A 57671-nucleotide genomic window follows, 5' to 3' on the forward strand; every position below is an offset into this window, starting at 1 on the left:
ATCTACACTTCCATCAACATGCACAATATTGTCGTTATCGAAACAACGCAATACATGTAAAATAGCATCGGTTTCTCTAATATTTCCGAGGAACTGATTCCCTAATCCTTCACCTTTACTTGCTCCTTTTACCAAACCAGCAATATCTACAATTTCAACAGTAGCAGGCAATACCTTTTCTGGGTTTACCAATTCTTCAAGCTTCACCAAACGATCATCTGGAACATTTACCACACCAATATTTGGCTCTATGGTACAAAAAGGAAAATTTGCGCTCTGTGCTTTGGCGTTTGACAAACAATTAAAAAGGGTTGATTTACCAACGTTTGGCAATCCTACAATTCCTGCTTTCATGAGTTGCTATTTTAAAATGCGTGCAAATATAAGGCTTTAGCCGAAATTTTAATAGGCAAAACTCTTGTAGTTTCATTTAAAATATAGCAACGAATTTCTATTTCATAAACTTTGTACCTTTGTAGCACAAATTTATTAATTATGAAGAAAATTACTTTTTTGAGCCTTTTATTATTAGGAACAACAGTTACGGCATATGCTCAAAATGTCGATATCCAAAAAGAAACTGTGATTACTCGTGTTGTGACTACAAACAATCTAGAAACTGAAGTAAAAGTTACTGAGGAAGTAACAGAAGACCATGAGACTATTAAAGTAGAAGAGTCAGACGGAATTAATGCTACTAGCAGCAGAACCAAAAACACCAATGAATCAAAAAATGTAATCGAAGAAAAGAAAATCTTTGAAGAAGAAAAAGCAGCCCTTCAAAAAGAAGCCATAGAAAAACAGCGCATTGAAAACCAAAAACAAATGCAAGCAGAAATTGAAGCCGATAGACAAAAAGCCTTAGAAGAGGCTGCCCTTGAAAAAGAAAAAATTGATGCAGCCAACAAAGTATTAGAAATAGAACGTCTTGAAAGAAAAGCAGAATTAGAAAGAGGTGTTGGACAATCTAAAAAAAGCGCTAAAAAGAAATCGAAGGAACTTAAAAAAGCAAAAAAGGAAGCTGGAGACAATTAACCTATTAATTCTTAGCAATTGAAAGTCGTTTGCAATTACAGACGACTTTTTTTATTCAAGACTTTTTAAAATCGAGTCTTGATAGCCTTTGAAAGATCCTAAATTATGATGGCTCCCTCCATCTAGTGTATAAAATGTATATTGTGCTTCTGGTAATAAATTGCTGAGCTTCTTGCCAGAGGCATAAGGCACTACCCTATCTTCAGTACCATGATAGATTACAACAGGCGCTGTAACCTTTGTAAAAAAGACATTACTTTCTAATTTCACCTTTAAAAGTTTATTCACAAAGGGTAAAAATCCGAAACGATCTTTGGCCATATCTGCCAAATTGTAAAATGGAGTTTCTAAGATAAGTTTTCTCGGATTATTATTTGATGCCACATAACAAGCAAAAGCAGTCCCTATGGATCTTCCATACACTACCACAGCAGACTCGTTATAAGATTTCAGAAGAAAATCGTACCACAATTGCGTATCTGCTAGCATTTTGGTTTCATCAATAGTTCCCGTACTCTTTCCATAGGTTCTGTAGTCTATTACCAAGATATCGTACTCTAGCGTTGTAAAGTAAGCAGCCACGTCTCCCCAGCGTGAGAGATCGCCAGCATTGCCATGGAAATACAATATGACTCCTTTTGGATTTGGTACTTTAAAATGAATGCCATGCAAAACAACATCTTCTTCAGGATGCAGCATTACCTCTTCAAAGGGGATTTTAAAATCAAATGGGTAGTCGGGAGGTAATTGTGTCGATGCAAAAATAAGACGTTCTTGACTTAGATAAAGCACAAAAATACCCAAGCATAAAAAAAGGACGACACTCCATAAAATGCGAAAAAACCACTTTTTTATCATTTATAGGAATGTTTTACACCAATACTGGTCGTTTTCATGTCGATTTCTACTTCTTTTTCTTCAATAATATCTGTGAGTATTTTATGATACGACTCAAAGGTGTTCATGTTTTTATGACCGCCTCCTAATACTGGATACAATTTTGTAATGGAGGGATTAATATCTGCCAACTTTACACTTGAAGAAAAAGGAATGAGTTTATCCTTAGTACCATGAATGATATGAATTGGACACTTTACATACTTTAGCCATTTATGAGTAGGCAATGGATATCGTAAAATAATAGAAAGTGGCATAAAGGGCATGTACCTATTAGTGACATTAAAAAGACTGTAATACGGCGCATCTAGAATAAGCATTCTAGGATTATTCATAGAAGCAATTTTGGTAGCAAATCCAGAGCCTAATGACCTCCCGTATAAAATGATATACTCTTCAGGAACGCGTTCACGTATCTTGTTATAGATGTATTGTATGTCGTGTTTTAAATTTTTTGCACTACGCTTTCCAGTACTCTTCCCGAAACCTCTATAGTCTACCATAATCACATCATAATGATTTCTTGTAAAGTCTACAGCAAATTTACCCCAGCCCTTAATACTCTTGCTATTTCCTTTTAAATACAAGACTACCCCTCTAGGATTAGGTGTTTTAAAGTGTAACCCATTAATAACCGCACCATCTCTGGTTGTGATGTTATGCTCATCAACATCTTGGTTTTCGTATTCAAATAAAAAGTCTTTAGGTAGTTTTTCGGGTTTAAACAAAAACTGCTCTTGCAAATAATAGAGCAACACACTTACAAGAATGTAAATAGCAAGAATCCATAAAACTGTGTGTAACCAAATGGGCATTGTCGAGGTATTTTAGTTTAAAGTTACACATTATTTTAAAACCAATCACAAATCTCTAAAAATCAAAATATAAAATGTAAAATTCTAAAGTCAAAATTCTACGACCTGCAAACCGAAGGCATCCTACCCACTACCAACTAATAGCAAAGCGTATTACCAAAGTCTAAAGACCAACGACTAAAAACTACCCCCTAAAAGCCGAAGGCGTTCTTACTCCTACCAACTAATAGCGAAGCGTCCTAACATATAAACAAAAAAAGAGCCCTGATAACATCAGAGCTCTTTTTACTATTTGAAAAATGAAAGAGGATTATTTCCCGTCCATTTTGTCTTTCAATGCTTGAAGAGCAGAGTTAGCGTCTCCTAATGTAGGTTTCGCCTCGTCAGCTTGTTGCTTTGCTTTCTTAGCAGCTTGCTTTACGATTTTTGCTTCTTCTTCTTTGTGAATTGCCATGTGAGAGGCTACCACTTTCTTGAATTCTTTGTTGAACTCAATAATTTGGAAATCTGCTTCTTCACCTTTCTTCACGTCTGTTCCGTCTTCTTTCTCTAAGTGACGTTTTGGTATAAATGCAGAGATATCATCATTAAAGTTGATAACCGCTCCTTTGTCTACCACTTCGTCAATTGAAGCTTTGTGAACAGAACCTACAGCAAACTCAGCTTCATACTTATCCCAAGGATTTTCTGTAGTTTGTTTGTGCCCTAGGCTTAATTTACGTCCGTCTACATCCAATTCAAGAACTACTACTTCTAGCGTGTCTCCAATGTTTGTAAACTCACTTGGATGCTTGATTTTCTTAGTCCAAGAAAGATCAGAGATGTAAATCAACCCGTCAATTCCTTCTTCTAATTCAACAAATACACCAAAGTTTGTAAAGTTACGTACAATACCTTTGTGGGTAGAACCTACAGGGTATTTTGTTGTAATGTCTGTCCATGGGTCTGGCGTTAATTGCTTAATACCTAAGCTCATTTTACGCTCTTCGCGATCCATTGTTAATACTTGTGCTTCTACTTTATCTCCAACGTTTACAAAATCTTGTGCACTACGTAAGTGTGTAGACCAAGACATTTCGCTTACGTGAATAAGACCTTCAACTCCTTCAGCAACTTCAATAAATGCACCGTAGTCTGCAATAACAACTACTTTACCTTCTACTTTATCACCAATTTTAAGTTCTTCACCAAGAGCATCCCATGGGTGTGCGCTTAATTGCTTAAGACCTAATTGGATACGTGTTTTATCCTCATCAAAGTCAAGGATTACAACGTTTAATTTTTGATCTAGTTCTACAATCTCGTTAGGGTGGTTGATACGAGACCAAGAAAGGTCTGTAATGTGTACCAATCCATCTACACCACCAAGATCTACAAAGACACCATACGAAGTAATGTTTTTCACAATACCTTCTAATACTTGTCCTTTTTCTAACTGACCAATGATTTCTTTTTTCTGTTCTTCGATATCAGCCTCAATAAGTGCTTTATGCGAAACAACAACATTTTTAAACTCGTGGTTGATTTTCACAACTTTGAATTCCATTGTTTTGTTTACGTATACATCGTAGTCTCTAATTGGCTTCACATCAATTTGTGAACCTGGTAAAAATGCTTCGATACCAAATACGTCTACAATCATACCACCTTTGGTACGACATTTTACAAAACCATTTACGATAGTACCTTCGTCGTGTGCTTTGTTTACACGATCCCAAGCCATAATCGTTCTAGCTTTACGGTGCGAAAGGATTAACTGACCTGTTGCGTCTTCACGAACATCGATTAATACTTCTACTTTATCTCCAACACTTAAATTTGGATTGTAACGGAACTCGTTTAAAGATACAACACCTTCAGACTTTGCGTTGATGTCGATAATAGCATCACGATCTGAGATGTGTACTACTTCACCTTCAACCACCTCGTCGTCTAATGTATCTACGAAATTTTCGGCTACTAATTTTTCAAACTCTTCTAACTTACCATCATCTACAGGATCGATTCCTTCTTCGTAGTTGTGCCAGTTAAAATCTGTTAAGAATTTTTCAGGGTTTGTTTCCTTAAGAGAAGGCTCTCTTTTAGGTTTTGCAGGAGCAGCTTCTTCTTGTGTTGCTTCTGTTTCTTGAACTTCTACAGCAGGAGCTTCTACTTTAGGCGTTCTTTTTCTTGTTTTCTTAGCAGTTTCTTTTACTGCTTCGTCTTTTGCTTTATCAGCCATTTGTTATCAGTTGTATTGTCTTCTAACATTTCCGCGAAAGCGAAATACTACAAGCAATACTTTGTATTCTACGCAGTTGTACTAGTAAAACGATCCACCCGTAGAAGGATTATGTTTGTTTTAAATACCCGCTTTGCTAGTAAACATCGTCAAAACGGGCTGCAAAAATAATTCTTTTCTTTTGAAATTCAAAAGGATAGATAAAATAATTATAGAGGTTTAGAGTTAGTATGTACTTAGACGGTTTGAAACAGGATCATTCGCTTCGCTCATTGCAGGAAACAGGAAACAAGATGGCTCTTGGCTCTAAACATTTAATTATATATACTTTTATACCTTCGGAAATTTTAGCTTTATGAAACAACTTGCTTGTACCCTACTATTCTTGCTAGCCGCTTGTGGCACAAACACCAAACCCAATACTGTTATTGAAACCCTAGAAATCGCTAGTTTTAAGAAGAACTGCGATGGTGTTGGAGAAACACAATCACTACAAGTACGTGAACAAGGACAACTAAATTGGGGTTGTTTTTATAACGATATTGAAGGGTTTACCTATACTCCTGGATATAAGTATACCGTTGAAGTACAGAAAGAAACTATCGGACCTATAAAAATACCAGGAGATGGCTCAACTTATAAATACACTTTACTAAAACTAATACGCAAACAAAAAGAGTCAACTATTAATTTACATGATATTTGGGTGGTAAAAACCATAAACAAAAAACCAATCACAGATGCGCAAATTAGGCTAGAAATACAATTAGCATCTAGTAAAATTATAGGAAACGATAGTTGTAACAATTTCTTTGGCGCCATTGAGCAAGTAAACGATAGCAACCTACAATTTGGATTGTTAGGCAGAACCAAAATACACTGTCAAGACATGACGGCTCCCAACCTCTTTTACGATACCATGCAAGAAGTGGCAGGCTATAGAATAGAAAAGCTGCATTTGTATTTATTAAATGCTAATGATGAGGAACTAATGAAACTTATAAAAGTGGATTAAAAAAAACGTTACACACGTCCAGCTATTCTATCTTTTGCCAATTGTAAAATAATATGAAATTGGTCTTCCAAATTCATTTCACTATTATCGATAGCAATAGCGTCTTGTGCTTTTATGAGGGGAGAATCTTCTCTAGTAGAATCGATACGATCACGCTCAGTAACGTTTTCTAAGACATCTTCAAAAGTAATATCGTCACCACGTTCTATGAGTTCCTTGTAACGGCGTTCTGCTCTCGTGTGTGCAGAAGCATCTAGAAAAATTTTGAGTTCGGCATCCGGAAAGACTACGGTGCCAATATCACGACCGTCCATCACTACTCCTTTGCCCTGCCCCATTTTTTGTTGTTGTTCAACCAATTTGGTACGCACCGCAGAAATAGCTGCCACCGGACTAACATTTTCTGAAACTTCTAGGGTTCTTATTTGCTTTTCTACATTTTCACCATTGAGATACACATCTGCAACTCCAGTAGCTGTGTTTTTTTCAAAATGAATGTTAATACTATTAAGCGCATTTTCTAAGGCAGTAGTATCGACTCCAATTTCAGAAATAAACCCGCTACGCATGGCAAATAAGGTTACCGCACGATACATAGCACCTGTATCTACGTAGATATAATCTAACCAATCGCCTAATTGCTTAGCAATAGTGCTTTTTCCTGTAGAGGAAAATCCGTCAATGGCGATGGTTATTTTTGGCATTATTGTAAATCTATATTTACGCCAAAGAAACTTGTCGATGCCGCAGTATTGTACTTTGAATACGAGTAATTTAAACGTATTCTATTAAGTTTAATACCAAAACCAGCACTTAATCCTGCAAAAGCACGACGATCTACAATACGCAGTTCTTCTGCTCTTCTAAAGTTATACCCTAGTCTAATATTAAATCCGCTTTTTGGAAACAATTCTACACCAATAATCATGTGTCGTAATGCTTCGTCTATAAAATTAACATTTTCTGAGGTAACATTCCCCTCCAAATCGGATGTTTCTCTATCTGGATTTGAAAAAGCCAAATCCCAACGCTGCACATTCTCTAAGGTAAAGTGCCAACGAATTGGAATACGCTCTAAAATTTGAGAGACGCCTAAAATAACTTCAAAGGGCAAGGGCTCTATCTCAACATCATAAGGAGTGATCTGTGTTCCTATATTTCTTGCTACTCCTGTTACTTGTAAATCCCAGTCTTCATAAACATACATTAACCCTATATCTGCTGCAACACCAAAAGAGGAGTATTGCTCTAATTTTGATGAGATGAGTTTCACATTTGCACCATAATGAAAATCGGTAAAAGGAATGTTACGTGCATGTCCTACAGACACTGCTACTTCACCTCCACTAAAACTACTGGTCGCATTTCCTTGTTCATCAAAACCATCAAAATCACCATAGTTTATATACGTAACGCCCGCATGAATTACCTGTGTTCGCCTGTCCCATAAATAGGCATAGGCAACAGTACCATAATTTACATCTCCTAGATAATTGTTATAGTTTACAGAAAGCTGATTGTCCATTGCTGGATTTATAGCTGCCGGATTAAACAGTCCTTGTATAGGATCGTAGTCATAATTAGTAATGGTTTTACCTCCCAAAGCGGCTTGTCGCGGATTGTTTACTAAGTTGAGAAACTGGTAGGTAGATCTTCCTCCAATTTGCGCAGCTGCAGAAAATGTTAGTAATGAGACAAGTAAAAATAAAACCTTTTGGTTCATATGGTAGTGCGCGTGATTCTTTAATTAAATAACGACTGCAAGTATAATTTATTTTTCAGCGTTTTAATTAAAAACTTGCAGAAAACTAGCGGCGTTACATTAATTTCATGTGCTTTTTTTATTTTATATATGAAAGAGCAGTGGTTCTCTCCCGAAGTTTCGGGAGTGCTCGAACAGACAAAATGAGATTATGAAACCCCTTTACTATAATTTTTTGGCGCCTTTTACTTTTTCTTTTGTAAGTGCCAGTGCCAATACATCGCTCATTTCTTTGACGTAATGAAAGGTCAATCCTTTTAAATATTCTGGTTTTATTTCGTCAATATCACGTTTGTTCTCTTCACAGAGCAAAATCTCTTTAATTTTTGCACGCTTAGCGGCTAGAATCTTTTCTTTAATTCCACCCACTGGCAAGACCTTACCACGTAGTGTAATCTCTCCGGTCATTGCCAAACTCTTTTTCACTTTACGTTGTGTAAATAAAGAAACCAAAGAGGTTAACATCGTTATTCCTGCACTTGGGCCGTCTTTGGGCGTAGCACCCTCTGGTACGTGAATATGCACATTATATTTATCAAAAATATCCTGTTTGATCCCTAGCTTATCGGCGTTTGCCTTAATATACTCCATGGCAATCGTAGCCGATTCTTTCATGACTTTACCAAGATTACCCGTCATGTTTAAGGCTCCTTTTCCTTTACTAATGGTAGATTCTATAAATAAAATATCACCTCCCACACGCGTCCATGCCAATCCGGTAACAACACCTGCTACTTGGTTGTTTTCATACTTATCTCTTGCCATTCTTGGAACTCCTAAAATTTCAACAATGGCCTCGTTATCAACCTTTACTTCATAATTTTCTTCCATGGCTATTTTCATAGCAGCATAGCGAACCGTTTTTGCAATTTGCTTTTCTAAACCACGTACGCCACTCTCTCTGGTGTATCCTTCTACTATTTTTTCTAATTGAGGTTTCCCAACTTTTAAATGCTCGGCTGTTAGACCGTGCTCTTTTAATTGTTTTGGTAGTAAGTGCTGTTTTGCAATTTCTACCTTTTCTTCGATGGTATATCCAGTAACATTAATAATCTCCATACGATCGCGTAATGCAGGCTGTATGGTACTTAAACTGTTTGAAGTTGCGATAAACATTACTTTAGACAAATCGTATCCTAATTCTAAGAAGTTATCATAAAAAGCACTGTTTTGTTCTGGATCTAATACTTCAAGCAATGCAGAAGAAGGATCTCCCTGACTTCCCACAGATAACTTATCAATTTCATCTAACACAAATACTGGATTGCTCGTTCCAGCTTTTTTCAAACTCTTAATAATACGACCTGGCATAGCACCGATATAGGTTTTTCGGTGACCGCGAATCTCCGCTTCATCTCTAAGTCCGCCTAAAGAAATACGAATATATTCTCTTCCTAATGCCTCAGCAACAGATTTCCCAAGAGAAGTTTTACCAACACCAGGAGGTCCGTATAAACATAAGATTGGAGATTTCATGTCATTTCGTAATTTCAATACAGCTAAGTATTCTATAATACGTTTTTTAACATCATCCAAACCATAATGATCTCTATCTAATATTTGCTTTGCTTTTTTAAGGTCAAATTTATCGGTACTAAATTCGTTCCAAGGCAACTCTAACAAGAGATCTAGATAATTCTTTTGAATACTAAACTCGGCCACTTGCGGATTCATACGCTGCAGCTTTGCCAATTCTTTTTTGAAATGTGCTGCAGTATCTTCATTCCATTTTTTTGCTTTACCACGCGCGCGCATTTCTTCTATTTCAGCTTCAGAAGAACTACCACCCAATTCTTCCTGGATGGTTTTCATTTGCTGGTGCAAGAAATATTCACGCTGTTGTTTATTAATATCACTATGCACCTTAGACTGAATATCGTTTCGTAATGAAAGTTTTTGTAGCTCTAACTCCATGTACCGAAGGGTCTCTAGCGCTCTTTCTTTTAAATCATTTATTTGCAATAAGGCTTGCTTGTCTGCTACGGAAATATTAAGGTTCGAAGACACAAAGTTGATTAGAAACGAAGGACTCTCGATATTTTTAATGGCAAAAGAAGCATCACTAGGAATGTTTGGACTGTCCTTAATAATAGCTAGAGATTTCTCTTTAATAGTTTCTACAATAGCCTTAAACTCTTCATTATCTTTTGCAGGTCTTGCTTCGGCAACAGGTCTTACGGTGGCTGTTAAATAAGGTTCTGTAGTGATGACTTCAGAAACTTTAAAACGTTTTTTTCCTTGAATAATCACGGTGGTATTTCCATCAGGCATTTTTAACACCTTTAAGATTCTTGCCACGGTACCCACCGTATTGATATCATCAATACCAGGTTCTTCTTGTCCTTCTTCCTTTTGAGAAACCACGCCAATAATTTTTCCTTGCTTATTGGTTTCGTTAATGAGCTTGATCGATTTATCACGGCCCGCAGTAATTGGAACAACAACGCCAGGAAATAAAACGGTATTTCGTAAAGGTAGAATAGGGAGTATTTCTGGAAGCTCTTCATTATTCATTTCTTCCTCATCTTCTGTTGACATTAGTGGAATAAACTCGGCATCATCTTGAAATTCCTGAAATGACAAACTGTCTAGTAAAGATACTTTTGATTTTGACATAGTATGGTGTAGGACATTGTGTCACAAAATAGCGTGAAACAAGGTCGATTAAAATTGGGTTTCTTTTTATGTAATCTATTGAAACTGCTGGTATTCAAAACATTTAGCAGTTATCACTACCCTATTATTTCAATATGTATGCCATACCCCCTATCCATTGTTGTATTCCTTCGGAAATGTTAGTGCTACTAAAATTTCCGAAGAAAAAAATCGGAGAAAGTGTAACAATCAAGAAGTGCCTGTATCTTTATAGCAGATAACCAACAACGCAACGTGTCACTAACCCATCACGACATACCATCATTACTCGTTCTTTGCAAACAGCAAAACAATTTTGCGCAACTTGAAATTTACAATCGATATCAAAAAGCGATGTATAACACTGCCTTTCGAATTGTAAAAGATCGTGCTGCTGCAGAAGATGTAATGCAAGAATCATTTTTAACAGCTTTTAATAAGTTGGATTCTTTTAAAGGAACAGCCACTTTTGGCGCATGGTTAAAACGTATTGTAGTAAACAACAGTATTACGGTTTACAACAAAACCCAGCGTTTTAAACAGGTACCAGAAGAAGCTATTCCCGATACCGCAATAAATCATGACGGTGTTGTTGAGGCCGATATAACGAGCATACAATCAAATCAATTAATGACTGCCATGCAATCATTAAAAGAAAGCTATCGAAACATACTCACCTTACATTATATAGAAGGGTTTGATTATGAAGAGATGAGCCAGATTTTAAAATGCAGTAATGCAAGTTGTAGAACTCAGGTTTCAAGAGCAAAAGAAAGTTTACGTAAAAAATTACAAATAGTATGAGCCACGATTTAGAAACATTATTTAAAACACATAAAGCTGCTTTTGACAGTGAGGAGACTCCTGCAGGACACCAAAACAGATTTATGGAGAAGTTAAATAGCCAACAAGAAACTGTTTCCAAGAAAACAAATTGGTTAAAACCAATGGCAATTGCTGCTACTTTTTTAGTGCTTATTGCTATTGGGAGTATGGTTTTTAAGACACCTACAAAGACTGCCGACTTAGCGAGTGTCTCACCAGAGATGGAGCAAACGCAGTCCTTTTTTACAAATACCATCAACCAAAAGTTAAACGAATTAGCAACAATTAACGATCCAGAGTTAACGGTGTTAATTACTGAAACATTAGAAGAAATAACACTGTTAGAAACACAATACAATGCGTTAAAAGAAGATTTATTGGAAAGCGGTCAAGACAGTCGTGTCATTGCGGCGATGATTTCCAACTTTCAAGACAGAATTGCACTTTTAGAACATGTATCAGAAACAATAGAAGAAATCAAAACACTTAAAAACAATACAAATGAAATCACTTTATAAACTACTACTATTGCTAGTACTACCTTGTCTAGCATTTGCCAATAACGGAAAATTTAAAGGTAAATACACCAAAGAAAAAACAATTCAAAAAGAGTTTACTGTGAACAATGATGCTGCATTGGAAGTTACCAATAAATACGGAAATATTGCTGTAACTACATGGAACGAAAACAAAACAGTTATCGAAGTTGTTATTAAAACCAACGGAAATAATGAGTCGAAAGTTCAAGAAAGATTAGATGATATTTCGATCGATCTATCTGGAAATGGTAGTCGTGTGTCTGCATCCACCAACCTTGGAGATAGTAGCGGCGGTTGGGGATGGGATAACAACAACAAAAATGTTTCGGTAGAAGTAAATTATACCATTAAAATCCCAACGAACAACACAGTAAACCTAAACAACAAATACGGAGCTATTACTGTAGGAGATTTACAAGGTCATGCCGATATCCAAAACAAGTATGGGCAAGTAACCATTGGCACTCTTGCTGCAGAAAATAACAACATCACTATAAAATACGTAAAAACCGCCTTCATCAAAGGAATGAAAAGCGGAAAAATAAATGCAGGATATTCTACTTTTACCTTAGATAATGCTGAAAATCTTGATCTAGAGGCAAGTTATACCACAAGTAATTTAGGTGCTATTGGGAAACTAAATTATAATAATAAATATGGGAAGCTAAGAGTAGATAGCGTTACCGATGTAGAAGGAAATGCAGGGTATAACAATGGTACTTTTGGAAGTATTGCTGGAAATGCTAACTTTAATGTAAAATACAGTACCATCTCTGTCGATTTAATGACAGCAACTGCAAAAAGCCTAACCTTTAATGGCAAATATTCTAAGTGCAACTTAGGAATCCATAAAGACTATGCATTCAGTTTTAACATGAATCTGAGATATGGAAGTCTTAAAGGAAAAGATTTAGTAACCATAACATCTCAAGAGAAAAAGCGAAACAATGGCGTCTATACTGGATATCACAACAACGCAAACTCTGGAAATATGATCGATATTAATTCATCTTACGGAAGTGTAACCTTAAAATAAACAACATGAAAAAATCAATGCTATTACCTATCATTGCATGCGCATTTACTGCATCAACTATGCTAGGACAAACGACAAGAACAATTAGTACACAAGACTATGACAAAATAGATGCAAATGGGTCTATGACTGTCATACTCCAAAAAGGAACCGAGGGTGACATCCAAATAATTGCAGAAGAGAAAGCCCAAGAATATGTTACTGTAGCATCTAATGGAAAAACTCTTACCATTAGCTTAAAAAAGAACCTATATAAAGTAAGTAAAAAGGGAGTTAAAGTAATTGTACCCTTTAATGACTTAAACGAAGTAAACTTAAAAGGCTCCGGAGAAGTAACAAGTAAAGAAACAATTAATGCTTCAACTTTTGTAACCCATTTAAACGGTTCTGGTGATATTGACCTAAAAGTAACTGCAACTACCGTAGAGGCCTCTTTAAACGGATCTGGAGACATTGACCTTGAAGGAAATGCTACCAATCTAGAAGTATCTATGACTGGAAGTGGTGATATTGATGCTGTACAATTACGTACTCAAAACACAGATGCAAATCTTACCGGCTCTGGTGATATTACTGTTTATGCTAGCAACAGTATTAATGCAGTGCTTAGAGGTTCTGGAGATATTGAATATGCAGGGAATCCTGAAGTGAAAAACACTAAAGTTTATGGCAGTGGTGATATTGACCCTAGAAATTAAATTAGCCAACAACAATAGCAACCATAGTCACAAAAAAACCTTTTCAACAATATTGAAAAGGTTTTTTTATATCCGTATTTAGGATACTTCGGAAATTTTAACTATCGTTATAGCGTTAGGTTAAATTCTCCTTCTGTTATTTGTATTACTGTTGGATCTACACCATCTGGGTTTACCGCTGTAAAAGAAAATGTAGCGCTAATTTCTCCCGTAGTTTCATCGTAGGTTTGTACTACCAAAGTACCTGGGTTTGATACAAATTCTACAGCACTACCTTCACGAACATAAAAACCAACTGTTTCATCACCGTTTATTACTTCAGTACTCATTGGGTAAGTTCCTACAATAATATCATCTGAAGGGAAACCAATACGCATCGTTCTACCATTTTCAAGCATTGCTGTTACATAAGTTACATTCATACCATTTACTTCTTCGGTAGCTGTAGTAACCGAGTCCATTGCACCAGAAGGATCAAATTCACCTCCATCTACAAGAGCTCTAAAAGGAACTACTGGCGGAGCAGGAATCCCGGTAAAATAGACTACAAAGCTACCTTGAGTAATTTCAAACTGAGAAGCATCTTGCATTAAAGGGTCTCTTGCTGTAAAAGAGAAGGTTCCTTCCATCACTCCATTCACTGCATCGAATTGCGTAAATGTAATACTACCTGGGTTAGAACTTAGGTTCTCCCCTCCTGTGTTTGGATTGTAGACACCAATAAGTTTTGTTCCGTCAGAAATATCAGATTCCATTTCAAAAGTGCCAATCCCTGTATTTGAAGGGATGTCCAAGCGTAGTAAGGCACCCGTTGCTGTTTGCGCTTCAATTTTAAATATCATATCATCTCCAACCATGTTTGTTGAAGTTACTAGTTCAGTATCTACATGTTCTACACCATCTACTAATGCAAAAAATTCATCCACCATCATTGGGTCTTCTGGATCTTCTGGATCAATTGGATCTTCTGGATCTATAGGGTCGCCTTCTAAGGTAAAAGGAATTGCAGTAAATACACCTTGTGTTATGGTCACGTTTTGTCGAATTGGATCTCCATTTGTGTCCGTAATAGGATCTCCATTGGCATCTAAAGCGGGCCTTCCTGCAACAAACTCGAATGAACCCGTAACAACTAGGTCGGTTTCATTATAAGTAGTTACTGTTAAATTTCCATTCCCTCCTAAGAAACTATCTGTAGTATATGGATTTCCTGGTGATTGAACATCAAGATAACTACCGCTATCGGTGTTATTAAATTGATTTAATAATAAGTCGTAACTCCCTAATCCTATTGGAGTAGCTGTTAGTACAATAGCACTATTACTTGCTGAGATACCAGTGATTTGAAAGTCTCCATTTTCACTTACTGTAGCAAGGGTTGATACAGCAGTAAAAGAAATGCCGTTAACAACAGCAGTAAAAGAGCCAGGGGTGTTAGATCCAGGAGTTTCTTGTTGGGGAAATTCTCCTTCGATAGGTTCATCGTCACAAGAGGTAAATTGAAATGCCATAAACGCTATGAGCACCCAATTAAAAAGTTGCAATTTTTTCATAAGTAAGTAAGTTTTCCTTTTGCTAATAACAGCAAACATAACTAAAAATTGTATATTATTTTCATTTTCTTGGTACTCGTAAAAGCAAGACCACACCTATTGCAAAAAATAATACTAGAAATAAAATAGAGTTGCGCATGCTTCCAGTGATCTGATCAACAAAACCATACACACCCATTCCTACTACAATTCCTATTTTTTCGGCTACATCATAAAAACTGAAATAGGATGTAGTATCCTCTGTTTCAGGTAAAAACTTTGAGTAGGTAGATCTTGAAAGCGCTTGTATTCCTCCCATGACCAATCCTACAAGTCCGGCAGTAATATAAAATTGTATGGGCTCATATATAAAAAACGCAATGACACATAACAGTACCCATATACAATTAATAAAAATTAATGTTTTAATATTTCCGAAGCGAGCAGAAGCCTTTGAAGTTAAAAAAGCGCCTAGTATTGCAACAAGTTGGATGAGTAAAATACTAACAATCAATCCCATTGTTTTTGCATCATCACTACCCCAATTTATTTCTTGCTCACCAAAATAAGACGCTACCAACATCACCGTTTGCACTGCCATACTATAGACAAAAAATGCGATGAGATACCTTTTAAGCTTTAGGTTTTCAAATAAAGAGTTTTGAACTTGCTTCAATTCTCTAAATCCGTTAAACAATACATCTTTGGTTACTTTTTTATTTGCGGCATTCCCTTTTGGAAGATGGTAAAAAGAATATTGACTAAACCCTATCCACCATATTCCCACTGTTATAAATGAAATTTTCATGGCTTCAATACTTGCATTTTCACCCGTGAGTCCAAAAACTTCTGGAAACATCACCATTGCTAAATTGAAAAGCAATAGCAATACACTACCAATGTATCCTAATGAAAAACCTTTAGCACTCAAACTATCTTGCTGCTCTTTGTGCGCCACATCTGGTAAATAGGAATTATAAAACACCAAACTTCCCCAAAAACCAATCAATGCTAAGAAGTATACAAAAAGACTCAGGTAAATATTTTCTAAAGAAAAGAAATACAGCCCCATACATGAGAGTGCACCTAAATAACAGAAAAACTTCATGAAGTTTTTCTTATTCCCTACATAATCTGCTATCCCAGAAAGCAAAGGGGATAAAAAGGCAACTACCAAAAACGCCGCAGCTGTTGTGTAAGTAATTAAAGGGGTGCTACGTATTTCAGAACCAAATACCGTAACTGTTTCTATCCCCGCTTTACTAAACAAAGCACCATAAAAAATGGGAAATACCGCAGAAGCGATTACCAAACTATACACAGAGTTTGCCCAATCATAAAATGCCCAAGCATTGCGTAGTTTTTTGGATCCTTTTTCTAGTACTGCCATATTCTAAATTTTGCACTAAAATAAAAATATCCCGACACAATGCGGGATATTTTTAATAGTAATATGTTTTCAAGTATTAATTGCTTCTAAAACTAGTCACACCATATTTCTTAGCCTCTGCCCTAGCTTCTGGAGCCCAACGCTTAATATTATCGATACGTGTTTGGTTGGCTGGGTGTGTACTCATAAATTCTGGTGGAGCATTTCCTCCAGAAGCTGCTTTCATACTTTCCCATAAACGAGCACCTACTAATGGATCATATCCAGCAATTGCCATTAAAGTTAATCCAATTCTATCTGCTTCAGTTTCATGACTTCTACTAAAAGGCAACATTCCTAATACATTAGAACCCAAACCATACGCCTGATTAAAAATAGCTGCATTTTCTTGATTACCACTCAGTGCAATATTTCCCGCAACAGCACCTATTTGCTGTAATTGTCCAGCACTCATTCTTTGTTGTCCGTGGTTTGCTAAGGCATGGGCAACTTCATGTCCCATAATAGCAGCAACTCCAGCTTCATCTGCAGCGATAGGCATAATACCTGTATAAAAAACAATTTTGCCTCCTGGCATACACCATGCATTTACTGTTTTATCATTCACCAAGTTATACTCCCATTTATAATCTTTTAAATATCCAGCAAAACCGTTTGCTGTTAAATAGCGCTCTGCAGCCGTTGAAATTTTACGTCCTACATTCTTTACCATTTTAGATTCAGCTGTACCGGTAACGACATCGTTTTCATTCAAAAATTGATCGTATTGCGCAAAAGCCATGGGCAAAATTTGAGAGTTTGGTATCAGTGCTAAAGTAGACTTTCCAGTGAATGGATTTGTCGCACAAGCAATAACTAAAAGCCCTATTGCCAGTATTGCTAGTATTTGATTACGTTTCATAATTATGTTGTTTGTTTTGTTTTTAAAAGTAAGATTTTTTTTAAAGTTTCGACTATTACTTTATCATATATTTAAGATTGTTAATCGAAAATAGCCGTAATTTTATACAAAGTATGGAACAACTTTTGATACATAGTGTTTTAAACAAAACTCTTTAGTACTATGAAAAAATTATTTTTATTCTTATCCATGTCAAGTTTATTGTTGCTAAGCTCTTGCTACTATAACGATGACGACACACGCGTCATTAATGAACTAGGGCAAGTTTTTGAAACCACTGTAGATTTCACAAACGGCAACGACTTTAGACAATTAATCACCATCCCATCAGACATACAAATCTTTGAAAGTGATGCCATTTTAGTATACTGGCTTGAAGATGTAATTACCGGTAACAATGGCGAAAGCTTCGATGTTTGGTCACCTTTACCGCAAACCATTTTTGTAGATCAAGGCTCTTTTCAATACACTTTTAATCATACCTTTCTAGATGTATTGGTATTCCTTCAAGGAGATATCGATTTAAATAATCTTGGTTCCGATTTTACAAATAATCAAACGTTTAGAATAGCGGTTGTCCCTGCAGAGTTTGCAGAAACCAATCCAACCATGGAAGAAGTATTAGCCTTATAAGCACTTCGGAAATGTTATAAAAAAAACTCTATGAAAAAGATCCTCATTGCATGCTTTGCATTTGCCCTATTTAGCTGTAATTCAACAGCCCAAAAGAAAGAGAAGAAAGAAGAAGTATTCCCGATTCAAAAAACGGAAGCCGAATGGAAAGCTGAGCTTACAGAAATTCAGTTTCATATTTTAAGAGAAGCTGGTACCGAGAGACCCTTTACGAGTCCGTTAAACAAAATATACAGCAAAGGAACCTATTATTGTGCTGCCTGCGAAACTCCACTGTTTAAAGGAGACCATAAATTTGACAGCGGCACAGGTTGGCCAAGTTTTGATCGTGAGATTAAGGGAAATGTGGCATTTGATGTTGACTACAACCTAGGCTATGCAAGAACTGAAGAGCATTGTGCCACTTGTGGCGGACATCTAGGACACGTATTTAACGACGGTCCAAAAGAAACCACAGGAAAAAGACATTGTATCAATGGTGCTGCCCTTGTATTTAAACCAGAAAAATAATGAGTAAGTATCCCATACAAAAAACAGAAGCCCAATGGAAAGAAGAATTGGGCGAAGCACGTTATAAAATTTTAAGAGAAAAAGGTACCGAACGCCCTTTTACCGGCGAGTACAACCTCACCTTTGAAGAAGGGACGTATGCTTGTGGCGCATGCAAAAACCCACTTTTTGAAAGCAATAGCAAGTTTGATAGCGGTTGCGGATGGCCAAGTTTTGATGAGAGCATCCCAGGACATGTTGAATATGTAAAAGATACGAGTCATGGTATGCTACGCACAGAAATTCTCTGCGCCAATTGTGGGAGCCATCTCGGACATGTTTTTAACGATGGTCCTACTAAAACCGGGCAGCGATATTGTGTGAATTCACTTTCGGTAGACCTCAATAAATAAAGATTTTAAAATTTCGGAAGAGCGCATTCCAAATAGTATTCAGATATGTTTATTATTTGGAATGTTCTTTTTTTAGGAATTTGTGATGTTTCCATTTTACATTTTTTTAAATTTGAATTCTTAAATTAACAAGCAAAAAAAGAACCATGAGTAAATATGATGTAATTGTTTTAGGAAGTGGCCCTGGAGGATATGTAACCGCTATTAGAGCGTCACAACTAGGACTAAAAACGGCTGTCATTGAAAAGGAAAGCCTTGGAGGTGTTTGTCTTAACTGGGGATGTATCCCTACCAAAGCACTCTTAAAAAGTGCACAAGTTTTTGATTACCTAAAGCATGCAGAAGATTATGGTCTTTCAGTTAAAGAATACGACAAAGACTTTACGAAAGTTGTAGAACGTAGCCGTGGTGTTGCAGATGGTATGAGCAAAGGAGTGCAGTTCTTGATGAAGAAAAACAAGATTGATGTACTGAAAGGTTTTGGAAAACTAAAACCTGGGAAGAAGGTAGATGTTGATGGAAAAGAATACAGTGCAGACCATATTATTGTAGCTACTGGAGCACGTTCACGCGTGTTACCTAACCTACCACAAGATGGAAAAAAGGTAATTGGATACAGAGAAGCAATGACGCTTGAAAAGCAACCAAAATCTATGATTATTGTAGGAAGTGGTGCTATTGGAGTAGAATTTGCACATTTCTATAACGCAATGGGAACAGAGGTAACTATTGTAGAATATCTACCAAGATTAGTTCCTGTTGAAGACGAAGACGTCTCCAAACAATTTGAACGTTCTTTCAAAAAAGCGGGTATTAAAGTAATGACCAATTCATCTGTAGAAAAAGTGGATACTACTGGAAAAACCGTAAAAGCTACTGTAAAAACCAAAAAAGGAGAAGAAATACTAGAAGCAGATGTTGTACTTTCTGCCGTTGGTATTGTTTCTAACCTAGAAGGAATTGGACTAGAAGATGTAGGTATTGTAGCCGACAAAGGTAAAATCATGGTAAATGATTGGTACCAAACTAATATTCCAGGATACTACGCCATTGGTGATGTAACGCCTGGTCCTGCCCTAGCACACGTTGCTTCTGCAGAAGGTATTACCTGTGTAGAGAAAATTGCTGGAATGCATGTAGAGGCTATTGACTACGGAAATATCCCAGGATGCACCTATGCAACGCCAGAAATTGCGAGTGTAGGAATGACCGAACAACAAGCGAAAGATGCTGGATATGAACTTAAAGTTGGAAAATTCCCATTCTCTGCTTCAGGAAAAGCGAGTGCAGCTGGAACCAAAGATGGTTTTGTAAAAGTAATCTTCGATGCTAAATACGGCGAATGGCTAGGATGCCATATGATAGGTGCTGGAGTTACCGATATGATAGCAGAAGCAGTACTAGGCAGAAAATTAGAAACTACAGGACACGAAGTTTTAAAAACCATTCACCCACACCCAACCATGAGTGAGGCCGTGATGGAAGCTGTAGCCGATGCGTATGGTGAAGTAATTCATTTGTAGGCTATTAGCAAAAATATAAAGTGCAGATAAGGAGACCTCTTTACTGCACTTTTTTTGTGGTTCATAGTTAATTATCAAGTATTAGTTTTATTTTTAGTCCAAGAACTAAATATCATCTCATTGAACTACGCCTTTCCTTTTGATCCTAAACTTAAACATCATGTTTTTTTGGCACTTGGAATTGCAATTTGGATATTCTGCTTTCTTAACTTTACAGAACCTCTTGACATTAACGACTTCTCTACAAGCCAAAAGTGGATGTATCTGCCTTTTTATGGATTGGCTGGCGCAATAACCTACCTACTATCACTGCCTTTGCAATATAAAATTTATAATGCTTATAAGAAATGGACGCTTCTCAATGAATTTCTATTTTTAATTTGCTTGTTAGCTATTGGTTTTTTATTGTCGAGAGTTGTGTATTTATACATTATCGTTCCAGATGAAGAATATCCTTATACTTTAGGCTTTTTTATAACAGATATCTATTTGCCTGCCATAACTACAATTGCTCCAATTGTTTTTTTTGGGCGTTGGGCTTTTGGGAAATATGAAGAAAAGAAACTAGAAGATCAAAAAATTGAAATTCAAGGTGAGGGTGCTTATGAAGGATTGAAAATCCATTTTAATGACATTATATGTATTAAAGCAGATGATAATTATGTAGAGGTTAACTACCTAAACATTGGAGTCCTAAAAAAACAATTAATTAGAAACAAACTCTCATTAGTTGAAAAAGAGTTTCCAGAATTATTAAGAACCCATCGCTCTTATTTAGTAAATCCATATCATTTTATCTCTTGGAAAACTGGACAAGGAAAATTAAGCATGATACTCACCTCAGAAGTTGAGATTCCTGTTTCAAAAACCCAGGTAGAAAATGTAAAAGAGCGAATTAAGACACCTTAAGTTCGCCCCAAAGAAATAGATACTCACATTTCAGAATAAAACCATACTATTTTTCACCACAAGGGAATGATATTTCACCCCAAACACCTATAAATACTAGTTGTGTGCTTTTATTAGAATGTATGTTTGTTGTGTAATCAATTCACAATATTTAAAAACAATTCTTATGAAAACGAAACTTTTTATCACAGCAATCTCTTTAATTCTTATCACGTTATTTAGTTCTTGTAAAGTAGGACGCTTTGTTCGCTACAACTTCGCAAACATTACGGATCATAAAATTTTTCCATCACGAACGATTGAAAAAGGAGATACTTCATTTACATATCCAGTTACAGATACTGGATACAAACCAGATTCTTTAACAGTGACCATAAAGGGCAAAAAGGAAATAATTCCATTTGAAACCTACCTTGAGGATAACAAAACGGTTGCCTTTGTCATTATTCACAAAGACAGTATTACCTACGAAAAATACCTAAATAAATACAATGAAGCATCTGTCGTGAACTCCTTTTCTATGGCAAAATCGGTACTTTCTATCTTGGTGGGATGCGCCATTGATGACGGCAAAATAACATCCATAGAAGAACCTATTACAAACTATTTACCCCATTTAAAAGAAAACGGTTTTGAGAAAGTTACCATCAATCACCTTCTAAATATGACTTCTGGTATCGAATTTAACGAGAGTTACATCAACCCTTTTGGACATGCTGCTAGTTTCTATTATGGCACCAACCTCCGTAAAGAAGTATCCAAATTAGAGCTTGAAAGAGAACCTGGCACTGTATGTAGTTATAGAAGTGGTGACAGTCAGGTGTTAGGTATGGTATTAGAAGCAGCTCTTAATGGACAAACCATTTCAAACTACCTACAAGAAAAATTATGGAAACCTCTTGGGATGGAATACGATGCAACTTGGAGCTTAGACAGAGAAAAAAACGGAGTTGAAAAAACATTTTGCTGCCTCAATGCTCGAGCAAGAGATTTTGCGAAACTAGGAAGACTGTACTTAAATAAAGGCGTTTGGGAAGGAAAAAGAATAGTACCTGAAGCTTGGGTAGAAAATTCTACCAAATACGACACAAGCCAAAACAGAGATGGAGACTACCAATACCAATGGTGGATTCCTGCCAAAGATGGATCTTTCATGGCAGAAGGAATCCTCGGACAATTTATCTATGTACACCCAGAAAAAGAATTGGTGATAGTGAGATTAGGTGAAAAAACCGGAAAAACTGGAAACTGGGAAGGCGTTTTTGAAAGTATTGCAGCTAAGTTATAATTGTTAGATTTAAATGTCTGGTTGAGCGAAGTTGAACACTACTATTGCTATTAGTTTTGGTCCCGAAACTTCGGGAGCGCTCAACCGGACAAAATAAAAAGTAAAAGGTACATCTTATTTGCTTCTAGAACGCAGCGTTTTTTCTACGTCGCGTAAGTGAAATCCTTTTTGTTGTAGTAATATTAAAAAGTGAAATAATAAATCTGCACTTTCATTTAAAAACAATAAATCATTATCATCTTTGGCTTCTATCACTAGCTCCACAGCTTCTTCTCCTAATTTCTGAGCCACTTTATTGATTCCTTTTCTAAACAAAGAAGCTACATAACTATTTTCTAAATCTTTATTGTTTTTTCGATCTTCAATGACATCCTCTAGGGTGGATAAAAACCCAAAAGTAGAACGGTTTCTAGCTCCCCAACAGGTATCTGTTCCTAAATGACACACTTCTCCTTTTGGCGTTACCATGATCAATAAAGCATCTTGATCGCAATCCAAAATCATATCTTCCACCAAAAGATAATTTCCTGATGCTTCACCTTTGGTCCAAAGCCTTCCTTTACTTCTGCTGTAAAAGGTAACTTGGTTTTCTGCAACCGTTTTTAGAAAGGCTGCTTCATTCATAAATCCAAGCATCAACACATTTTTTGTGATAGCATCTTGAATAATTGCTGGCACTAAGCCGTCTGGGTATTTGTTATAATCTATGTTCATAATTCTGAAATATTAAAGCCTTACAGCTATGTTATGTTTTTGTAACTCGTTTTTTAAATCTCTTATTTCTATTTCTTTAAAATGGAAAACACTGGCCGCTAATGCTGCATCTGCCTTTCCTATACTAAAAGCATCGGTAAAATGAGAAATGTTTCCAGCACCACCAGAAGCAATGACGGGGATCGTCAGCATTTCTGAAAGTTTTGCCAACGCCCTATTTGCAAACCCATGTTTGGTACCATCATGATCCATGGAGGTGAATAAGATCTCACCCGCGCCTCTTTCTTGTAATTCTTGAGCCCAATCAAACAAATCAAGGGCAGTGGGCACTTTGCCGCCCATGAGGTGTACGCTCCACATATCTTCTACTTGTTTTGCATCGATAGCCACCACCACACACTGAGAGCCAAAGATTCCAGCAATCTCATTAATAAGTGCTGGACGCTTTATTGCAGCCGAGTTCACAGCCACTTTATCGGCGCCATTTTGAAGCAACATCGCAACATCTTCAACACTCGAAACCCCGCCTCCTACCGTAAAAGGTATGTTGATTTCTGAAGCAATGCGTAACACCAAATTGGCTAAGGTTTTTCTACGTTCCTCTGTAGCAGAAATGTCCAAAAACACTAATTCATCAGCTCCGTTTTCACTGTACGCTTTTGCCAGTGCTACTGGGTCTCCTGCATCTCTTAGGTTTACAAAATTGACCCCTTTAACGGTTCTTCCGTTTTTTATATCCAAACAAGGAATAATTCTTTTTGTTAGCATTGGGTCGGATTTAAAATAAATTGTTCTAATTGTTGCAAGGAGATCTTGTTTTCATAAATCGCTTTTCCAATAATAGTACCTTCACAACCCATAGCAGCCAGTTTTGGTAATTCTTCAAAGCTTGAAATTCCTCCAGAAGCGATGAGTTTTAATGTGTTATCTGAAAGCCCTTCGACAGGCTCAGGGTGACACCTTGTTATCATTTTTTTATATAAATCAAAGGATGGACCTTGCAACATCCCGTCTTTACTAATGTCTGTGCAGATCACATACGATACTCCTTTTTCAACATAGTTTTTTACAAATGGTATTAACTCTTGATCGCTTTCTTCTAGCCATCCATTTGTAGCAATTTTTTCGTTGTTGGCATCAGCTCCCAAAATGATACGTTCATTCCCATAGGTTGAAAGCCAATTTTCAAATAACGCCGGATCTTTTAATGCAATACTACCTCCTGTAATTTGCGAAGCACCACTTTCAAATGCAATACGTACATCTTCACTTGACTTTAAACCACCTCCAAAATCTATGGTAAGGCTTGTTTTTGAAGCAATACGCTCTAATACCTTATGGTTTATAATTTGTTTGCTTTTTGCACCATCTAGGTCCACCAAATGCAGGTGCTGTATACCATGAGCTTCAAACATCTTAGCTACCTCTACCGGGTTTTCATTGTATACTTTTTTAGTGGTATAATCACCTTTGCTTAAACGGACACAGTTTCCGTCTATAATGTCTATTGCAGGTATGATTCTCATAATTCTATTTTTCTAATCTATTTTATTAGATTTTTTATGTTTATTGATGTTCAAAAAACCTTTCGACTGCGCTCAAGGATGCAATTTTATAGGTTTAAAAAGTTTTTTAATAGTTGTTCTCCTGCTGCACTACTCTTCTCAGGGTGAAATTGTACTCCGTAAAAATTATCCTTTTGCAATCCTGTTGAATAAGGAATTCCATACTGTGTAGTAGCTATAGTTTGCTCGCACATGGGCGCATAATAACTATGCACTAAATACATGTAGTTTTCTTGTTTTTCTCTTTTCGCTTCGGAAATGTTAGCAAACAAACTCCCTTTTAGATGATAAATCGTGTTCCAACCCATTTGAGGGACTTTTAAACTTTCCGAAGAAAATCTTACTACATCCACATCAAAAACACCCAAGCCCTTTGTATTGTTCTCCTCAGTGCTATTACAAAGCAATTGCATGCCCAAACAAATCCCTAAAACAGGTTGCTTGAGTGTTGGTATAAGTACATCCAATCCAGAAGCCTTAAGCTTTCCCATCGCGCTACTTGCCTCGCCTACACCTGGAAAAATCACTTTAGCTGCATTCTTAATAACCTCGGGGTTATTACTTAAAACTGCCTCAAAACCTAAGCGTTCTATGGCAAATTGCAAGCTTTTGATGTTCCCGGCTCCGTAATCTATGATGACTATATTATTTTTCATTCAAATTATTTAATTTAGGTTTCGACTGCGCTCAACCAGACAATATCTAGTAAAGCTTTATTGAAAATACTAAAGCATTCCTTTTGTGGATGGTAAAATCATTTTCTCGGGATCTCTTTTTACAGCCGCTTTCATTGCTTTGGCAAATGCTTTAAAAATAGCTTCAATTTTATGATGTTCGTTGGTGCCTTCTGCTTTAATATTAAGGTTAGCCTTTGCGCCATCGGTAAAAGATTTAAAGAAGTGATAAAACATCTCTGTTGGCATTTTACCAATCATTTCACGTGTAAAATCTGCATCCCAAACCAACCAGTTTCTGCCACCAAAATCAATAGCTACTTGTGCCAAGCAATCATCCATTGGCAAGCAAAAGCCATAGCGTTCTATGCCTAACTTATTTCCTAAAGCTTCGCTAAAGACTTCTCCTAAAGCAATGGCAGTATCTTCAATAGTGTGGTGCTCATCTACCTCTAAATCTCCTTGCACTTTAATGGCTAAGTCCATTGCACCGTGCCTAGCAATTTGATCTAACATGTGGTCAAAAAAGGCTATTCCAGTATCAATCTTACTTTTTCCAGTTCCATCTAGATTGAGTTGGATGGCTATCTTGGTTTCATTGGTCTCACGCTGGGTGCTAGCTGTTCTAGATTGTAGTTTTAAAAACTCATAAATAGCCTGCCAATCGTTACTTTCTAGTGCAATGTCTTTATGGAGTTGATCTTCACTAATGGTAATTTCGCCAGTACCAAGATTGGTTTCATCATTGATATAAATCCCTTTTGCACCTAGATTGGTAGCCAGTTGCATATCAGTAAGGCGATCACCAATAACAAAACTATTTGCCAAGTCGTATGCTTCACTAAAATATTCGGTTAGTAATCCTGTGCCTGGCTTTCGGGTATTTTTATTTTCGTGCGGAAATGTTCTATCCAAAAACACCTTATCAAACACAACCCCTTCGTTTTCAAAGGATGTTAGAATGAAATTATGAACGGGCCAAAAGGTTTCCTCAGGAAATACATCTGTTCCTAAACCATCCTGATTGGTAATCATCACTAATTCGTAGTCTAACTCTTTAGCTATTTTACCTAAGTAGGTAAAGGCTTTTGGGTAAAAAATCATTTTTTCGAAGGCATCAATTTGCTCGTCTGCAGTTTCTTTGATGATGGTGCCATCTCTATCTATAAATAATACTTTTTTCATGCTAATTCTTTTAAGACTTTTATCAATTGGTTGTTTTCTTTTTCTGTTCCAATAGTAATACGAAGCGTATTCTCACATAAGGGCTGTTTGCTTCTATTGCGAACTACAATTCCTTTGGCTTGTAATTCTTGGTATCTTTTGTTTGCATCATCAACATTTACCAACAAAAAATTGGCTTGTGAAGGATATACTTTATCAATATAATTTACTTCAAGTAATACTTTAGATAATTGCTCTTTTTCTTTTAAAATCAGTTGTAATTCGTTTTCTACTTCATCAATATTCACAAGGCGCTCAAATGCTTTTTGTTGTGTCAATTCGTTTACATTATAGGGTGGTTTAATTTTGTTTAAAACCGATATAATTTCAGAAGAAGCATAACAAATTCCTAATCGAATACCAGCCATTCCGTATGCTTTTGAAAGCGTTTGTGTGATGACCAAGTTTGGAAATTCGTCTAATCGGTTTAGCCAACTCTGTGCTTCAGAAAAATCGATATAAGCTTCATCAATGACCACTAAACCATTAAAGTTCTTAAGCAATTCTATGATTGTTTCTGTAGCGAAACTATTTCCAGTAGGATTATTAGGCGAGCACAAAAACAAAATTTTTGAACGTTCGTCTTGGGTCTTTAAAATTTCCGAAGCATTGGGTTCAAAATTAGTTGTGAGTAGCACTTCCCTATTTTCAACTGCATTGATTCCCGCCAAGACTTTGTACATTCCGTAGGTGGGTGGTAGCGTAATGATGTTGTCTATATTGGGCTCACAGAAGGCTCTAAATAGTAAATCCAAGACCTCGTCACTTCCATTGCCTAGCAACATATTTGTTGGAGCCACACCCTTTTGAGCTGCCAATAAAGATTTTACATTGCGTTGCTGCGGATCGGGATACCGATTTACATTAGTCTCAAACGGATTTTCATTGGCGTCTAAGAAAATCATCTCCTTTTCAACATCAATAAATTCATCTCTGGCAGAACTATACGGAGAGAGTTCTGCAATGCATGGTCTAATAAGGTTTTCTATTTTAAATTTTTCCATTTTCTAAGTATTGTAAGCGTAATGAAACTGCATTTTTGTGAGCCTTCAAACCCTCAGCATCGGCCATGAACTCTATAGCAGGGCCAATGGCTTTAATACCTGCTTCGGAAATTTTCTGAAACGTCACCGCTTTCATAAAACTATCCAGGTTAACACCGCTATATTGCTTTGCATAGCCATTGGTTGGTAAGGTATGATTGGTTCCTGATGCATAATCACCTGCACTTTCTGGGGTATAATTTCCTATAAACACCGAGCCAGCATTACGAATGTTTTCAATAAAAAAGGCTTCATTTTTAGACACTACAATAAAGTGCTCTGGCGCATATTGGTTTATCAGTGATAGGGCTGTTGGTTCGTCTTCCATAAGAATGCATTTAGAATTTTCTAATGCTTTTTCAGCAATTGCCTTTCTGGGAAGCACCTCTAATTGCTTAGTTAATGCTAACGCAACCTCGGCTGCTAACATTTCCGAAGTGGTTACCAATATTACTTGGCTATCGGCTCCATGCTCTGCCTGACTCAATAAATCACTCGCTACAAACGCAGCATTTGCCGTCTCATCTGCATAGACCAAGAGTTCGCTAGGCCCCGCAGGCATATCGATAGCTACGCCATACTTCGTAGCAATTTGTTTCGCCACGGTGACAAACTGATTTCCGGGTCCAAATAACTTATAACAGGCAGGGATGGTTTCGGTACCAAAAGTCATGGCTCCAATGGCTTGAATTCCGCCAACTTTAAAAATATCGGTCACACCACAAAGTTGAGCTGTATACAAAATTGCTGGATCAATGCCCCCTTTTTTATTGGGCGGCGTACACAGTACAATGTCACTGCATCCTGCAATATTAGCGGGAATCGCCAACATTAATATGGTAGAAAATAAAGGCGCCGATCCTCCGGGAATATACAAACCTACTTTTTCAATGGGGCGTTTTTCTTGCCAACATTGTACACCCGGCATTGTTTCTACAATTACTCGATCTGTTTTTTGAGCTTTATGAAAGGTTTCTATATTTTGTTTCGCCAAAGCTATGGCATCTTTGAGTTCGTTTGTAACAATAGCAGATGCCTTTTCAATCTCTGAGGCAGACACTTTTAGTTCATCTAGAGTCACACCGTCAAAAAACTGGGTGTATTTTGACACCGCTTTATCCCCTTTCTTAGACACTTCTTGGAAAACTTCTTTTACGGTATCTTCTATGTCTGCTACTGTTTGTGTAGGACGTTTTAGGAGCTCTTCCCATGTTTCATTTTTTGGGTATTGTATAGTATTCATAGTTGTTTTTTAGATGTTATTATAATACCATTTTCTCGATAGGACAGACTAAAATACCTTCTGCTCCTGCATTCTTTAGTTGATCGATAATCTCCCAAAAATCATCTTGTTGTACTACACTATGAATGCTACTCCAATCTTTGGTAGCAAGCGGTAAAATGGTTGGGCTTTTCATCCCGGGAAGTATTGCAATAATCTTGTCAATTTTATTATTTGGAGCATTGAGCAAGACATACTTCGAGTTTCTTCCTTTCAATACAGCTTTTATTCTAAAAAGAACTTTATCTAAGATATCTGCTGCACCCTTAGCAATAGAAGGAGATACAGCGAGAACTGCCTCACTATTCATAAGCACTTCTACTTCTTTTAAATTGTTTTTAAATAAGGTACTTCCGCTACTCACGATATCACAGATACCTTCTGCTAATCCAATATTGGGAGCGATCTCTACACTTCCATTAATGATATGAAGGTCGGCCTTAATGCCTTTAGATGCTAAGAAATTTTGTGCCGTATTTGGGTATGATGTAGCGATGCGCAACCCATTTAAATCACTTATGCCATTATACTCCATTTGTTTAGAAACAGCTAATGAAACGCGACATTTAGAAAAGCCAAGTCGCTCGGCGATGCTAATTTCATTTCCTTTTTCTACCAACACATTTTCGCCAATAATAGCACAGTCTACTACTCCATCTTTTAGGTATTGTGGAATGTCTCCATTACGCAAATAATAAACTTCTAAGGGAAAATTTTTGGCCTTCGCCATGAGTTGGTCTTTCCCATTATCGATTGAAATACCACAATCTTTTAATAAGGCTAGAGAATCATCGTGAAGCCTACCCGACTTTTGCACTGCAATTTTTAGTGTATTCATTTGTTTTAAATTTTTAAGCATAAAAAAACCCGTTTGATTGCTCAAACGGGTTAGAAATATATTAGTTTAGACTACATCAATATCATATCTGCCTCGCAGGAGCGTGAAAAAGAATATGATGATGATGTGTGAAATTGTGTTTCATAATGATTGTGCAAACTTAAACATAAATTGTTAATAGTCGTGTTTAAAACATCTTATTTTTTTGATAAAAATTCCTACAAATTTTATTATGTTTGTTAAGGAAGTACCTAACTTTTTGAATCAACCTCACTAACAAGTAGTTACCTTAGAATGAAAAACTTTTTAATAGCGTTTTCTATATGCATCGTATGGTCATTTTTTGCGCTATGGTTATATTCTTGGTTACTTCCAACAAACGCTTCATCTGCTATTGTATCTAATTTCTCCCCTACCACGGTTACGGACACTTCTATTTCTTCTGAAATTTTAAATGCCACTAGTACTTCTGAAAATCCAGAAATAACAACAGAAACGGCACTGACTATTGAGGATAGTATTTCTGATGAAATTCTTGAAACAAAGAAAAATATTTTTGGCCTGTCTGCTATCACACCAGACAATGACATCGTGTTTCGATTTGAAGATGGAATCTCTTTTACGAAAAATGCGACTACACTAGAAATTCCAAAATCATTACAGGATTTCAAATACAAAACAAATACCTACCTCATAGAACATCCTCAAACTGAGGTTCATATTATTTCAAGATACAGCGCCACCGAAAATTTTGAAACTCCAAATTTAGGAATTCAAAGAGGTGCGCAAATTAAAACACTACTTACAGCACTTGGGATTGAAAGTACAAGGATTGTTGTAAAATCGAGTATTGAAGAGTTAGAGTTCTCTAAAGAAAACACCTATGATAATGCCATAGCCATAGAGTTCAAGCCTCTAAACACAGACCGTATTGCCGCCATTGTTCCTGAAGCCCCTGTTATTCCAGAAGCAATAACATTTTACCCTAGAGTTTCAGAAACTGGAATTCTAAAAAGTAAAAAACTAGACGAATTACTAGAAACGGTAAAAACAATTTTAGAAGAAAACCCTAGTGTTAAAGTAACACTTATTGGCCATACAGACAACTCTGGTAATGCTAATGAAAACTTTAAGTTAGGACTTACCTACGCAGAAGAAATACGATGGTATTTTGTTGCAAAAGGTAAGATGGATAGAACCAGAATAAAAGCAATATCTAGAGGTGAAGTGCAGCCCATACGTAGTAATAGAACTGCCAGAGGGCGTAGAGCAAACAATCGAGTTGAGTTACAATTTGAATAATATATGACATCCATAGACAACTACATAACACAATTACAATCCTCTGAGTTTTTAGGGATTTTCGTATTGATGTTAAGTACATTTTTGATTGGTTATTTTTCTGGAGTTTTTCTAGAAAAATCAAAAAAAAGAGCCTTAATAAATAGGCTTAAAAAAGAAGTCAATAGCTTAAAAACAAGCAAGAACATTAACGATATTGAAACCATCTTCACAGAGATAAAACCTAAAATCATACAGGTTGTAAAAGAGACCCAAGAAAAAGAAATTGAAATCGCTTCTACCGAAAGTGTTGTTGAAAAAACCCGCACAGAGTTTGTAAATTACAGCCCTGAAAAACCTGTTTTAGATTTTGAGAGTTTTGGTTTTGGAGATAAATACAGCCCAGACCCCCTTACCGAAATTGATGGTATTGGTCCCTACATTGAAGAAAAGCTAAATGAAATTGGCATTTACAATTTTAGACAAATTAGTAGACTGCAACTAAAAGACATTCGTGTGATTACAAGTCTTATCGATTTTTTCCCTGGAAGAATTGAGCGTGACGATTGGATTGGTCAAGCAAAGGCACTCACTTTAACACATTCATAATATGAAGTTAGCAACACTAGATTGGGCATTAATATTGCTCTTTTTTATCATTTTCTTAATTATTGGTGTTGTTGTTTCAAAAAGAGCTGGAAAGAATACGCAAGAGTTCTTCTTGTCTGGGCGTAATATGCCATGGTGGCTTCTAGGGGTTTCTATGGTGGCCACTACCTTTGCTGCTGATACACCAGGATTGGTAACAGAATTAGTACGTCAAAATGGCGTTTCTGGTAATTGGGTTTGGTGGGCTTTCTTACTTACAGGAATGCTTACTGTTTTTTTCTATGCAAAACTATGGAGACGTTCTGGCATTAATACAGACTTAGAATTTTATGAATTACGCTATAAAGGAAAAGCAGCTGGATTCTTAAGAGGTTTTCGTGCCATCTATCTTGGCGTGATTTTTAATATCATTACTATGGCTGGCGTTTGCTTAGCTGGAGCCAAAATTGCAAATATATTACTCGGTATTTCACAAGAGCAAACCCTTATTATATCTTCCATCATTGTTGTGATTTACTCCTCATTGGGTGGACTCAAAGGGGTTTTAATTACAGATATGATTCAATTTATAATTGCCATGGTTGGATCTATTTGGGCTACGATATACATCTTAGATATTCCTGAAATTGGAGGACTTCAAAACCTCTTAACGCATGAGAATGTTGCCGGAAAACTCGCGATTTTTCCAGATTTCAACAATACCGAACTACTCATCACCTTATTTATCATTCCTTTTGCTGTACAATGGTGGAGTACCTGGTATCCGGGCGCAGAACCTGGAGGTGGCGGATATATTGCACAGCGTATGCTTGCAGCAAAAGATGAAAAGAATGCAACTTGGGCCACCCTATTCTTCAACTTCGCGCATTATGCATTACGCCCTTGGCCTTGGATCTTGGTTGGTTTAGCATCGCTGGTATTATTTCCTAATCTAGAAAGCATTGCTACAGCCTTTCCAGGCTTGAGCCCAGAAATGCAGGGAGATGATGTTGCCTATGCAGCTATGATGACTTACCTACCCGCAGGACTCATTGGAATTGTAATGACTTCACTTATCGCTGCATTTATGAGCACCATCTCAACACAATTAAACTGGGGAAGCTCCTATATAGTAAACGATTTTTACGGACGCTTTATTAATCAAGAGGCCTCTGAAAAACAAAAAGTATTGGTAGGGAGAATTGCAACAGTCGCCTTAATGATTTGTGCTGCTTTATTTTCTTTCTACTTGAAATCTGCCAAAGATGTGTTTGATTTACTATTGCAAATCGGTGCTGGAACTGGATTATTATTTATTTTACGATGGTTCTGGAAGCGCATTAATCCGTATAGTGAGATTGCTGCAATGGCTATCTCTTTTATAATAGCTGTCTTTTTCTTTGTCAACAAAAAACTAGACACTCCTTTGTTTGAGTTGGCTGGATATTGGCAATTAATTATTGGTGTAGTCATTACTACTATTGGATGGATTCTAGTAACAATACTCACTAAACCAACCGATGCTGATACCCTAGCCTCTTTTGAAAGTTTGATCTTTGGCGAAGAAAGTAAGTTTCATAACATACAGTACAAAATCCTCGCATTTCTATTGGGCGTTATAGGTACCTACAGTTTCTTATTTGCCACAGGATACTTTATCTACGGAAAAACGACTACTGCACTATTGCTGAGTGCTGTCTCTATTATTTCTGGAGGGGTACTTGTTAAAATCTGGAAGAAAATCAAGTAAGACCGCTGCGCTGTTAGAAGTTAGACCAGTCGCTTCGCTCCTTGTTAGACCGCTTTTCTGTGTGGTAAACCACTACAGAAGCTGTTAGAAAATGAAAAAAAATGCGCTGTAAAACAGCGCATTTTTTTTTGTCTATCAGCCGTCCGCCTGACGCCATAGCTTTAGCGGAGGAGCAAGGCGGTCTAACTTCTATCAGTGAGCGAAGCAAACGGTCTAACAGCGAAGCGGTCTATTTGTGATGCATAAATGCTTGCTTCCCAAGCAATACTTCTTCTGACTCTACATTATCTTCATCTGGTACACAGCAATCTACTGGGCAAACTGCCGCACACTGAGGCTCTTCATGAAATCCTTTACACTCGGTACACTTATCGGCAACGATATAATAAATCTCATCACTAACAGGCTCTTGGGTTTCGTTAGCATCTACTGCTTTTCCGTTTGGCAATACAATGCTACCGTCTAAATCGGTTCCATCTGCATAACGCCAATCGTCTGCACCTTCGTAGATAGCAGTATTTGGACATTCAGGCTCGCAAGCACCGCAGTTAATACATTCGTCTGTTATAATAATTGCCATGGGGTATTTTCTTTAATTTATGCAAATTTAAGGTCTAGTAATGGTATTGACAAACACATCACTAAAAATTGGGAAAATATTTAGTTTCTCCTGTATATATAAGCTCGCCATCCTCTAAGATTTTCTACCTTTGCAACTTTTAGTGAACCACATGACAGTACAAGAAAGAATAAACGCATTTATTGAACTTGGGAAGTTTCTAAAACAATTTGCTTCCGAGACACCTCAAAAGGACAACAGCGTACTTCAAAACGATTTATTTTTTGAAGAAATGCAACACACCTTACATTCGGCACATCATGAAAATACTTGGTTTACTTCAGATAACTTAGCCTTTGCATGCAAAAGTTGGAGTGAGGCTTTGACCCTTGAACAGTTAACAAAATGGATGTCGAGCTATAAAATTTGCGAAGAAAAAAATCCTAAAACTATTGCCATTGTGATGGCGGGTAATATTCCTTTGGTAGGCTTTCACGATTTTTTATCGGTACTTATTACTGGTCATAAGGTGCAAGCGAAACTTTCTTCAAATGATAAAAGATTGCTCCCATTTTTAGCAGAGTATCTGTGTGCAGTGACTCCTGAATTTAAAAACTATATTTCGTTCACCAAAGAAAAGCTAAGTGATTTTGATGCTGTAATAGCAACAGGAAGCAATAATACGGCAACCTATTTTGAGCATTATTTTGGGAAATATCCACATATCATTCGTAAAAACAGAAATGCGGTGGCAATCATCACTGGGGAAGAAACCCCTGAAGAAATGGAGGCATTGGCAGATGATGTGTATCGTTATTTTGGATTAGGATGTCGAAATGTTTCTAAAGTGTACCTTCCTGAAGACTACAACTTAGATCATTTTTTTAATGGTATGTTTTCTTGGAAAGAAGTCATTAACAATCATAAATACATTAATAATTACGATTATAATAAGGCGGTATATTTAATGAGTGACATCAAATTATTTGATAACGAATTTATGCTCCTTAAAGAAGACACAGGCTTCTCCTCTCCTATTTCTGTGGTATTTTATGAGCGTTACAAAGCGCTTTCTGAAGTACGTGAACAATTAGAAACTCAAAAAGATCAAATACAATGTATCGTCTCTAAAGAAGACATTCAGTTTGGGGTTGCACAAACTCCAAATCTATGGGATTATGCAGATGGCGTTGACACCATAAAATTCTTAATATCATTATAATAACTTAAGAATAAATAGCTCGAATTTTTTCCTATATTTTACATCTTTGCAACACAAAACAACACCTCATGAAAAAACATAATTTTAGCGCAGGACCATGCATTCTACCTCAATCGGTATTAGCACAAGCAAGTAAAGCGGTTTTAAATTTTGACAATCTTGATTTGTCATTAATCGAAATTTCGCATCGTAGTAAGAATTTTGTAAACGTTATGGAACGTGCACGTGCACTAGCCTTAGAACATTTAGGACTTCAAGACAAAGGCTACAAAGCATTGTTTTTACAAGGAGGTGCTAGTATGGAATTTTTAATGGTAGCCTATAACTTATTAGAAAACAAAGCTGGGTATACCAATACAGGAACTTGGTCTGATAAGGCTATTAAAGAAGCTAAACTATTTGGCAATGTGGTTGAAGTTGCCTCTTCTAAAGAAGCCAATTTTAATTATATTCCGAAAGATTATATGGTGCCTAGTGGATTAGATTTTTTTCACTGTACAAGTAACAACACTATTTTTGGAACGCAAATGAATACGTTTCCAAAAACTGATTGTCCGTTAATTTGCGATATGAGTAGCGATATTTTCTCTCGCAAATTAGATTTCAGTCAGTTTGATATGATCTACGCTGGAGCACAAAAAAATATGGGCCCTGCTGGAACAACGCTGGTCGTTGTTAAAGAAGATATCTTAGGAAAGGTTTCTAGACAGATTCCATCTATGTTAGACTATAAAGTACACATTGCCAAAGACAGTATGTTTAATACACCAGCTGTATTCCCAGTATATGTTTCTATGCTCACGTTAGAGTGGTTAAAAGAACTTGGTGGTATTGCTGCCATTGAAAAGATCAATATTAAGAAAGCTGAAATTTTATACAACGAAATAGATCGCAATCCATTATTTACTGGGTTTGTGGCTCAAAAGGAAGATCGTTCAAAAATGAATGCAACCTTTACGTTAACCGATGAGAATTTAAAAGCCACTTTCGACACGATGTGGAACGATGCTGGTATTAACGGACTTAACGGTCACAGAAGTGTTGGTGGTTATAGAGCATCTATGTACAATGCACTATCTGTAGAGAGTGTTCAAGTATTGGTAGACGTGATGCAAGAATTAGAACGAAGAGGGTAAATGAAATAGTTTTGAGTAATGAGTAGTGAGTAGTGAGCTCCAAATCAAACAAAACTCATATAGTTATAAAAATAAAAAATAATCAAAGTAGATTCCCGTTTTCACGGGAATGAAAAACAAGTTTTTCATGAAAATATTAGCAAACGACGGCGTATCACAATCTGGAATTGATACATTAACAGCAGCAGGTTTTGAAGTCTTTACGACCAAAGTAGCGCAAGAACAGTTAGCAAACTATATCAATGAACACAATATCACTGTGCTATTGGTGAGAAGTGCAACTACAGCAAGAAAAGAATTAATAGACGCCTGCCCTAGCCTAAAAGTGATAGGGCGTGGTGGTGTTGGTATGGATAATATTGATGTTAGTTACGCAAGAGAAAAAGGATTGCATGTAATTAACACTCCGGCAGCATCCTCTTCTTCTGTTGCAGAATTAGTATTTGCGCATTTATTTGGAGGGGTTCGATATTTGTACGATGCGAACAGAAACATGCCTTTAGATGGGGACACTCAATTTAAAGCTCTAAAAAAGAATTATGCTAAAGGAGCAGAATTACGTGGTAAGACCATTGGTATTATTGGTTTTGGACGTATTGGTCGTGAGGTTGCCAAAATTGCATTAGGATGTGGTATGAAAGTAATCGCTAGCGATAATTATGTTGGTGAAGCAGATATTACATTAGATTTCTATGATGGGCAACAAACAACTTTAAAAATAAAAACAGAGCCAGTTGATCAATTAATTCAACATAGTGATTTTATAACATTACATGTTCCAGCACAAAAAGACTATATTATTGGCAAAGAAGAAATAGCAAAAATGAAAGATGGTGCTGCTATTATCAACGCTGCCAGAGGTGGTGTCATTGATGAAGTTGCCTTAGTAGATGCTTTAGATAAAGGAAAACTATCTTTTGCTGGTTTAGATACTTTTGAAAAAGAACCAACACCAGAGATAAAAGTACTTATGAATCATAAAATATCTTTGAGTCCTCATATTGGAGCCGCAACTAATGAAGCACAGGATAGAATTGGGACAGAATTGGCATCACAAATAATTACAATATTTCAATAAATAGTATTATTTTCACAAAAAATTCATGTTATGAAAAAAATATTATTTGTACTCACAATGATTTTTTCTTTTGCGGCATCTGCACAAGTCACAAACCAAGGAACTCCATTAAGTTGGAAACTTTTAAATGATCAAAATGAAATTAACGCTAGAGAACTTCCTAGTTTTAATCTAGAACAAGTTAAACAAGAAGATGCTGTAAATGACCAAGCATTTGATAGACCCTGGCGCTTTGGATATATGCACAGTGTTGACTTCGGATTAAATGATGGAGTTTGGACAACTCTAGAAAATGGTGATAGAATATGGAGACTCCCTATAGAATCTAAAGGTGCCTTATCTATGAATTTCATTTTCGATGATTTCTTCCTTCCAGAAGGAGGTACTGTATACTTATATAATGATGAGCATACTGATTTACTAGGAGCCTATACGAATGTTGAAAATAACGAAGATGGCGTTTTAGGTACATGGCTAGTAAAAGGAGAGAAAGTTTGGATTGAATACTTAGAGCCTGCAAATGTTCAAGGTCAAGGAAGACTTCATATTGCCAAAGCTACTCACGGGTATAGAAATGCTGAAACATTCCAAGCCGCAAAAGGTTTGAATGACTCTGGAAACTGTAACCTAGATGTTAATTGCCCGATTGGTAATGACTGGTCTATGTTAAAAGATCACAACAAAAAATCTGTTGGAATTCTTTTATCAGGAGGAAGTGGTTTTTGTAGTGGTGCCTTAGTAAACAACACAGCAAATGACGGCACACCATATTTCTTAACAGCAAATCACTGCTTTAGCAACCCAAGCTCATGGGCTTTTAGATTTGGATGGATTAGTCCAAACCCTATATGCGCTGAAACTGAAGCAAGTGATAATGGACCAACAAACTTAACCATCAGTGGTGCTCAATTAAGAGCAAGAAGTAGCAACGCTGATTTTTGTTTGGTAGAAATTAACAACCCGATTCCTTCAGATTGGGATCGTGTATTTGCTGGCTGGGATAGAACTGATGATGTTCCTGACTTTACAGTAGGAATTCATCATCCTTCTGGTGATATCATGAAAATATGTAGAGATGATGATGCCCCTTCAAAAGAGGTAAATGCTGGAGCTCAAACATGGGAAATACTAGGTGGAAGCGGACAAGGCTGGGAACTTGGTGTAACAGAACCTGGATCTTCTGGTTCTCCACTCTTTGATCATGAAGGTAAAATTATTGGTCAACTTTATGGTGGTGCTGCTGCTTGTTCTGGAACAAATGATAATAACGCTTTTGATTATTATGGGAGATTTGCTGTATCATGGGATAACGGCTCTTCTGCTTCAACAAGATTAGAAGATTGGTTAGATCCTACTGGAACAAATCCTGAAACTCTAGAAAGCTTTCCTCCTTTTGAAGTATTAGCTCTAGATGGATCTGTCTCATCTTCTATTCCAGATACTACATGTGGAAGTACAGAAGTTGCGCCTTCTATTTCTCTTTCTAATAATGGTTCAAACACTATTACTTCGGCTACCATTACATGGCAATTAGATGGTGGTACATTAGAGACTATTAACTTTAGTGGATCATTAGCTCAAAATGAAAATGAAATTTTTAATCTTCCATCTGTTGTATTATCTGAAGGAACACATACGCTAACTGTAACACTAGTTGATGTAAATGGCGGAAATGATCAAAATAGTTCAAACGATACGAGCACTAATGAATTTGATATTGCTTTAACTGAGAATGAATACTCTGCAGAACAAGTAATATTAGAATTACTTACAGATGATTGGGCACAAGAAACTACTTGGGAATTTAGAAAACTAGATGGTACTGTTTTATATGATGGCGGACCTTATCAAGAAAATACAGATGATAACACTACTTTTATAGAAACATTTAATGTAGATCTAGATGAATGTTATGAGTTTGAAATTTTTGATACAGCTGGCGATGGAATATGCTGTGGTTTTGGTATAGGAGCTTACGAGCTTAGAACCAATATTGGAGAAGTAATTTTTGAAGGTGGCGAATTTGGTGATGCCGAAACAACCGAATTTAAAACTAGCGAAACATTAGCAATAAATGATGTAACTCTTAGTAATTCGATTGCATTGTACCCTAACCCTACCTCTAATATCTTAAATGTAAACATTGGTATTTCAGCTCCTGAAGTTTCGTTTAGTATTAGCAACATTGCAGGTCAAGTATTAACTGCTAATACTTTTGTATCACAAGAAAATGCAATTGACATTTCATCTTACGGTACAGGTATATACTTTATTAGATTAAAAGATAACAAAACAAACACTGTAACTACTTTGAAGTTTATTAAACAATAAGGTTACACTTCGTATAACTATAAAAATGCGAGTGATATATCATCACTCGCATTTTGCTTTAAAAAAACTTTTACATGAAAACAATACCATTTATTATTATATTATTTGCTTTTTCTAATTGTAACTCAACAAAAAAAACTGTGAAAGACACAACTCTTGATTCAGAATATTTAGTCTTGGAAATAAACGAAAAAGATATCACTAACGCTGCTTTAAGTATAACTTTCAATACTAAAGAAAAGAGTGTATCAGGATTTGCTGGTTGTAATAATTTTTTTGGCAGTTACACACAAGAAAAAAATAAAGTAACTTTTTCTAAGATTAGCAAAACAAAAAAGTATTGTCCGCAAAATGACAAAAATGAAATAGAAAAAAAATTCATCAATGCTTTATCAAATGTAGTGAACCTAAAAGAGCTAGATAAAGGAACTATTTTGCTTTTAAACGAAAAGGGCTTAGAAATGATTCGTTTAAAACTGAAATAAACATTAAAACCTTTCTACTACATAAAAATCTGCGCTATTTTTAGTATATTGATTATAAACTTTAAAATGTATTACAATGTCGGGAATTTTAGACTTATTAAACAGTGACATGGGACGCCAACTAATTGGTGGACTTAGTCAAGAAACAAATCAACCAGCAGATAAAACTGCTTCTGCTTTAACTGCAGCACTACCTTTGTTAATGGGTGCAATGAAACGAAATGCTAGCAGTCCTCAAGGCGCCGAAGGACTTATGAATGCCCTAAATGGCAAACACGATGGTAGCATCTTAGATAATCTTGGAGGTTTATTCTCTGGAGGAGTCGATGAAAGCGTAAAACAAGATGGTCTTGGTATTTTAGGCCATGTACTAGGAGGCTCACAAGATAATGTTGTGGGTGCAGTTTCACGCAAATCTGGAGTAGACACCAATGGTGTTATGCAAATGCTACAAGTAGCAGCACCTGTTTTACTTGGAATGCTAGGAAAACAAACAAGACAACAAAATGTATCATCTTCGAATGGTATTGGAGATCTACTTGGCGGTCTTATGGGTGGCGGTGAATCTCAACCAAAACAACAAAGCTTAATAGAATCTATTTTGGATGGCGACAATGACGGAAGTGTTATTGACGACATTGCTGGAATGGTTCTAGGCGGAGGAAAATCAAAAGGCGGCGGATTAGGCGGTCTTTTAGGTGGACTCTTTGGCAAATAAAATCCCCGATTCAAACTATAAAACCACTTCATATCGAAGTGGTTTTTTTATGAACAAAACTATTATTTACAAGCGATTATAGTACCTTTGTATTGCCATGAAATATCTTTTTGCATTTTTAATCATTTTTGGTTGTCTTGTAAGTTGTAATTCTAGTAAGAATACAGTTACTACAGGCACTGCTGTGGGTGATAAAATGGACACGATAGTCATTGCAAATGATACATTAGAATACGAAATCATTATTTTAGAACAAGGATTTGATCGGTATCTCAATACGCAACCTAACGCCGAGTATTACTCAACAACATTTTTAGAAAGGAAAAATGATTTTTACGTTCGTGAATATAACCGACGCGTAAGAGATATAGCGCGTTCTAGAGACCTATACCCACAAGAAATTAATTACGACCCCACAGTTCGTTATGGCAAAGAAGTGAATTACTTACTATTTAACTACTTTCAATTCTTTGAATACAAATACAATCAAAAACTCAAGTGAAAAAATTAAAAGAGCGTTGGAATATCCATTCTAATTGGAGATTAGCTGTTGTATTTATTGTATTTTCTATTACAGGAAGTAGTGCTGCCAAATTAGCTGGACCAATTACAGAATACATAGGCATTACAAAAGAACTACAATGGTACATCTATTGGCCCATTAGAATTTTGATTGTTTTTCCTGTGTACCAAATACTTTTGGTGTTTTTTGGATGGCTTTTTGGTGAATTTGAATTTTTCTGGGCCTTTGAGAAAAAAATGCTCAGAAGTATGAAATTAGGATTCCTATTAAGAGATTAAAAAAATTAATCTTTTATCTCTACTTCTATAGACTGCATTTTATTGGTGTCCTTTTTCCAAACAAAAGTATACAACCACATTAATGTGAATGTTGGAATAAAATCGGTCATCGGTAATATCTCTTCAAGAAATACAATAGCCGAAGCTATTTTTCCTTCTTTCCCATCATACATCTCACTCATTTTCTTTGAAGCGTAAGGTGCCCAAAGTATATCTAGAAAAGGACCCGCTACAGGAATAAAAGCAGTTGCCATACCAATAGCATCGTATAATAGTCCGCGTCTAAATAGTTTTGATTTGTTCATTGTGTTGTGTTTTAAAATTTCAGAAATACAAAAATTCCAAAATAGGTTATTTTAAAATATAAAAAGCAATAACTGTTCCAAGAAAATGGCTATCTACCTTAGTACAATAGTATAGGTAGGGTTATGTGCTGAAATGTTACAACGCAAGATTAAGCTAAATCATTGCTAATAAGCTTTAAAAACTCATTTCGAGTTTCAATTTTTTCGAACTGTCCTCGAAACCCAGATGTTGTTGTGACACTATTTTGTTTTTGGACTCCTCGCATCATCATACACATATGACTTGCCTCTATTACTACAGCAACACCTTCTGGCTTTAAAGTACTATTAATGCACTCTAAAATATCATGGGTAAGTCGCTCTTGTACTTGAAGTCTTCTAGCAAAAACATCAACCACACGCGGTATTTTACTAAGACCAACGATGTGTCCATTAGGAATATATGCAATATGAGCTTTCCCAAAAAAAGGCAACATGTGGTGTTCGCAGAGTGAGTATAACTCAATGTCTTTTATAATTACCATGTCGTTATAATCTTCTGCAAACATAGCTCCCCGTAGAATTGCTGCAGGATCTTGATCATATCCCTGCGTTAAAAACTGCATTGCCTTTGAAGCACGTTCGGGAGTTTTCACAATTCCTTCACGAGTGATATCTTCTCCTAACCCATCAAGTATTTCAGAAAATTTTTGTTTAAGATCCTCAGTGGTTTCTTGGTTATATTCTTCAAAAAATCTATAATTCCCCATCTAGTCTTGTTTAAGTTTATCTGCAAAATACTGCTTTATTTTATCAATTTTAGGTGTTATGATAAATTGACAGTAGGGCTGTTCTTTATTTTGGTTGTAATATTCATGATGCGCAGCTTCTGCCATATAAAATACATCTAATGGACTCACCTCTGTAACAATAGGGTCTGAAAACACTTTGGCATTTGTAAGCGCTTCAATAAACGCAAGAGATTGCTCCTTTTGTGTTTCACTTGTATAAAAAATAGCGCTTCTATATTGTGTTCCAACATCGTTTCCCTGTCTGTTTAATGTGGTGGGATCATGGGTTGCAAAAAAGACTTCCAGTAAGGTTGCAAATGATATAACGCTGGGGTCAAAATCAATTTGTATTCCTTCTGCATGGCCAGTTCTACCCTGACATACTTCTCTGTATGCTGGATTTTTAATCCTACCTCCAGTATACCCAGAGACCACGTCATGCACACCCTCTAAACGTTGAAAAACTGCTTCTGTACACCAAAAGCATCCGTTAGCAAAAATTGCTTGTTCAATACTATTACTCATAACTTAAACGAAGTTACATAATTTAACACTCTATAAATAATTCAAATTCTTTTTAACTTTTTATTAATAAAAGTAGCCTTTGCATACACCTAGATTTGCAGTTTTACTTTTTTAACCAATCCCCATCAAGCAGTGCTAAATCTATGCGTTATATAGTCCTTTTTCTCGTGTGTATGTTGCACACAACTCAACTCGCAGCTCAAGAGAAAAAAATACTTACTGCTACTCGAATTTCTGATGCTCCCAAGATTGATGGTTATTTAGACGATGCCATTTGGGAAACCTTGCCTTCCTTCGGAAATTTTAATATGCTGCAACCTGGTACCGATGGCGATATTCCTGTAGGCTATGAAACCAAAGTGCAAATGGCCTACGATGACAAAGCTGTATATGTAGCTGCTTACATGAATGATCCAGATATTGAGAATACGGCAAGTCAGTTTTCTCAAAGAGACGATTTAAGTGCCCAAGCCGATTTTATCGCAGTTGCCTTGAACACCTACAATGACGGTATAAACGAAACTCGTTTTGGTGTTACGAGTGCAGGGACCATATTTGATTCTAAAATTTCTATCAACAATGAAGATTTAGGATACAATGTTGTATTTGAAGGGAAAATTTCAAAAGACACCAATGGTTGGTATGCAGAATTTAAAATACCCTATAATGCACTTCGTTTTCCTGAAGTTGAAACTCAAAACTGGAGTATCAATTTTTATAGAAGAATCATTAATATTAATGAAACACATTCTTTTGCTCCAATTGACATCACAAAAGGTAGAGGTACATTATATAACGCACCTGTAGTAGGTGTTAAAAACATTGACCCTCCTATTCGTTTAACCTTATTTCCCTTTGCGCAAGGTGTAGTGGCTTCGTTTGATGGAGAAACCGATACAAGCTTTAGCGCTGGAATGGATGTTAAATATGGCTTGAGTGATAGTTTTACCCTTGATGCCACGCTTATTCCAGATTTTGGTCAAGCTGCCTTCGATGAAGTTACTTTAAATCTAGGTCCGTTTGAACAAACCTTTGACGAACAACGTCAATTCTTTACAGAAGGTACAGAGCTATTTAATATAGGTCGTGTATTTTTCTCAAGACGTGTTGGAAGTGCACCTACGGGAGAGGTAACAGATTTAGAGGATAATGAGGTTGTAGAAGAATTTCCCGATCGTGTTAATTTGTTAAATGCTATTAAAATTTCAGGAAGAACTAAAGATAAACTTGGGGTTGGCTTTTTTAATGCCATTACCGAAAACACCTACGCCACTGTCAAAAATGAAGAAACAGGAGCTGTTAGAGAAGTACTCGTAGAGCCTTTATCAAACTACAACATCTTTGTATTAGACCAACAGTTTAATGATAACTCATCTATTTCACTAATCAATACCAATGTAACAAGGGATGGTGGTTTTAGAGATGCCAATACCTCTGCACTAGCTTTTGATGTTACTGACAAACAAAATAGATACAATGCGTCAGGAAGAGCCATTGTAAGTAATGTAAACCTAGACACAGGATATCGTTCTGGGTTTTTGTCAGAACTCGACTTCGCAAGAATAAAAGGAAGGTTTAGATATCGTGTCGGACATGATTTTTCTAATACTACCTATGATATAAATGACCTAGGACTAAATAGACGCAATAACTTCAATAACTTTGTTGCAGGACTCTCTTATGAAAATTTTGAGCCCACCAAAATTTTCAACAAATACCGTTTTCAGTTTACGGCGAGACATAGCCGATTGTATGACCCTAATGTAACTACAGGTGATAGTTATAGATTAAATATCTTTTTTGCAATGCGGTCTAGACTCGCATTTGGTGGATTTGCTGATTATAGAACAGCTCGTGATGATTATTTCGAACCACGTGTTCCTGGCAAATTTGTAACCTTTTCTAGAAGTCTTGGGGGAAGAGTTTTTGTTTCTACAGATTATAGAAAACGATTTGCTTTTGATCTAGGAATTGGACACAGAAAAGATTATGACCAGCCACAACGTCAATACTTTATCGACTTTTCTCCGAGATATCGTTTTTCAGATAAATTCTTGGTGATTATCAATTCGGAGTACTCAAAGAGAAATAATCAGTTTGGGTATATAGACAATACAGAAACCGATGTCTTTTTTGGACAGAGAGATATAGAAACTATTGAAAACTCATTGACAGCGAGTTATAACTTTGATCCGTATAAAGCCATTGACTTGCGTTTTAGAAACTTCTGGACAGCTGTAGATTATAGTGACAACGCATTTTTTGATTTAAATGACAATGGTACTAGAAACCTTATAGACTACGAAATCACAGAGGACAATGACCCAAACAGAAATTTCAATATATGGAATCTTGATTTGAGTTTTAGGTGGCGTTTTGCACCAGGTAGTGAAGCTAGTCTGCTCTATAGAAACCAGATTTTTAATAACGACAACCAATCTACTATTGGTTATACAGAAAGCTTAAATACGTTATTTAACCAACCCATACAGAATACCGTATCCTTAAGAATCACCTATTTTATTGATTACAATAACGTAAAATATCTTTTTAAGAAAAGTTCTTAAACTTTTATGACTTTACACTTCGGGAATTTTAAAACTAGAGCTTCTCATAGAATTTTAATAAAGTAACGAAATTGACTCGCAAATTTGATTTCGAAAAAATAGTGCTTTTATATAATTTACAATAGGAGTTTTCTATTTAAAAAATTCTTAGAGCTAGTGATTTTAAATAGAAATCATAAAAAACAAAGAACATTTTATCTTCTGCAATAATGTAAGTATTTTGGTAGTTTAAATACTACTTATAAAAAGCATTATGAAAAAGTTATTTTATATTTCCCTTTTAGCCTCCTTAGTACTGTGTGTGAGTTGTTTTGAAGATTTAGACGACAACATAACTCCGGCATCAAATCTTGACATACAGGATTTTATTTATCGCGGATTAAACTTCTTCTATTTATACAAGGCAGATACGCCAGAGTTAGCAAATAATGCTTTTACCACAGAAGAAGCAAAAAATAACTTTTTAAATAACTATGATTCACCAGAAAGCCTCTTTGAGTATTTAAAATCTGACCAAGATCGTTTTAGTATTTTAGTAGATGACTACATATCGCTTGAAAATGCATTAAGTGGTGTTACGCTAAACAATGGTATGGAATTCGGATTGATACGCTATCCTGATGAAAGCGGAAATGTTTTTGGGTATGTAAGATACATATTACCCAACACAGATGCTGCCTCAAAAGATTTAGAGCGCGGTGATATTTTTAATACTATTAACGGGCAACAAATCAATGAAGATAATTTTAGTAGCTTATTAGATCCAGACACATACACCATAGGCTTGGCAACTTTTGATGGAGAGACTATTACACCTACATCAGAGAGTATAGAACTAACAAAGACCGAATACACCGAAAACCCAGTACACATTACCCGAACCTTTACAATCGGTGGAGAGAAAGTTGGATATTTAATGTACAATGGATTTACCCGTAATTTTGATCCAGAATTAAATGCTGCCTTCGGACAGTTTAAAAACGAAGGCATACAGCATCTAGTACTTGATTTACGATATAATGGTGGAGGTTCTGTAGAAACTGCTGTGGATTTGTCGTCCATGATTACAGGACAATTTAATGGTCAAGTATTCTACACAGAACAATGGAATGAGGATAGACAAGAAGCCTACGCAAATCCTGGATTGTTCAATACCGAAATAAGCAATGGCGAGGCTATCAATAGTTTGAATCTTGACGAGGTATTTATTCTTACGACTTCGCGTTCTGCATCTGCAAGTGAATTAGTTATTAATGGATTAAGCCCATACATAAATGTAGTACAAGTAGGTGACAATACTACTGGTAAATTTCAAGCCTCTTTCCTACTCTACGATGCTCCAGCACCTAATTTTAGTCGTTCGCAAGCTAATCCGAATCACACATATGCAATGCTACCGCTCGTATTTAAAACTGCAAATGCGGCTGGAAATACCGATTATATTGATGGGTTAGTTCCAGACGTAGCACTTAGAGAAGATTATGCAAACTTAGGTCAGTTGGGAGATATCAATGAACCACTACTTGCCGAAGCCTTAAATCAAATAGTCACTACAAGACAACAAACTTATTTCTTTGATGCCTTAGATGAAATTGGAGATAGTAATAGTAAAAATCCATTAGAAGGCATCATGATACTTGATAAATAGTCTATGTAACAAAACCCTTCTGGCTATGAATATTTCAGAAAAAGTAACTGCCTTTATCGAAAAACAATCACAATGGAGTGAAGAAATTTCTATGATTCGAGAGGTATTTCTTGAAACAGAATTGGTAGAAGAAATTAAATGGGGTGCTCCTGCATACACCATAAACAAAAAGATTGTGGTGGGTATGATGGGATTTAAACAGCATCTAGGTATTTGGTTTCACCAAGGCGTTTTTCTAAAAGACCCTCACCAAATATTAATCAATGCCCAAGAAGGAAAGACAAAAGGACTAAGACATTGGAGAATAAAAAAGGGAGATGTTTTTGCTACTGAAATATTAAAAAAATATACTCTTGAGGCGATTCAAAATTGTAAAGACGGAAAAGAGATCAAACCTAAAAGAAAAAAGCTACTACTACCAGAAATACTGAAAGATGCATTTACTTCGTCTCCTGACTTAGCAACTCATTTTAAAGAATTAAGTTTAGGAAAACAAAAAGAATATGCAGGTTATATTTCCGAAGCAAAACTAGATGCCACAAAATTACGTAGATTAGAAAAAATAAAACCCATGGTTATGAATGGTATTGGCTTACATGATAAATACAAAAATTGCTAATGGCAATTAAACGATCCAAAATCAACTCAAGAGAACTTTGGTATTATGTACGAAGAGCTTTTGCAATATTTATCGCTTGGAGTCTTATTTCAAACTTGATTTTCTTTTACGACTATTATTTATTGAAATCTAATGGCGCATTAACTAGTGCTTATGATTTTAAACAATCGTTTACTACCAACTTAATAATTCATGTATCGGCAGGGCTTATTGGTGGATTCCTGACCGTGAATCTCATGGAATATGCTCTTAGAAAATATGTTTTTTATAGAGCCTTAATTCTTATTACGATACTCTATACAATTGCTGCGATTATAATAAGTTGCCTTGGGGCTATGTATTTCTTTAGCCAGGAGTTTGGAGTAGACTATTTTGATGAAAAAGTAATAGCCCAGCTTTTCTTGTTTTTTAAAAGTTGGTTATTTATTAAAAATTTTATCACTTGGCTTGTCATTGTATTGCTAACGCTCATTATTTTGATGGTCAACAAAAAATATGGTCCTGGGGTATTCCCAGATTATTTAATGGGGCGATATTTTAGACCTAAAAATGAACGCCGTATCTTTATGTTTGCAGATATTAAAGATGCTACTGGTATTGCTGAAAAGTTAGGAGAAGAAAAGTATTTTAATTTTCTAAAAGACTTTTTTAAAGATATTAGTCCGGCAATCATGCAAACACGAGGCGAAGTCTATCAATATGTTGGAGATGAAATTGTTATTTCCTGGAAAATAAAGCAAGGCTTAAAAAGATCTAATGCGATACAATGCTATTATAGTATGTATGACACTATACATGCTAAAAAAGAACAATATATTAAAGAATATGGTCTCTCACCCATCTTTAAGGTTGGGTATCACTTCGGAAATATTATGGTAGGAGAAATTGGACAAATTAAACGAGAAATTGTATTTTCAGGAGATGTATTAAACACGGCTTCACGAATTCAATCGGTTTGCAATGCTTTAGGGGTTTCTATTCTAGCCTCCAAGGAGTTTGCCGATATGCAGTTAAAATTACCACCAAACATAGAAAGAAAAGACCTTGGAGAAGAAAAGTTAAAAGGAAAAAAAACAGAGATTTCATTGGTTACTTATACAAGAAAAAACGCTTAGCAAATGATTACAGCAAAAAACATTCATAAATACTACGATAGCTTGCATGTATTAAAAGGAGTCGATTTACATATTAAAAAAGGAGAAATTGTTTCTATTGTAGGAGCGTCTGGTGCTGGTAAAACAACACTATTACAAATTCTTGGTACCTTAGATCGCTTTGATGAAGGCGAACTTTCAATCAATAATCAATCACTTGCCTCGCTAAATAAAAAACAATTAGCGGCTTTCAGAAATACCTCATTAGGCTTTATATTTCAGTTTCACCAGTTATTACCCGAATTTACAGCCTTAGAAAATGTATGTATTCCTGGTTTTATTAAACAAACAAAAAAAGAAGAAGTAGAAAAAAGAGCCAAAGAACTCTTGGCTTTTCTAGGAGTATCTCATAGAGAAAACCATAAACCCAATGAGCTATCTGGAGGAGAACAGCAACGTGTTGCAGTTGCCAGAGCCCTCATCAATAATCCAGCTATTATATTGGCAGACGAACCCAGTGGAAACCTAGATACCGAAAGCGCAGAAAACCTTCATAATTTGTTTTTTAAACTTAGGGATGAATTTGGTCAAACCTTTGTTATTGTTACACATAACGAAGAGCTAGCTGCTATGGCAGATAGAAAACTAACAATGGTAGATGGTAGTATTGCTGATTGATTAAAATTTGTTGAATATACGCCTTCCCATTGGATTATCAAGGGTGCCTCTATCATAGGTAACGATGAACCTATTTTCATCAATAAATTCTATAGTTTCAAGATCTCTTTGATTATTACTTAAAATAAAATTATATCCTACACCAGGGACTACTTCATATGCATATACAGTAAGATCATTAAGATTTTGTCCATCACATAAATCTAGATAGGGAGAAATTAATAATTCTCCATTTGTTAAAAACTGCCATACATCATCATTTGCACAGGTATCTGTATCTATCCATGCGTCACTTTCAGTTTCTCTCTTTTGAAATACTTCTACTTGCCATAAACCTGCGTCAGCTGTTAAGATTGCAGCTATATCTGATCCAGAATCTGGGCCATCATCATCATTACTGCAAGAAAATAAACTAAAAACTAATACCGTTACTACAAGAAGCTTCTTTACCATATTCATATTTTTTTTGTCTTTATATTATTTATAACAAAAAAACCATTTATCAATTCGCTATACAATACCCACTATTAGGTATTTTTACAAGAATGAAAAAACTCTCAAAAAAAGCACTAAAAGAATTTTTGGAAGAAAAAGCTTTTCAATACAATACCCTCGACTTTATTGAAACTGATCCTATTCAAATACCCCATAAATTTTCAGAAAAAGAGGATATCGAGATTGCTGGCTTTTTAATTGCTACCATAGCCTGGGGAAATAGAAAAAGCATTATCACTAATGGAGAAAAATTACTATCCATAATGGGGCACTCCCCTTTTGATTTCATTTCAAATTACTCAAAAAAAAATAAAAAATACACCAAAGGTTTTGTGCACAGAACCTTTAACGAAGAAGACTTACACTGTTTCTTTCTAGCATTACAACATTGTTATGCCCAACATGATGGCTTAGAAGCTATTTTTATGAAAAATGCTACCAAAGCAAGCTTACAACCCGCCATACATCAATTTAAAAAGACCTTTTTTGAGATACCGCATCTTCCAAGAACACAAAAACATGTGAGTGATCCGTTAAAGAACAGTGCCGCCAAAAGAATCAATATGTTTTTAAGATGGATGGTACGCCAAGATAATAAGGGAGTTGACTTTGGTATCTGGAAATCCATATCCCCCAGTATTCTTTCTTGTCCTCTAGATGTTCATAGCGGCGGTATTGCTAGAAAATTAGGCATTTTACAACGAAAACAAAATGATGCCAAAGCACTTTTAGAATTAGATACAGTGCTCCGAAAAATGGACCCAATAGACCCTGTTAAATACGATTTTGCACTCTTTGGACTAGGAGCTTTTGAGAAATTTTAAAAGGAATAGGTCATTAATAGTTAAATTTCAACTTAATTAACTTCGGTTTTTTATCTTTGCTAAAATAGAATATAATACATGCAGTTTAAACACCCAGAACTTCTCTACGCACTTCTTTTACTGCTTATTCCTATTTTAATTCATTTATTTCAACTTAGACGATTTCAAAAAGTTGCCTTTACCAACGTTGCGTTTTTAAAGAAAGTAAGCATCCAAACCCGTAAGAGCTCTCAATTAAAAAAGTGGCTTACCTTATTGATGCGTTTGGGAGCGATTGCCGCTATTGTTATTGCTTTTGCGCAGCCTTTTAAAGCTTCTAAAACTGCCTTGAATAGTAATAAAGAAACAGTAGTATATTTAGACAACTCCTTTAGTATGGAAGCCAAAGGTGCAAATGGTCCTTTACTACAACGTGCTATTCAAGATATCTACGAGCAGTTAGCACCCAATAGCAAATTAAGTTGGTTTACAAACAATACAGCAAAGAAAAATGCGCCTGTCCAGCAAGTTAAAAATGAGTTATTAAAAGTAGATTACACTCAAAAACAATTAACACCCAATGAAGTCCTCTTAAAAGCCGAACTGCTTTTTAGCAAAGATGCTTCTGCAGATAAACGGTTAATTTATATTTCAGATTTTCAGCAAAAAGAAGCATTTCCAGGTGTACCTACTGATTTCAAGGTAAATGTAGTACAATTGAAAGCTGTAGATGCTCAAAACATAGCCATAGACTCTGCCTACATAGCTTCAACTACTGGAAGTAAAACACAATTAAATGTAGTACTCTCTGCTAAAGAGAATGCACAAAATACGGTGTCGGTATCTTTACATAATGACAACACTCTTGTTGCGAAGACTGCTGTAGATTTTAGCGAGAATAAAACCAAAACAGCTACCTTTGATTTCGATAACAGTGAAGGTTTTAAAGGAAGCATTCGTCTTACAGATGCGGGACTTAGCTATGACAACAGTTTATATTTCAGCATTAACATCCCTAATAAGTTAAAAGTGCTTAGCATAAATGCTAGTAATGCTAACTTCTTGCAGCGCATGTATACCAATACAGATTTCGAATACACACGATTGGATGCAAGAAATGTAAATTACAGTGTATTACCAGAGCAAAATTGCATTGTTTTAAACGAATTAAAAAGCATTCCTGCATCGCTTACCAATGCGTTATCTGAGTTCTCACAAAGTGGAGGAAGCATCTTAATTATTCCTGCAAAAGATGCTGAGTTAGCTAGCTATAATATATTGCTTAAAAATTTAGGTTTAGGAAGCCTAGATGAACAAGTTGCACAAGAAAAGAAAATAACCAAGATTGTTTTTGACCATCCTTTGTATAAAGATGTATTTGAAAAGCGTGTGGCAAATTTTCAATTCCCAAAAACAAATAGTTACTACACTACAATTTCTACCGCCACTCCTATTCTAGCCTACGAGGATGGAAAGCCTTTTTTATTAGGATCTAATAACAGCTATGTAGCAACGGCAGCTTTTAATGACGCCAACAGCAATTTTATAAGTTCTCCATTGATCGTTCCTACCCTGTACAATATTGCTAGACAGAGTTTACAATTACCGAAGCTGTATTACACAGTGGCAGCACCTACAACATTTGCAGTGCCTATTAGATTGGTACAAGATGAAATATTAACCATTAAAGATAGTGTAGTAAACTTTATACCATTACAACAAACCAAAGCCAATAAAGTAGTAATTAATACCCTAGACAATCCTATAAAGGCAGGAACATTTCGTATTGAAAAAGGAAATACGTTTATAGAGAATGTGAGCTATAACTACAATAGAGATGAAGGAGATTTGAGTTACGCCAACCCAGCAACTTGGGACGGAGTGACCACCCATGATAGTATTTCCAGTTTATTTGAAACAATTTCAAGAGAAAATAAAATAACAGATTTTTGGAAATGGTTTGCCCTATTGGCGCTGCTGTTTCTGTTAGCTGAAATGTTACTTCTGAAATTTTATAAAAAATAGAATACAGTTATGGCGTAAAGATGCGCTAGCATATCACCTGAAAAATTGAGTCGTATGAATGTATTATTAAAATCGGTTACCATTGTAGATAGCAATAGCAAGCATCATCTTAAAAAAAGAGATGTACTTATTGAGAAAGGGAGTATTTCAAAAATTGCTGCAACGATCAGCCCTAAAAACAAGGTAAAAGAAATCAAATTACCCAACCTCCATATTTCAAAGGGATGGTTTGATAGCTCAGTTTCTTTTGGAGAACCTGGCTTTGAGGAACGAGAAACCATCGATAATGGTTTAAAAACTGCTGCCTTAAGTGGTTTTACAGGAGTAGCATTAAACACCAATACGCATCCAGTTCCAGATAACAAAGGAGCGATTCGTTTTTTAAGCAGTGCTCAAAATAAGCATGCTGTAAACATATATCCAAATGGTACCTTAACCCAAGGTTCAAATGGCAAAGACTTGGCAGAATTATTTGATATGCACAATGAAGGCGCCATTAGTTTTTACGACCATAAGCGTCCGATAGCAAATCCGAATCTTTTAAAAATTGCTTTACAATACACTCAAAATTTCAATGGTTTGGTACAATCGTTTCCTTTTGAGAAAGCTATCGCTGCTAAAGGAATGGTACATGAACATATTAATAGCACCCTACTTGGTCTTAAAGGAATACCATCACTAGCAGAATCATTACAAGTTGCAAGAGATTTGTACATACTTGAATATACAGGCGGTACCTTACATATCCCAACCATTTCTACTGCAGATTCGGTGGACCTCATTAAAAAAGCAAAAAAGAAAGGTTTACAAGTTACTTGCAGTGTCTCCATAAACAACTTAGTACTCACCGACGACGTGCTAGAAAGTTTTGACACCAATTATAAGCTTATGCCTCCGCTAAGGACTAAAAAAGACACCAAAACATTGCTAAAAGGTTTAAAAGAGGGTACCATAGACATGGTAACCAGCGATCATAACCCGATGGATATTGAAAGTAAAAAAGTAGAATTCGACCATGCGGCGTATGGTAGTATCGGACTAGAAAGCTGTTTCGGAGCTTTACACAAGGCAACAGATCTAGAAACCGCTATTCATGCGCTAACACAGCAATCGGTGTTTAACATTTCAGAAAACAGTATTCAAGAAGGAGAAGTTGCAAACATGACGCTGTTTAATCCTTCTATAGAATGGGAATTCACAGAAGCAGACATCCTTACTACTTCTAAAAACGCAGCACTATTAGGGCATTCTTTACAAGGAAAAGCCTATGGGATTTTTAACAACAATCAACTTGTTTTAAATGACTAACACAACACCCAAAGGAAAAAACAAGGCTATTATTGCCTATATCACCTTTATAGGTATGTTTATAGCGTATACTATGAACCGAGACGAGAAAGATGCTTTTGCAACAGCACATATAAAAAATATGTTTGGTCTTGTATTAGGATTACTCATTGCGCAAACAACCCAGGCCTACATTCATCCTATCTTAGGAGATGTTTTATGGTGGATTTCCTTTGCATTATGGGGGTATTCAATTTTTACAGTGCTACAAAATAAGGAGCCCAACATCCCTTATTTAAGTAAGAAATTCCAAGATTGGTTTACTTTTTTAAATTAGATGCGGTATATTTAATATCTAATTTAACACAACCTCAATATGGAAACAACTTCAAATCCTGGAAAAACAACTGCAATAATTGCCTATTTAACTATCGTTGGTTGGATTATTGCATTTATTATGAACAATAAAGACAATAATGCTTTAGCTGCATTCCACATAAGACAAATGTTAGGCATTATGTTGGTAGCATTTGCGATATCACTTACCATAAGCATTACGGGCATAGGTATGCTATCAATATTACATTTAGGTACCGTTGCACTCTGGATTATGGGTATTATTGGTGCTGTTCAAGAAGAAGAAAAACCAGTTCCTGTGCTAGGAGACTATTTTCAAGATTGGTTTAAAACGATTGGGTAAAAAATAGATAACCATCAACATATTTTACCTTAAAAAGATGTCACATATCGTGGCATCTTTTATTTTTGTAGCATGGAGAAACAAACACTACCCTTAGCACATAATTATCAAGCACCCAAAGGAGCTCCAGAACATGCTCCAGCTATCATACTTTTACACGGCTATGGAAGTGATGAAAACGATTTATTTTCTTTTGCTCCAGAATTACCAGATACACACCATATTATCGCACTAAAAGCTCCATTACCACTACAGCCCTACGGCAATGCATGGTATAACATCTATTTTGAAGCTGGAAATGGAAAATTTAACAATGTTCCAGAAGCTATTGCAGCTAGAGATCTCATCGTTACCTGCATCGATGCTTGTATTGAAAAATATAACATAGACTCAAAAAACATTACATTGCTAGGTTTTAGTCAGGGTACCATTTTAAGTTTTGCAGTAGCCCTTAGCTATCCAGAAAAAATTAAGAATATTATTGGCCTAAGTGGCTATATTAGTGAAGATATGCTGCTTGATGGCTTTAAAAACAAAGACTATAGCCATTTAAACGTCTATACTTCTCATGGCACTGTAGATCAGGTTATTCCTATAGCTTGGGCTCAAAAGACAAAGCCTTTTTTAAAAGAATTAGGCATTGAATGTACTTACAGTGAATTCCCAGTAGGTCACGGAGTAGCACCTCAAAACTTTTATGAGTTTAAAAACTGGCTAGACAAGCAATAGATATTTAGTTTGAAGAATATAAAAATGAACTTATAGGTGTAAGGTCAAGTTTATTGTTCTCATCAAAGAAATACTCAATCATAATTTCTCCCCAATTGTTCCCGTCAGAGAAATCTGCTTGAATCCATCGATGGTTTAGCAACTTAATCTTATTAATCTTAAAATCGCCATTCACACTTTCTAGGGGTATAATGGGATTCCCTCCTTTTGCACCATTTTGATCATAAATCATATCCGTAATCATAGCCTCTACGTCTGATACTTCTAGACCAAGACGTTCGATATACTCGATAGCATTCTCGTTGCCTTGTAAGCTAAAGTAATTGGCTTCTTCGACACCTTCGGAAATGTTAGTAAGCGAATCTTTTGCTGTTTCAAGTTGCTTTGTTAAAGACTTAATGGTTTTGTCTTGGGCTTCAAAAACACTCTTTTCATTGGCATATTGAAACAAAATAAACAATGCTGCAAAAAAGAACAGGTACATAAAAATGCTTTTCTTCATAATCTTAATTTCTTTTAGGATACTTCTATCGATAAGCCATCGTAAGCTAAAAATACATTATCGGGCAAACTAGCTTCAACGCTGGCATGAAACCCTAATAAATGACTAATATGTGTTAAATACGCTTTTTTTGGTTGCACTTTTTTTATAAAGGCAAGCGCTTCTTCTAAATTAAAATGAGAAGCATGTGGTTCTATGCGTAAGGCATTCACGACCAAGACTTCTGTGCCTTTAATTTTCTCTATTTCAGAAGCTTCCATTGTTTTAATATCTGTTAAATAGGTAAAGCCTTCCATTCTAAACCCCAAAACTGGAAGCGTATTGTGCAGTCCCTCTACTGGAGTGATAACATTTCCGTGTACATGAAAAGGAGCTTTTTTTGAAATAACATGTTGAGAAATGGTAGGTGCGCCTGGATATTTGTTTTCGGTTTCAAAAATATACCCAAACCTTCTTTTTAGGGCTTTAAAAACAGTTTCATTTGCATAAAACGGAATATCACCTTGCTTAAAATAAAAAGGTCTAATATCATCTAAGCCAGCGGTGTGGTCACTATGTTCATGAGTAATAAAAATGGCATCAACTTTAGAGACATTTTCCCGAAGCATTTGCTGCCTAAAATCTGGTCCGCAATCAATTACATAGACCTTATCGTGCCACTCTAACAGCACAGAAACACGTAATCTTTTATCTCTTGGATCATCACTTAAACACACTGGATGGGTGCTTCCTATAATTGGAATTCCTTGCGAAGTTCCTGTGCCTAAAAAAGTGACTTTTAAGTGAGATTTCATTCCTACAAAAATACTAGTATTTTTTTTGTTTGGCTATTGTATTTGCTACCTTTGTTAGAGAACAATTACCTGCAGTTATGCCAGATACTATAAAAGGAGATAAGGAATTTGAGGCGATTCCTTCCATACGAAACAAAGCCTTGCGTATTAACCTAAATGAAAACATTTACGGAACCTTTGCTGAAATTGGAGCAGGTCAAGAGACGGTGCGCAATTTTTTTAGAGCTGGAGGAGCTTCAGGTACGATTGCAAAAACTATTTCTGCTTATGACAAAGACTTTAGTGA

Annotated in this window: 60 protein-coding genes (2 of these 60 running past the window's edge); 35 read left to right on the plus strand and 25 right to left on the minus strand. The window is 36.0% G+C overall.

Going from position 1 to position 57671, the window contains the following annotated elements:
* Positions 1–354: the start of a redox-regulated ATPase YchF gene (gene ychF / locus ACY2RS_RS03930; RefSeq protein ID WP_490097307.1), read on the minus strand. 741 nt of this gene lie to the left of the window's left edge; 354 of the gene's 1095 nt are visible here — the first part of the coding sequence; it begins with the start codon at positions 352–354; its stop codon lies off the left edge, out of view.
* Between the two features lie 141 nt (positions 355–495).
* Between ychF and ACY2RS_RS03935 the strand changes: the two genes are divergently transcribed.
* Positions 496–1035, plus strand: coding sequence for a hypothetical protein (locus tag ACY2RS_RS03935; RefSeq protein ID WP_490097308.1), 540 nt, complete (start codon positions 496–498; stop codon positions 1033–1035).
* A 51-nt stretch (positions 1036–1086) separates the two neighbouring features.
* Here ACY2RS_RS03935 and ACY2RS_RS03940 read toward each other — a convergent pair whose 3' ends face one another.
* The 3 genes from ACY2RS_RS03940 to rpsA all read right to left on the minus strand — a co-directional run bounded on the left by ACY2RS_RS03940 (position 1087) and on the right by rpsA (position 4968).
* A complete protein-coding gene (locus tag ACY2RS_RS03940; RefSeq protein ID WP_490097309.1) occupies positions 1087–1893 on the minus strand; it encodes an alpha/beta hydrolase in 807 nt (268 codons plus the stop codon).
* Positions 1890–2747 (minus strand): alpha/beta hydrolase, encoded by an 858-nt coding sequence (locus ACY2RS_RS03945; protein ID WP_490097310.1) that lies wholly within the window; start codon positions 2745–2747, stop codon positions 1890–1892. The genes ACY2RS_RS03940 and ACY2RS_RS03945 overlap by 4 nt, the downstream gene beginning before the upstream one ends.
* 310 nt (positions 2748–3057) lie before the next feature.
* Positions 3058–4968 carry a 30S ribosomal protein S1 gene (gene rpsA, locus ACY2RS_RS03950; protein WP_490097311.1) on the minus strand — a complete coding sequence of 637 codons (1911 nt, stop codon included), beginning with the start codon at positions 4966–4968 and terminating at the stop codon, positions 3058–3060.
* A gap of 355 nt (positions 4969–5323) precedes the next feature.
* Between rpsA and ACY2RS_RS03955 the strand changes: the two genes are divergently transcribed.
* On the plus strand, positions 5324–5983 hold the full coding sequence (locus ACY2RS_RS03955; RefSeq protein WP_490097312.1) for a DUF4377 domain-containing protein: 660 nt from the start codon (positions 5324–5326) through the stop codon (positions 5981–5983).
* 8 nt (positions 5984–5991) lie between these two features.
* Here the strand turns inward: ACY2RS_RS03955 and cmk are convergent, their stop codons facing one another.
* From cmk to lon, 3 genes are all read right to left on the minus strand, one after another.
* Complete coding sequence (gene cmk / locus ACY2RS_RS03960) at positions 5992–6687, minus strand: (d)CMP kinase (RefSeq protein ID WP_490097313.1); 696 nt, start codon at positions 6685–6687, stop codon at positions 5992–5994.
* On the minus strand, positions 6687–7706 hold the full coding sequence (gene porQ / locus ACY2RS_RS03965; protein WP_490097314.1) for a type IX secretion system protein PorQ: 1020 nt from the start codon (positions 7704–7706) through the stop codon (positions 6687–6689). Before porQ ends, cmk begins: the two co-directional genes overlap by 1 nt.
* Before the next feature lie 204 nt (positions 7707–7910).
* On the minus strand, positions 7911–10361 hold the full coding sequence (gene lon / locus ACY2RS_RS03970) for an endopeptidase La (protein WP_490097315.1): 2451 nt from the start codon (positions 10359–10361) through the stop codon (positions 7911–7913).
* A gap of 273 nt (positions 10362–10634) precedes the next feature.
* Between lon and ACY2RS_RS03975 the strand changes: the two genes are divergently transcribed.
* The 4 genes from ACY2RS_RS03975 to ACY2RS_RS03990 are packed head-to-tail and all read left to right on the plus strand — an operon-like array spanning position 10635 to position 13477.
* Positions 10635–11183, plus strand: a complete 549-nt coding sequence (locus tag ACY2RS_RS03975) for an RNA polymerase sigma factor (RefSeq protein WP_490097316.1) — start codon at positions 10635–10637, stop codon at positions 11181–11183.
* Positions 11180–11722 carry a hypothetical protein gene (locus ACY2RS_RS03980; RefSeq protein WP_490097317.1) on the plus strand — a complete coding sequence of 181 codons (543 nt, stop codon included), beginning with the start codon at positions 11180–11182 and terminating at the stop codon, positions 11720–11722. The genes ACY2RS_RS03975 and ACY2RS_RS03980 overlap by 4 nt, the downstream gene beginning before the upstream one ends.
* Complete coding sequence (locus ACY2RS_RS03985) at positions 11706–12779, plus strand: hypothetical protein (protein ID WP_490097318.1); 1074 nt, start codon at positions 11706–11708, stop codon at positions 12777–12779. The genes ACY2RS_RS03980 and ACY2RS_RS03985 overlap by 17 nt, the downstream gene beginning before the upstream one ends.
* A gap of 5 nt (positions 12780–12784) precedes the next feature.
* Positions 12785–13477, plus strand: a complete 693-nt coding sequence (locus ACY2RS_RS03990) for a head GIN domain-containing protein (protein ID WP_490097319.1) — start codon at positions 12785–12787, stop codon at positions 13475–13477.
* Positions 13478–13584: 107 nt separating this feature from the next.
* Here the strand turns inward: ACY2RS_RS03990 and ACY2RS_RS03995 are convergent, their stop codons facing one another.
* The 3 genes from ACY2RS_RS03995 to ACY2RS_RS04005 form a co-directional block, all read right to left on the minus strand.
* Positions 13585–15030: a DUF6252 domain-containing protein gene (locus tag ACY2RS_RS03995; RefSeq protein WP_490097320.1), complete on the minus strand. Its 1446-nt coding sequence runs from the start codon at positions 15028–15030 to the stop codon at positions 13585–13587.
* A 61-nt stretch (positions 15031–15091) separates the two neighbouring features.
* Complete coding sequence (locus tag ACY2RS_RS04000; protein ID WP_490097321.1) at positions 15092–16399, minus strand: MFS transporter; 1308 nt, start codon at positions 16397–16399, stop codon at positions 15092–15094.
* A gap of 76 nt (positions 16400–16475) precedes the next feature.
* Positions 16476–17300: a M48 family metallopeptidase gene (locus ACY2RS_RS04005; protein ID WP_490097322.1), complete on the minus strand. Its 825-nt coding sequence runs from the start codon at positions 17298–17300 to the stop codon at positions 16476–16478.
* A 162-nt stretch (positions 17301–17462) separates the two neighbouring features.
* On the opposite strand from ACY2RS_RS04005, the gene ACY2RS_RS04010 reads away from it, so the two are divergent.
* From ACY2RS_RS04010 to ACY2RS_RS04035, 6 genes are all read left to right on the plus strand, one after another.
* The gene (locus tag ACY2RS_RS04010) at positions 17463–17933 is read left to right on the plus strand and encodes a collagen-like protein (protein ID WP_490097323.1); all 471 of its coding nucleotides are present in this window, start codon (positions 17463–17465) and stop codon (positions 17931–17933) included.
* A gap of 30 nt (positions 17934–17963) precedes the next feature.
* Positions 17964–18443: a peptide-methionine (R)-S-oxide reductase MsrB gene (gene msrB / locus ACY2RS_RS04015; protein WP_490097324.1), complete on the plus strand. Its 480-nt coding sequence runs from the start codon at positions 17964–17966 to the stop codon at positions 18441–18443.
* A complete protein-coding gene (gene msrB, locus ACY2RS_RS04020; protein ID WP_490097325.1) occupies positions 18443–18835 on the plus strand; it encodes a peptide-methionine (R)-S-oxide reductase MsrB in 393 nt (130 codons plus the stop codon). The genes msrB (ACY2RS_RS04015) and msrB (ACY2RS_RS04020) overlap by 1 nt, the downstream gene beginning before the upstream one ends.
* A gap of 146 nt (positions 18836–18981) precedes the next feature.
* Positions 18982–20358, plus strand: coding sequence for a dihydrolipoyl dehydrogenase (gene lpdA / locus ACY2RS_RS04025; RefSeq protein ID WP_490097326.1), 1377 nt, complete (start codon positions 18982–18984; stop codon positions 20356–20358).
* A gap of 120 nt (positions 20359–20478) precedes the next feature.
* A complete protein-coding gene (locus ACY2RS_RS04030) occupies positions 20479–21267 on the plus strand; it encodes a LytTR family DNA-binding domain-containing protein (RefSeq protein ID WP_490097327.1) in 789 nt (262 codons plus the stop codon).
* A 166-nt stretch (positions 21268–21433) separates the two neighbouring features.
* The gene (locus ACY2RS_RS04035) at positions 21434–22555 is read left to right on the plus strand and encodes a serine hydrolase domain-containing protein (protein WP_490097328.1); all 1122 of its coding nucleotides are present in this window, start codon (positions 21434–21436) and stop codon (positions 22553–22555) included.
* 114 nt (positions 22556–22669) lie between these two features.
* Here the strand turns inward: ACY2RS_RS04035 and hisIE are convergent, their stop codons facing one another.
* The 8 genes from hisIE to hisG all read right to left on the minus strand — a co-directional run bounded on the left by hisIE (position 22670) and on the right by hisG (position 29895).
* Positions 22670–23269: a bifunctional phosphoribosyl-AMP cyclohydrolase/phosphoribosyl-ATP diphosphatase HisIE gene (hisIE, locus tag ACY2RS_RS04040; RefSeq protein ID WP_490097329.1), complete on the minus strand. Its 600-nt coding sequence runs from the start codon at positions 23267–23269 to the stop codon at positions 22670–22672.
* A 12-nt stretch (positions 23270–23281) separates the two neighbouring features.
* Positions 23282–24037 (minus strand): imidazole glycerol phosphate synthase subunit HisF, encoded by a 756-nt coding sequence (hisF, locus tag ACY2RS_RS04045; protein ID WP_490097330.1) that lies wholly within the window; start codon positions 24035–24037, stop codon positions 23282–23284.
* Positions 24031–24795 carry a 1-(5-phosphoribosyl)-5-[(5-phosphoribosylamino)methylideneamino]imidazole-4-carboxamide isomerase gene (gene hisA / locus ACY2RS_RS04050; RefSeq protein WP_490097331.1) on the minus strand — a complete coding sequence of 255 codons (765 nt, stop codon included), beginning with the start codon at positions 24793–24795 and terminating at the stop codon, positions 24031–24033. Before hisA ends, hisF begins: the two co-directional genes overlap by 7 nt.
* 86 nt (positions 24796–24881) lie before the next feature.
* Positions 24882–25490 carry an imidazole glycerol phosphate synthase subunit HisH gene (gene hisH, locus ACY2RS_RS04055; RefSeq protein WP_490097332.1) on the minus strand — a complete coding sequence of 203 codons (609 nt, stop codon included), beginning with the start codon at positions 25488–25490 and terminating at the stop codon, positions 24882–24884.
* Between the two features lie 69 nt (positions 25491–25559).
* Positions 25560–26693 carry a bifunctional histidinol-phosphatase/imidazoleglycerol-phosphate dehydratase HisB gene (gene hisB / locus ACY2RS_RS04060; RefSeq protein ID WP_490097333.1) on the minus strand — a complete coding sequence of 378 codons (1134 nt, stop codon included), beginning with the start codon at positions 26691–26693 and terminating at the stop codon, positions 25560–25562.
* The gene (hisC, locus tag ACY2RS_RS04065; protein WP_490097334.1) at positions 26690–27736 is read right to left on the minus strand and encodes a histidinol-phosphate transaminase; all 1047 of its coding nucleotides are present in this window, start codon (positions 27734–27736) and stop codon (positions 26690–26692) included. The genes hisB and hisC overlap by 4 nt, the downstream gene beginning before the upstream one ends.
* Positions 27723–29018: a histidinol dehydrogenase gene (hisD, locus tag ACY2RS_RS04070; RefSeq protein ID WP_490097335.1), complete on the minus strand. Its 1296-nt coding sequence runs from the start codon at positions 29016–29018 to the stop codon at positions 27723–27725. Before hisD ends, hisC begins: the two co-directional genes overlap by 14 nt.
* A 19-nt stretch (positions 29019–29037) precedes the next feature.
* Positions 29038–29895 carry an ATP phosphoribosyltransferase gene (hisG, locus tag ACY2RS_RS04075; RefSeq protein WP_490097336.1) on the minus strand — a complete coding sequence of 286 codons (858 nt, stop codon included), beginning with the start codon at positions 29893–29895 and terminating at the stop codon, positions 29038–29040.
* A gap of 294 nt (positions 29896–30189) precedes the next feature.
* Here hisG and ACY2RS_RS04080 point away from each other — a divergent pair, with 294 nt between their 5' ends.
* Genes ACY2RS_RS04080 through ACY2RS_RS04090 form a run of 3 tightly spaced genes read left to right on the plus strand, consistent with a single transcriptional unit; the run spans position 30190 to position 33514 of the window.
* Complete coding sequence (locus tag ACY2RS_RS04080) at positions 30190–31197, plus strand: OmpA family protein (RefSeq protein ID WP_490097337.1); 1008 nt, start codon at positions 30190–30192, stop codon at positions 31195–31197.
* Positions 31198–31200: 3 nt separating this feature from the next.
* Positions 31201–31785: a helix-hairpin-helix domain-containing protein gene (locus ACY2RS_RS04085; RefSeq protein WP_490097338.1), complete on the plus strand. Its 585-nt coding sequence runs from the start codon at positions 31201–31203 to the stop codon at positions 31783–31785.
* Position 31786: 1 nt separating this feature from the next.
* The gene (locus ACY2RS_RS04090; RefSeq protein WP_490097339.1) at positions 31787–33514 is read left to right on the plus strand and encodes a sodium:solute symporter family protein; all 1728 of its coding nucleotides are present in this window, start codon (positions 31787–31789) and stop codon (positions 33512–33514) included.
* Positions 33515–33743: 229 nt separating this feature from the next.
* On the opposite strand, the gene ACY2RS_RS04095 is transcribed toward ACY2RS_RS04090, so the two are convergent.
* Positions 33744–34094 carry a 4Fe-4S dicluster domain-containing protein gene (locus ACY2RS_RS04095; protein ID WP_490097340.1) on the minus strand — a complete coding sequence of 117 codons (351 nt, stop codon included), beginning with the start codon at positions 34092–34094 and terminating at the stop codon, positions 33744–33746.
* 151 nt (positions 34095–34245) lie between these two features.
* Here ACY2RS_RS04095 and ACY2RS_RS04100 point away from each other — a divergent pair, with 151 nt between their 5' ends.
* From ACY2RS_RS04100 to ACY2RS_RS04135, 8 genes are all read left to right on the plus strand, one after another.
* Positions 34246–35295 (plus strand): acyl-CoA reductase, encoded by a 1050-nt coding sequence (locus ACY2RS_RS04100; protein WP_490097341.1) that lies wholly within the window; start codon positions 34246–34248, stop codon positions 35293–35295.
* 68 nt (positions 35296–35363) lie between these two features.
* The gene (gene serC, locus ACY2RS_RS04105; protein ID WP_490097342.1) at positions 35364–36431 is read left to right on the plus strand and encodes a 3-phosphoserine/phosphohydroxythreonine transaminase; all 1068 of its coding nucleotides are present in this window, start codon (positions 35364–35366) and stop codon (positions 36429–36431) included.
* A 127-nt stretch (positions 36432–36558) separates the two neighbouring features.
* Complete coding sequence (locus ACY2RS_RS04110) at positions 36559–37509, plus strand: D-2-hydroxyacid dehydrogenase (protein WP_490097343.1); 951 nt, start codon at positions 36559–36561, stop codon at positions 37507–37509.
* Positions 37510–37539: 30 nt separating this feature from the next.
* Positions 37540–39840 carry a T9SS type A sorting domain-containing protein gene (locus ACY2RS_RS04115; protein WP_490097344.1) on the plus strand — a complete coding sequence of 767 codons (2301 nt, stop codon included), beginning with the start codon at positions 37540–37542 and terminating at the stop codon, positions 39838–39840.
* Positions 39841–39914: 74 nt separating this feature from the next.
* The gene (locus ACY2RS_RS04120; protein ID WP_490097345.1) at positions 39915–40325 is read left to right on the plus strand and encodes an META domain-containing protein; all 411 of its coding nucleotides are present in this window, start codon (positions 39915–39917) and stop codon (positions 40323–40325) included.
* Between the two features lie 76 nt (positions 40326–40401).
* Positions 40402–41043, plus strand: coding sequence for a DUF937 domain-containing protein (locus tag ACY2RS_RS04125; protein ID WP_490097346.1), 642 nt, complete (start codon positions 40402–40404; stop codon positions 41041–41043).
* A gap of 97 nt (positions 41044–41140) precedes the next feature.
* Positions 41141–41545: a DUF6146 family protein gene (locus ACY2RS_RS04130; RefSeq protein ID WP_490097347.1), complete on the plus strand. Its 405-nt coding sequence runs from the start codon at positions 41141–41143 to the stop codon at positions 41543–41545.
* Positions 41542–41844, plus strand: coding sequence for a DUF6787 family protein (locus ACY2RS_RS04135; RefSeq protein WP_490097348.1), 303 nt, complete (start codon positions 41542–41544; stop codon positions 41842–41844). The genes ACY2RS_RS04130 and ACY2RS_RS04135 overlap by 4 nt, the downstream gene beginning before the upstream one ends.
* A 5-nt stretch (positions 41845–41849) precedes the next feature.
* Here the strand turns inward: ACY2RS_RS04135 and ACY2RS_RS04140 are convergent, their stop codons facing one another.
* The 3 genes from ACY2RS_RS04140 to msrA all read right to left on the minus strand — a co-directional run bounded on the left by ACY2RS_RS04140 (position 41850) and on the right by msrA (position 43444).
* Positions 41850–42149 (minus strand): hypothetical protein, encoded by a 300-nt coding sequence (locus ACY2RS_RS04140; RefSeq protein ID WP_490097349.1) that lies wholly within the window; start codon positions 42147–42149, stop codon positions 41850–41852.
* A 149-nt stretch (positions 42150–42298) separates the two neighbouring features.
* Complete coding sequence (gene folE / locus ACY2RS_RS04145) at positions 42299–42898, minus strand: GTP cyclohydrolase I FolE (RefSeq protein WP_490097350.1); 600 nt, start codon at positions 42896–42898, stop codon at positions 42299–42301.
* Positions 42899–43444 (minus strand): peptide-methionine (S)-S-oxide reductase MsrA, encoded by a 546-nt coding sequence (gene msrA / locus ACY2RS_RS04150; protein WP_490097351.1) that lies wholly within the window; start codon positions 43442–43444, stop codon positions 42899–42901.
* Between the two features lie 173 nt (positions 43445–43617).
* Between msrA and ACY2RS_RS04155 the strand changes: the two genes are divergently transcribed.
* From ACY2RS_RS04155 to ACY2RS_RS04175, 5 genes are all read left to right on the plus strand, one after another.
* Positions 43618–46011, plus strand: coding sequence for a DUF5916 domain-containing protein (locus ACY2RS_RS04155; RefSeq protein ID WP_490097352.1), 2394 nt, complete (start codon positions 43618–43620; stop codon positions 46009–46011).
* A 253-nt stretch (positions 46012–46264) separates the two neighbouring features.
* Positions 46265–47659 (plus strand): S41 family peptidase, encoded by a 1395-nt coding sequence (locus ACY2RS_RS04160; protein ID WP_490097353.1) that lies wholly within the window; start codon positions 46265–46267, stop codon positions 47657–47659.
* Between the two features lie 25 nt (positions 47660–47684).
* Positions 47685–48278: a YdeI/OmpD-associated family protein gene (locus tag ACY2RS_RS04165; RefSeq protein WP_490097354.1), complete on the plus strand. Its 594-nt coding sequence runs from the start codon at positions 47685–47687 to the stop codon at positions 48276–48278.
* Entirely contained in the window at positions 48278–49393 is a 1116-nt protein-coding gene (locus tag ACY2RS_RS04170) for an adenylate/guanylate cyclase domain-containing protein (RefSeq protein WP_490097355.1), read from the plus strand. Before ACY2RS_RS04165 ends, ACY2RS_RS04170 begins: the two co-directional genes overlap by 1 nt.
* A gap of 3 nt (positions 49394–49396) precedes the next feature.
* Positions 49397–50050 carry an ABC transporter ATP-binding protein gene (locus tag ACY2RS_RS04175; RefSeq protein WP_490097356.1) on the plus strand — a complete coding sequence of 218 codons (654 nt, stop codon included), beginning with the start codon at positions 49397–49399 and terminating at the stop codon, positions 50048–50050.
* Here ACY2RS_RS04175 and ACY2RS_RS04180 read toward each other — a convergent pair whose 3' ends face one another.
* Positions 50051–50503 carry a hypothetical protein gene (locus ACY2RS_RS04180; protein WP_490097357.1) on the minus strand — a complete coding sequence of 151 codons (453 nt, stop codon included), beginning with the start codon at positions 50501–50503 and terminating at the stop codon, positions 50051–50053. It lies immediately after the preceding gene.
* Positions 50504–50595: 92 nt separating this feature from the next.
* Here ACY2RS_RS04180 and ACY2RS_RS04185 point away from each other — a divergent pair, with 92 nt between their 5' ends.
* The 6 genes from ACY2RS_RS04185 (at position 50596) to ACY2RS_RS04210 (ending at position 56089) form a co-directional block, all read left to right on the plus strand.
* The gene (locus tag ACY2RS_RS04185; RefSeq protein ID WP_490097358.1) at positions 50596–51369 is read left to right on the plus strand and encodes a TIGR02757 family protein; all 774 of its coding nucleotides are present in this window, start codon (positions 50596–50598) and stop codon (positions 51367–51369) included.
* A gap of 78 nt (positions 51370–51447) precedes the next feature.
* Positions 51448–53373: a BatA domain-containing protein gene (locus tag ACY2RS_RS04190; RefSeq protein WP_490097359.1), complete on the plus strand. Its 1926-nt coding sequence runs from the start codon at positions 51448–51450 to the stop codon at positions 53371–53373.
* Between the two features lie 54 nt (positions 53374–53427).
* Positions 53428–54681 (plus strand): dihydroorotase, encoded by a 1254-nt coding sequence (locus ACY2RS_RS04195; protein WP_490097360.1) that lies wholly within the window; start codon positions 53428–53430, stop codon positions 54679–54681.
* Positions 54674–54997 (plus strand): hypothetical protein, encoded by a 324-nt coding sequence (locus ACY2RS_RS04200; protein ID WP_490097361.1) that lies wholly within the window; start codon positions 54674–54676, stop codon positions 54995–54997. The genes ACY2RS_RS04195 and ACY2RS_RS04200 overlap by 8 nt, the downstream gene beginning before the upstream one ends.
* Before the next feature lie 39 nt (positions 54998–55036).
* Positions 55037–55360 carry a DUF4870 domain-containing protein gene (locus ACY2RS_RS04205; RefSeq protein WP_490097362.1) on the plus strand — a complete coding sequence of 108 codons (324 nt, stop codon included), beginning with the start codon at positions 55037–55039 and terminating at the stop codon, positions 55358–55360.
* Positions 55361–55432: 72 nt separating this feature from the next.
* Positions 55433–56089, plus strand: coding sequence for an alpha/beta hydrolase (locus ACY2RS_RS04210; protein WP_490097363.1), 657 nt, complete (start codon positions 55433–55435; stop codon positions 56087–56089).
* Positions 56090–56093: 4 nt separating this feature from the next.
* Here ACY2RS_RS04210 and ACY2RS_RS04215 read toward each other — a convergent pair whose 3' ends face one another.
* The gene (locus ACY2RS_RS04215; RefSeq protein WP_490097364.1) at positions 56094–56591 is read right to left on the minus strand and encodes a hydrolase; all 498 of its coding nucleotides are present in this window, start codon (positions 56589–56591) and stop codon (positions 56094–56096) included.
* 14 nt (positions 56592–56605) lie between these two features.
* Positions 56606–57385, minus strand: a complete 780-nt coding sequence (locus ACY2RS_RS04220; protein WP_490097365.1) for an MBL fold metallo-hydrolase — start codon at positions 57383–57385, stop codon at positions 56606–56608.
* Positions 57386–57462: 77 nt separating this feature from the next.
* On the opposite strand from ACY2RS_RS04220, the gene ACY2RS_RS04225 reads away from it, so the two are divergent.
* Positions 57463–57671 carry the beginning of a TonB-dependent receptor gene (locus ACY2RS_RS04225; protein WP_490097503.1) on the plus strand. Its footprint extends 1240 nt past the window's final position, so the window shows 209 of its 1449 coding nt (coding positions 1–209); it begins with the start codon at positions 57463–57465; its stop codon lies off the right edge, out of view.

This window comes from Patiriisocius sp. 208BN25-11, assembly GCF_058147145.1.

Excerpts from the sequence above, each read along its gene's own strand:
- ACY2RS_RS03935 (WP_490097308.1), top strand. The coding sequence starts at position 496 with ATGAAGAAAATTACTTTTTTGAGCCTTTTATTATTAGGAACAACAGTT.
- ACY2RS_RS03940 (WP_490097309.1), bottom strand. The coding sequence starts at position 1,893 with ATGATAAAAAAGTGGTTTTTTCGCATTTTATGGAGTGTCGTCCTTTTT.
- ACY2RS_RS03945 (WP_490097310.1), bottom strand. The coding sequence starts at position 2,747 with ATGCCCATTTGGTTACACACAGTTTTATGGATTCTTGCTATTTACATT.
- rpsA (WP_490097311.1), bottom strand. The coding sequence starts at position 4,968 with ATGGCTGATAAAGCAAAAGACGAAGCAGTAAAAGAAACTGCTAAGAAA.
- ACY2RS_RS03955 (WP_490097312.1), top strand. The coding sequence starts at position 5,324 with ATGAAACAACTTGCTTGTACCCTACTATTCTTGCTAGCCGCTTGTGGC.
- cmk (WP_490097313.1), bottom strand. The coding sequence starts at position 6,687 with ATGCCAAAAATAACCATCGCCATTGACGGATTTTCCTCTACAGGAAAA.
- porQ (WP_490097314.1), bottom strand. The coding sequence starts at position 7,706 with ATGAACCAAAAGGTTTTATTTTTACTTGTCTCATTACTAACATTTTCT.
- lon (WP_490097315.1), bottom strand. The coding sequence starts at position 10,361 with ATGTCAAAATCAAAAGTATCTTTACTAGACAGTTTGTCATTTCAGGAA.
- ACY2RS_RS03980 (WP_490097317.1), top strand. The coding sequence starts at position 11,180 with ATGAGCCACGATTTAGAAACATTATTTAAAACACATAAAGCTGCTTTT.
- ACY2RS_RS03985 (WP_490097318.1), top strand. The coding sequence starts at position 11,706 with ATGAAATCACTTTATAAACTACTACTATTGCTAGTACTACCTTGTCTA.
- ACY2RS_RS03990 (WP_490097319.1), top strand. The coding sequence starts at position 12,785 with ATGAAAAAATCAATGCTATTACCTATCATTGCATGCGCATTTACTGCA.
- ACY2RS_RS03995 (WP_490097320.1), bottom strand. The coding sequence starts at position 15,030 with ATGAAAAAATTGCAACTTTTTAATTGGGTGCTCATAGCGTTTATGGCA.
- ACY2RS_RS04000 (WP_490097321.1), bottom strand. The coding sequence starts at position 16,399 with ATGGCAGTACTAGAAAAAGGATCCAAAAAACTACGCAATGCTTGGGCA.
- ACY2RS_RS04005 (WP_490097322.1), bottom strand. The coding sequence starts at position 17,300 with ATGAAACGTAATCAAATACTAGCAATACTGGCAATAGGGCTTTTAGTT.
- ACY2RS_RS04010 (WP_490097323.1), top strand. The coding sequence starts at position 17,463 with ATGAAAAAATTATTTTTATTCTTATCCATGTCAAGTTTATTGTTGCTA.
- msrB (WP_490097324.1), top strand. The coding sequence starts at position 17,964 with ATGAAAAAGATCCTCATTGCATGCTTTGCATTTGCCCTATTTAGCTGT.
- msrB (WP_490097325.1), top strand. The coding sequence starts at position 18,443 with ATGAGTAAGTATCCCATACAAAAAACAGAAGCCCAATGGAAAGAAGAA.
- lpdA (WP_490097326.1), top strand. The coding sequence starts at position 18,982 with ATGAGTAAATATGATGTAATTGTTTTAGGAAGTGGCCCTGGAGGATAT.
- ACY2RS_RS04035 (WP_490097328.1), top strand. The coding sequence starts at position 21,434 with ATGAAAACGAAACTTTTTATCACAGCAATCTCTTTAATTCTTATCACG.
- hisIE (WP_490097329.1), bottom strand. The coding sequence starts at position 23,269 with ATGAACATAGATTATAACAAATACCCAGACGGCTTAGTGCCAGCAATT.
- hisF (WP_490097330.1), bottom strand. The coding sequence starts at position 24,037 with ATGCTAACAAAAAGAATTATTCCTTGTTTGGATATAAAAAACGGAAGA.
- hisA (WP_490097331.1), bottom strand. The coding sequence starts at position 24,795 with ATGAGAATCATACCTGCAATAGACATTATAGACGGAAACTGTGTCCGT.
- hisH (WP_490097332.1), bottom strand. The coding sequence starts at position 25,490 with ATGAAAAATAATATAGTCATCATAGATTACGGAGCCGGGAACATCAAA.
- hisB (WP_490097333.1), bottom strand. The coding sequence starts at position 26,693 with ATGAAAAAAGTATTATTTATAGATAGAGATGGCACCATCATCAAAGAA.
- hisC (WP_490097334.1), bottom strand. The coding sequence starts at position 27,736 with ATGGAAAAATTTAAAATAGAAAACCTTATTAGACCATGCATTGCAGAA.
- hisD (WP_490097335.1), bottom strand. The coding sequence starts at position 29,018 with ATGAATACTATACAATACCCAAAAAATGAAACATGGGAAGAGCTCCTA.
- hisG (WP_490097336.1), bottom strand. The coding sequence starts at position 29,895 with ATGAATACACTAAAAATTGCAGTGCAAAAGTCGGGTAGGCTTCACGAT.
- ACY2RS_RS04080 (WP_490097337.1), top strand. The coding sequence starts at position 30,190 with ATGAAAAACTTTTTAATAGCGTTTTCTATATGCATCGTATGGTCATTT.
- ACY2RS_RS04085 (WP_490097338.1), top strand. The coding sequence starts at position 31,201 with ATGACATCCATAGACAACTACATAACACAATTACAATCCTCTGAGTTT.
- ACY2RS_RS04090 (WP_490097339.1), top strand. The coding sequence starts at position 31,787 with ATGAAGTTAGCAACACTAGATTGGGCATTAATATTGCTCTTTTTTATC.
- ACY2RS_RS04095 (WP_490097340.1), bottom strand. The coding sequence starts at position 34,094 with ATGGCAATTATTATAACAGACGAATGTATTAACTGCGGTGCTTGCGAG.
- ACY2RS_RS04100 (WP_490097341.1), top strand. The coding sequence starts at position 34,246 with ATGACAGTACAAGAAAGAATAAACGCATTTATTGAACTTGGGAAGTTT.
- serC (WP_490097342.1), top strand. The coding sequence starts at position 35,364 with ATGAAAAAACATAATTTTAGCGCAGGACCATGCATTCTACCTCAATCG.
- ACY2RS_RS04110 (WP_490097343.1), top strand. The coding sequence starts at position 36,559 with ATGAAAATATTAGCAAACGACGGCGTATCACAATCTGGAATTGATACA.
- ACY2RS_RS04115 (WP_490097344.1), top strand. The coding sequence starts at position 37,540 with ATGAAAAAAATATTATTTGTACTCACAATGATTTTTTCTTTTGCGGCA.
- ACY2RS_RS04120 (WP_490097345.1), top strand. The coding sequence starts at position 39,915 with ATGAAAACAATACCATTTATTATTATATTATTTGCTTTTTCTAATTGT.
- ACY2RS_RS04125 (WP_490097346.1), top strand. The coding sequence starts at position 40,402 with ATGTCGGGAATTTTAGACTTATTAAACAGTGACATGGGACGCCAACTA.
- ACY2RS_RS04130 (WP_490097347.1), top strand. The coding sequence starts at position 41,141 with ATGAAATATCTTTTTGCATTTTTAATCATTTTTGGTTGTCTTGTAAGT.
- ACY2RS_RS04140 (WP_490097349.1), bottom strand. The coding sequence starts at position 42,149 with ATGAACAAATCAAAACTATTTAGACGCGGACTATTATACGATGCTATT.
- folE (WP_490097350.1), bottom strand. The coding sequence starts at position 42,898 with ATGGGGAATTATAGATTTTTTGAAGAATATAACCAAGAAACCACTGAG.
- msrA (WP_490097351.1), bottom strand. The coding sequence starts at position 43,444 with ATGAGTAATAGTATTGAACAAGCAATTTTTGCTAACGGATGCTTTTGG.
- ACY2RS_RS04155 (WP_490097352.1), top strand. The coding sequence starts at position 43,618 with ATGTTGCACACAACTCAACTCGCAGCTCAAGAGAAAAAAATACTTACT.
- ACY2RS_RS04160 (WP_490097353.1), top strand. The coding sequence starts at position 46,265 with ATGAAAAAGTTATTTTATATTTCCCTTTTAGCCTCCTTAGTACTGTGT.
- ACY2RS_RS04165 (WP_490097354.1), top strand. The coding sequence starts at position 47,685 with ATGAATATTTCAGAAAAAGTAACTGCCTTTATCGAAAAACAATCACAA.
- ACY2RS_RS04170 (WP_490097355.1), top strand. The coding sequence starts at position 48,278 with ATGGCAATTAAACGATCCAAAATCAACTCAAGAGAACTTTGGTATTAT.
- ACY2RS_RS04175 (WP_490097356.1), top strand. The coding sequence starts at position 49,397 with ATGATTACAGCAAAAAACATTCATAAATACTACGATAGCTTGCATGTA.
- ACY2RS_RS04180 (WP_490097357.1), bottom strand. The coding sequence starts at position 50,503 with ATGGTAAAGAAGCTTCTTGTAGTAACGGTATTAGTTTTTAGTTTATTT.
- ACY2RS_RS04185 (WP_490097358.1), top strand. The coding sequence starts at position 50,596 with ATGAAAAAACTCTCAAAAAAAGCACTAAAAGAATTTTTGGAAGAAAAA.
- ACY2RS_RS04190 (WP_490097359.1), top strand. The coding sequence starts at position 51,448 with ATGCAGTTTAAACACCCAGAACTTCTCTACGCACTTCTTTTACTGCTT.
- ACY2RS_RS04195 (WP_490097360.1), top strand. The coding sequence starts at position 53,428 with ATGAATGTATTATTAAAATCGGTTACCATTGTAGATAGCAATAGCAAG.
- ACY2RS_RS04200 (WP_490097361.1), top strand. The coding sequence starts at position 54,674 with ATGACTAACACAACACCCAAAGGAAAAAACAAGGCTATTATTGCCTAT.
- ACY2RS_RS04205 (WP_490097362.1), top strand. The coding sequence starts at position 55,037 with ATGGAAACAACTTCAAATCCTGGAAAAACAACTGCAATAATTGCCTAT.
- ACY2RS_RS04210 (WP_490097363.1), top strand. The coding sequence starts at position 55,433 with ATGGAGAAACAAACACTACCCTTAGCACATAATTATCAAGCACCCAAA.
- ACY2RS_RS04215 (WP_490097364.1), bottom strand. The coding sequence starts at position 56,591 with ATGAAGAAAAGCATTTTTATGTACCTGTTCTTTTTTGCAGCATTGTTT.
- ACY2RS_RS04220 (WP_490097365.1), bottom strand. The coding sequence starts at position 57,385 with ATGAAATCTCACTTAAAAGTCACTTTTTTAGGCACAGGAACTTCGCAA.